The sequence below is a fragment of the Flavobacterium denitrificans DSM 15936 genome (assembly GCF_000425445.1).
Taxonomy (GTDB): domain Bacteria; phylum Bacteroidota; class Bacteroidia; order Flavobacteriales; family Flavobacteriaceae; genus Flavobacterium; species Flavobacterium denitrificans.
In genome coordinates, this window is the sequence record NZ_KE384378.1 from 589,876 (window position 1) to 647,546 (window position 57,671).

Consider the following 57,671-nt stretch of genomic DNA (forward strand, 5'->3'; position numbering starts at 1 on the left):
TCTTTTCATTCTTTTTGCTTTTGTAGGTTGTAATAGTGATGACGATGATACAAACCCAGTTGCAGGAAATTGGAAACTAGTCACCGCAAGTAGTTTAGATAAAGGATTTGAGGATTATTCCAACAAAAACGTTATTTACCAATTTGATACCAAATCGAACTTAACGATTAATACCGATGGAGTAATAAAAAACCATCAATACCAATATAAAGTTGGTTATTTATCCGGAAGTTTTAAGCTTGGTGAAAAAAAAATTCCACTAGTTATTATCGATGGTGCAATATGGACTTACTATATATCGTCTACTGGTAAAATGTCATTAAACCAGTCCTATACAGAAGGCCCAATGTTGACTTTTGTACGACAATAAGTCTCTGCAGTTTTATAAATAAAAAAATGCTCTTCAAAAATTTCTGAAGAGCATTTTTTATTAGTTGACTAAAAACAGTGCATTGCTGAACAAGAGAATCCCGTTTTCCCAAAAACCTCTAAAAAGCGGATTATCCATCATGTAAATCACGCTTCCGTCGCCTTTTTTATCAACTGCAAAAGTCACGGTTTCTGGAAGTTTTTTCTTGATGTCGTTTCCAACAAAACCATAACTCAAAAAGTTTTTCGGAATATAAGCAACATTGATTGCACTTTTTAAAAGTGAAAATGATCTTTCGTTGGTTTTTAAGCTGTAATACGTGTTTCCTAAACCAAAAGCCATTGGGTATGTTTTGTCTAGTTTATTCTCGATAATTGCGCCCGGAATTGTACCTGAAATTTCTCGTCGCTCTGATCCCTCAAAGTCTAAAAAACGTTTTTTAAGCTCGATTTCTTTTTCTTCTTTTTCCGATTTTTCTTTGTCTTCTTTACTTGCAAACTGACTCAAAGCATAACCCTCACGATCTTGAAATAATGAAATTGCACTGCTCATCGCGATTACTTTTCCTCCATTTTTAATCCAATCATCGATTTGTTTTTTCTGATCTTCTGAGAAATCATAAGAACCGTCCGAAAGTATCAACGTATTGTAATTGTATAATTTAACGCGATTGAAATTGCTTGTTTCAACTATGCTCACAGGATATTTTATCACTTCGTCCAAATAATGCCAATTGGCGCCAAACTCCGTCGAAACAATTCCTTTTCCAGAAAGCATCAAGATTTTTGGCGCTTTTAAAAGAACAAAATTTTCTCCACCGATATCTTTTGAATTAGTTGAAAATCCAGTCGTTATAAAACTATAATCAGACTTGATTTTGATGATTTCATTAACAGTTTTTTCAAAATCAGCTATTTTCGGATTATCTGCACGACTAATAATCAATCCGCCTGGTTCGATTGTGATTGTTCCAAAAACTGCTTTTTTCATTGCTGAACGCACTTTTACATTTGCTTGATGCAACAACGAAAGAATTTGTCCCGAAGTCCTGCTATTCCAAGGCACATAAAAAGCATAAACACTTGCCGGAATATTTTTTGGAGCAATTTCAATTTGAGTTTTTGTTTTTACAGAAAGTACATTTTTTACTGCATAACCTTCAATTCCGTAAGCCAATGGCAACGCCCAAGCAGTAATATCATATGACAAACTGTCGTTCAATTTTTGATTCGGCTCAAATAAAACCTGCGTCAAAACTGATCTTGGCTGATCTGCTTTTATGATTAAATCGTTGGGCTCAATCTTGAAACTTTCATTTTTTTTGGTTTGATAATGAAATCCAGAAGCACTCGAAGAAGCATCTGCATAAGTGAATTCGATATCATTTTTTTTCAACATCTCAGTTAGTTGTTCCAGTTTTGCATTGCTTTTTAAAACATAAGTATTGTAAACGCCCTTTGCTTTTTTGCGTGCATTTGCATGAAAATCTCTAAAACCTTTCAACAGTATCTCTTTTTGCGAAGCCGCACTTTCTACAACTGTCAATACTGCTGCGGAATGATGTGTCAAGCGATCTTTTATAGTTACGTTTGCCCCATTTTCCATTGTAACTTCACGTCCTGCTCCTATACCGCCTTGTTCAAGCGTCAAACCAACTGCTCCGTTATAAGTTGGGTACGTATCGCCATAACTTGGATAAAACAAATCAAAACGTTCTCTGGTATTGTACATCCAGTTTTGCTTGTCGAATTTCTGTGAAATATTTTTCCCTAAAACATTATGAAAATCTTTTTGATATTGCTCTATGAATTCATGCAAAGGTTCTGCTGCCGGCGGAAAAAAGTATGGCGAATTATAACTCATTTCATGCACATCAGTATGTACGTGAGGCATCCATTGGTTATACACTTTTATACGCTGTTGCGATTCGGCTTGCGTTTGCCAAGCCCAATCACGATTTAAATCAAAAAGATAATGATTGTATCTTCCACCTGGCCATTCTTCCATGTGTTCTCTGTCATACAAACCTGGATGATTCTTCTTTCCTGAAATTTCTCTAAGCCAATTTCCATAACGTGAATATCCGTCAGGATTGATGCATGGATCCAGAATTACAACTGTATTTTTAAGCCACTTTTTGGTTTCCTCATTTGTTGGATTCAAAAGTTCATAGGCAACGGTCAATGCGCTTTCTGTCCCGGCAAATTCATTTCCGTGAACGTTGAAACTCAACCAAACAATAATTTTATCTTGTGCCGTAGCCGATTTCGAGTCTGAAAGTCCAATTGAAGCTAAATTATTTAAACGGATTTGCTCCAGATTTTTCAGATTGTCAGCATCCGAAATGAAATATAAATTCAAATCACGTTGTTCGTTTGTTAATCCGTATTGCTGTTTTTTAATTGAGGCTGAATTTTCAGTCAGATATTTAAAATAATCCTCGACTTGATGGTAGTAACTTATTTGTTTTCCATAATTTGGAATAAACTCTGAAGGCGATTTTAATTGCGCCAAAGCAGAAATTGAAGCCGCTACAAAAAATAATGCCGCGTAAAAGTTTTTTGTCATAATTGGAAATGGTTTGTAGTTGGTTAAAAATAAGAATTAACTTTATATAATCGAAAAAGCGATCTAAATTTTAATTGATTTATTAACTTTCAAAATAAATTAATCCAGATGAATATTCTAATCATTTATGCGCATCCAAGCAAAAAATCGTATACTTTTCAGGTTCTGGAAAGATTAAAATCTGCTATTTTGAAGCAAAACTGGAATCTCGAAATTTCAGATTTATATGCTTCAAATTTTGAAAGCGATATGTCTGAAGAAGAATATGAAAGAGAAGGTTTTGCAAAACTCGATCTTCCTATTGCTGAAGATGTTTTGGCTGAACATAAAAAAATCGAAAATGCCGATTGCCTAATTTTCCTTTATCCGGTTTGGTGGAGCGATTGTCCGGCAAAACTAAAAGGCTGGTTTGATCGTGTTTATTCGGTTGGATATGCTTATGGACAGACTGAATCTTTTCCGAAAATGAAAACTATTCCGCACGGAATTGCAATTTGCACTGCCGGACATCCAAACCATTTTTTGGACGAAATTGGAATTGCGCAAAGCATGGAAAAAATAATGCTCGAAGACCGACTAGGAAAACGTTTTGAAAATAAAGAAATGCTGATTCTAGGGGGAACTTTAGAATTAGAAAAAGTAATGGAGAATCACTTTTTGCAGATTGAGAAAATTGTAAGTAATCTTTCTAATTAAATTTAATTACTTTGGAACTCAAAAAAACAATTTCGATTTAATATGGCAGTACAAAAAAAAGTGTTAGAACAAAAAACAGATAAAGAATTAGAACAATACATTAAGCCTGAAACGAGATATGTACCGCAAGCCACAAAATTTGCATTCGAAATTCTCAAAACAAGAGGAAGAGTTTTTTCTCAAGAAGAAATAGATTCAATCCATAAATTGATAAACAAAACCGAAGAGAAAAAAATACGTCCAATACATGAAAACCATATAAAATCCTCAAATTTTATTTTTATTTCAATAGCTATGGGACTGGTAAATTTCGTTTTAGCGCTAAAATATTACCCAAACCAATCCATTTTTTCAGCAGTTGTGGCTTTCATTTTTGTTGGAATTCTAGGATATTTAATTCGTCAAGGACGTGATTTAAAAATTTTATTATTGATACTGTTTGCGCTTGGATTACTTGTTTCTATTCCGACTTTAATTTCTGACTTAACCTATTTTCCTTTAAACGGACTTTTAAGCCTTGGACAGCAGATATTGCAACTTTTGGCTATAATTTTTCTATTTATGATTCCGAAGAAATTTGAAAGTATAAAAACCGACGAATTTGAATTATGGCTTTCTGGGAAAACAAATAAACCGGACTAAAGTCCAGCAGCCCTACAATATAAATCGAGCCGAAGGCTCTTCTATCGTTCCGAAGGAACAAACCATATTGTAGAGCTGGACTTCAGTCCAGTTTAAATAAATTTTCAAAACTTGTCTGAAACTCCCCTTTCTTTTGTCTCTTAAACACCCTAACATTTTGATTATTAGAGCGTAAATTTGCAATACAACCCTTTAAATTATTCAAAATGAGTACTACAGATTTTACCACAACCATAAAAGTAGATCAATCACCAGCGGCAGTTTTTAATGCTGTAACAAATGTCCGAGGCTGGTGGTCTGAAGAAATAGAAGGAAATACAGCCAAGCTGAATGATGAATTTGATTATCATTATGAAGATGTTCATCGTTGCAAAGTAAAATTGATTGAAGTTATTTCGAATCAGAAAATTGGTTGGTTAGTTGAACAAAACTATTTCAAATTTACAGAAGATGAAACCGAATGGACTGGCACTAAACCCACCTTTGAAATAACTGAAAAAAATGGAAAAACAGAGCTCAAATTCACTCATTTTGGCTTAACCTCCGAATATGAATGCTTTGAAATTTGCAGAGGCGCCTGGACAAACTACATTCAAAACAGTCTTAAAAAACTAATTGAAACTGGAAAAGGCGAGCCAAATGCTACCGGAAAACCACAAACTGAAAACGAAAAAAGGCTATCTTCAAAATAATTTTATAAATTAGTGATTCTAAAAATCCTAATTATATGAACCCCATTGTAAAAAATACTCTGGCAGTCCTTGCCGGAATCGTTGTTGGAAGTATTGTCAATATGAGTATAGTTTTATTAAGTGGTTCTATTATTCCGCTTCCAGAAGGCGCCGACAATCGTACAATGGAAAGTCTTAAATCAACAATGCATTTGTTTGAAGCCAAACATTATCTTTTTCCGTTTTTAGCACACGCTATCGGAACATTTGTTGGTGCAATCACGACTGCATTACTAGCTTTTAATCATAAAAAGAAACTTGCGCTGTTGATTGGCGCATTCTTTTTATTTGGTGGTATTGTAAGTGTTTGCTCATTGCCATCGCCGGTTTGGTTTACGATTGTCGATTTGGTTTTTGCTTATATTCCAATGGCATATCTGGCGTTGAAATTACTTTGTCATAAAGGAAAAATTCAAAAAAAAGAGTGACCAATCATCAAAAAAGTCCGTCAGACAACCATTTTAATAGTACTGAAATTAGCCAGAAAGAATTCGCAAAATTAGACATCAATCTTTTAGAAATCAAACTGGAAAATTTATAAAACTTACCACTTAATTGTTAAAAAATGTCCTTTCAAATTTCGTAACTTAGTTCGTTTTTATATCTGAAAATCATGACTAAGAAAGAAATTGCTCGAAACTTTCTAAAACTTGCCGCAAACGGACACTCGCATGAAGCTTTTCGTTTGCATGTTGGCAAAAAATTCAAACATCACAACGCTTATTTTAAAGGCGATGCCGATACTTTAATGCTTGCAATGGAAGAATCTGCAAGAACAAATCCAAATAAGATTTTCAAAATTCATCATATTTTGGAAGATGAAAATCTCGTAGCTGTGCATTCTCATTTACAGCAAAATTCAAAAGATATTGGTTTTGCTGTAGTTCATATTTTAAAATTTAAAGACGACAAAATAATTGAACTTTGGGATTTAGGACAGCCAATTCCTACTGAAACTATTAACGAAAACGGAATGTTTTAACTAATTGTTAATGGTGAATTGTTAATTATAAATTATTTCCAAAGACCGAAAACTAAAAAATACAAAAGCCTAAAAATGACCTTTTTATCCAAAACACTTTCAATATTGTCTTTAATTTTTCTTTTTTTGAGCTGTAATTCCTTCGCTCAAAAAGAAAATAATTATTCTGCTAAAATTGACAGTTTAATAATAAACACCAATTCTCCCATTTTTAATGGTGCAATTTTGATTTCAAAAAACGGAAAAACATTGTATTCTAAAGTAAAAGGTTTTTCGAATTTTGAAACCAAAAAAACTTTGAAATTAAACAGTGAATTCGAAATCATGTCAAACAGCAAACAAATTACGGCTGTTTTGATTTTATTGGAAGTTGAAAAAGGAAAAATAGATCTCAATGCTCCAATCAAAAATTATTTACCTGAATTAAAACAAACTTGGGCAGATTCTGTAACGGTTCATCAGCTTTTAAATCATACTCACGGAATTGTCGGTTTAGACAAACCATTGGCATTTAAACCCGGAACTCAGTTTAAATACGGAAATTTAAATTTCAGTCTTCTAGGGAAAATCGTAGAATTTAGTACCAAAAAAAGTTACACTGAAGTGGCTACCGCGCTTTTTTCGAAACTAAAAATGAAAAACACCTATGTCTATTCTAAAGGTAAAAATCAAAATTTAGTTTCTGGTTATATCAATAAGAATAACACTTTCGAAATCACTCATGATGATTATATTACGCCAGAAAGCCTTGGAGCAGACGGCATTATTTCAACCGTAACTGATTTAACTATTTGGAACAATAATCTTCATAAAGGAAAAATTTTAAAACCTGCATCTTATCAGAAAATGTTGAAATACACAACACTTTCGCAACATAATTTATTCGGAAAAGAAAAAGAAGGTTACGGTTACGGAATTAGAATTATTGAAAAAGAACCTGTTAAATATCTTGGACACACAGGTTTGGGTGATGGGTTTTCTTCAGTAAATTTATACTTCCCTGAAAGTGATATTAGTCTGATTGTTTTAGAAAATCAGATGAATGACGATTCTAATTTGTTTTACATATCTGAATTTAAAATCAAAAATATTCTTTTAAAAAGTGATTTATTAAATAAAAAATAAACTCAAATGGCTGTCAATAAAACCACCGAAACCACAAACAGTGTTGCTGATTTTATAAATACTGTCGAAAATGAAACAAAAAGAAAAGACGCTTTTCAACTTCTTTCAATAATACAGGAATTAACTGGTTTTGAACCTAAAATGTGGGGACCGAGTATTATTGGTTTCGGAAGTTATCATTATAAATATGACAGCGGACATGAAGGAGATGCGCCATTAGCAGGTTTTTCACCAAGAAAAACCGCAATGACTGTGTATTTTTATCTGCCTGAAGAAAATAGAGAAGAACTTTTATCAAAACTTGGAAAACATACATCTTCGAAAGCTTGTATTTACATTAAAAAATTAACCGATATCGACATAGAAATCTTAAAAAAGATAATTTTACTTTCTATTGAATACACTCAAAAATTATATCCCTCAAATTAAAAATGATTACATTCTTAATCCTTATACTTTTACTTTTTTTTGCTGTTTATAGATTTCTAAAACATCCAAAATTTGGGAAAGCGCCATCTGGCGAGCGATTGGCTTTAATTCAGAAATCGCCACAATACAAAAACGGAAAATTCGAAAATCAAAGTTTTACTCCAGATCTTGCTGAGGGAGCGAGTATGACGGGAGTACTACTGGAATTTTTCTTCAAAAAAGTAGATCGAAAATCTCCGACCGATTTGATTCCGTCTGTAAAGACTAATTTAAAAGAGCTTCCACTGAGCGAAGATGTTTTGGTTTGGTTTGGACATTCCTCCTATTTTATTCAACTTGAAGGAAAACGTTTTTTGATTGATCCTGTTTTCAGCGGAAACGCCTCGCCAATTCCGGGAACTACAAAATCATTTAAAGGAACAGATATTTACTCTGTTGATGATCTTCCGGAAATTGATTATTTATTGATGACACACGATCACTATGATCATTTGGATTATAAAACGATTCTGGAATTAAAGCCGAAAATCAAAAAAGTAATTACAGCACTCGGTGTTGGTTCTCATTTTGAATTTTGGGGCTTTAATCCTGAAATTATCATCGAAAAAGATTGGAACGAAAAAATAGAGTTAGATCAAAATTTGACACTTTACACAGCACCATCAAGGCATTTTTCGGGCAGATCTTTCAAACGTTGCAATACGCTTTGGACTTCTTTTATTTTGGAAACCACAGATTTCAGAATGTATCTTGGGGGAGACAGCGGTTACGATATTCACTTTGCAGAAATCGGCAAAAAATTCGGAATTTTTGATATCGTCTTGCTTGACAATGGTCAATACAACAAAAATTGGAAATACATTCACAATATGCCCGAAGATGTTATTCAAGCGATGAACGACCTAAACGCAAAAAGAGCTTTTCCGGTTCATTCTTCAAAATTTGCATTATCACTGCATTCTTGGGACGAACCTTTGAAAAAAGTTACCGAATTAAATAGTTTTTCTAAAAACCCTATTCCATTGATTACGCCAATGATTGGAGAAATAGTCGAATTAAAAAACGAAAAACAGCAATTTTCAGCGTGGTGGGAAAACATAAATTAATTGTGAGATGGGAAATGTCTGAACTTGAAAAGTAAACGCCCAAATATCTACTGAGCGAAGTCGAAAGGCACAAAGTTGAATTTTGTCCTCACTAAACCGGACTTCGACCTCACTCAGTCTGAGAATATAGCTAGAATAAAATTTAAACCCAAAATCTTAAAGTCTTGAAACTAAAAATAAATATAACGGCACTTTTGTTTTTCATTACAATTTCTGTTTTCGCTCAAAACACCTATGTTTTTCTGGGCTCTTACAATCGCGATAAATCGGCAGAAGCCATTCAAGTTTATCAATTAGATACCGTAAACGGAAAATTGAAAAAATTTACTTCGGCAAAAAATGTTATAAATCCTTCGTATCTGACTGTTTCGCCAAATGGAAAATACATTTACGCTTGCACGGATACCAAAACGCCAAACGCAGGAAGCATCAGCAGTTTTGAATTTAATACCGAAAACAAAACGCTGACATTTTTAAACAGCCAAAGAAGCGGTGGCGAAAATCCGGTTTATGTAACGGTCCACAAAAGCGGCAAATGGATTGCCAATGCCAATTATACTGAAGGAAGTGTTTCTGTTTTCCCAATTTTGGAAAACGGCAAAATTGATTCGATAGCGCAAAATTTCCAATATACGGATGGAAGTACACACAAAGAAAGACAAACACGTTCGCACGTTCATTCGGCTGTATTTTCGCCTCAATGCGATTATTTGTTTTTGCCAGATTTAGGTGCAGACAAAATTCGTTGCTATAGATTTGATGCGACTCAGAAAAAACCTTTAATCGCAACTGAAAATCCATTTACAAAGACAGATTTAGAAGCTGGACCAAGACATTTTACTTTTCATCCCAATCAAAAATTTGGTTATTGCATTGAGGAAATGGCAGGTCAAATAAGTGTTTACAAATATGACAATGGCGTTTTAAATAAAATACAGCGAATTGCAACACATTCTGATAAAATAAAAGAGGGTTTTGAAAGTTCTGACATTCATATTTCACCTGACGGAAAATTTCTGTATGCCACAAACCGTGGAAAAGAAAACAACATTGCCATTTTTACAATTGATGAAAACGGAATGTTGAAAAACATTGGCTACAAATCGACTTTAGGAAAACACCCAAGAGTTTTTGCCATTGATGAAAGCGGAAAATTTTTAGTCGCTTCGAATGTAAATACGGGAAATGTCGTAGTTTTTAAAAGAAATCTAAAAACAGGCTTACTAAAAAAAGTAGGAAAAGAAGTTAAAATGGAAAATGTTTCGTGTGTTCAGATTAAAAAAATTTAAACTTTAAAAAAAATGCAACAATCGAATTTCAATTTGCAACCTGATTTTCTAGAAAACGAAATCATAAAATTAATTCCGTTAGAAGAAAAACATTTTGAAGAACTTTATAAAGTAGCTTCAGATCCTTTAGTTTGGGAACAACATCCTAATAAAAATCGCTATGAACGAGACGTCTTCCGAAACTTTTTTGAAGGTGCGATGGAAAGCAAGGGCGCTTTTTTAATTTTAGATAAAACCACAAACGAAATTGCCGGAAGCACACGATTTTATGACTATGAACCTGAAAACAATAGCATTTTTATAGGTTATACTTTTTACGGAAGAAATTTCTGGGGAACCGGTTTTAATCCACAAGTAAAAAAATTAATGCTCGATTATGCTTTTCAATTTGTTGATAAAGTGCGATTTCATATCGGAGCAGAAAATTATCGTTCGCAAAAAGCAATAGAAAAATTAGGTGCCGAAAAAATTGATGAAATCAATGTTGCATATTACAACGAACCTTCGAGGCATAACTTTGTATACGAAATAAGAAAAAACTAAAATAGAAACTGTTTCGTTTTTTCTTATTAGCCGAATTAAAATTTAAAACCGCTATTAAAACCATAAAAAAATGCAAGCAATGAACTTTAATTTACAGCCTGATTTCCTAGAAAACGAAATCACAAAATTAATTCCCTTAGAAGAAAAACATTTTGAAGCATTATTTGAAGCTGCTTCAGACCCTTTAATTTGGGAACAGAATCCTGTAAAAGACCGATACAAAAGAGAAGTTTTCAGCGCTTTTTTTGAAATGATATTTACAAAAAGTCCATTTTTAATTCTTGATAAGCAAACCAATGAAATAATGGGTACATCAAGTTTTTATGATTACAATCCCGAAAAATCGAGTGTTGCAATTGGCTACACATTTATTGCCAGAAAATTTTGGGGCGGACCATATAATAAGTCTAACAAAAAATTAATGATTGATTATGCTTTTCAGCATGTCGACTCAATCCTTTTTCACATTGGATCAGAGAATTTTCGCTCACAAAAAGCCGTTTTAAAACTCGGAGCAGAAAAAATAAATGACATGACATTCGAAATTAATGGAATCAATGTGCCTTACTTTGAATACGAACTAAAGAAGAAATAAAAATGTGAAAGTTAGGATGTAAGATGCTAGATTGAAGCAAACATTTCACATTTTCACAAAAAAACAAAACAATGAAAAATATAACCGTTTTCTGCGGATCAAGTTTTGGTACCGACGAAATATTTAGAGAACAAGCACAATTACTGGGAAAAACCTTGGCTAAACAAAATATAGGTTTAGTTTACGGAGGCGCAAATGTTGGTTTAATGGGTGTTGTTGCAGATGGCGCGCTTAGTGAAAACGGGACAGTTATTGGCGTTCTTCCAAATTTCCTTCGATCTAAAGAAATCGCACATTTAGGCTTGACCGAATTAATTGTAGTCGAAAGTATGCACGAACGCAAAACCAAAATGAACGATTTATGCGACGGCGTAATTGCACTTCCTGGTGGCTTTGGAACACTTGAAGAGCTTTTCGAAATGCTGACTTGGGCGCAATTAGGTCTTCATAAAAAACCAATCGCAATTTTAAACATAAACGGATTTTATGATTCCCTGATTGAATTGACAGAAACAATGGTTGAAAAAGGCCTTCTTAAAGATGTTAATCAGAAAATGCTTTTGGTAAGCGACAATATTTCGGATTTATTGGAAAAAATGAAAAACTACAATCCGCCAACGGTTGGAAAATGGATAAATAAAGAAGAAGTTTAATGTGTTTCAGATTATAAGTTTTTAAACTGCTTTTTATATGCACTCGGGTTTAGTCCTGTATATTTCTTAAATAATCGATTCAGATGGCTTGCATCACTAAAACCAAATTCGTACACGATTTCATTAATACGCATATTGGTAAATTTTAATCGGGTTTCAATCAGCTTAATTTTATATGCGATACTATATTCTTGTATATTCTGTCCTGTTTTGGTTTTAAAATACTCGCTTATATACGTTGGTGAAACATTAAAAGCTGTTGCCATTTTCGAAGATTTCAATTGATCTGGCCGATAGATATTCTGATGAACATAATGCAGTAAATCTAAATTTGGCATCGTACTGGTCTGCTCAAAATTTATACTCGCTACAAGCGAAATATTTCTTGCGGCAATGGTTATTATAGTATTTAGAATTTGTTTTATTACTTCTTGTTGCTGCTGATCATGACTTTTTTCTTCTCTAATAAGGGCTTCGATCATTGCTCTTATTAATGGCTTGTCTGTCACTGTCTTTAATATACATCCCGGCAAATGATTATGATTGTGAAAAATAAATTCAAGTTTTTGAATCCATTCGCTGCTTTGAGTTTTAAGATAACTGTTATGAAATCTAATAAAGAAAAATTTCGTTTTCTCAGTAACTTCAAAACTGTGAGTATCTTCAGGAAAAATCAAAAATAACTTATCACTGCTGTAAGGTAATCGATGATCATTTATGATCTGAATTCCTTTTCCTTCCAATACAAAAACCATTTCAAAAAAAGTGTTTTTGCGCTCTTTCGCTTCATATTCTAAAACTTCTAAAAACTGAAGTTCAAATGGATGGTATAAATTTCTAATTTCCATCTTTCAAAAGTACAAAATATTCCAATGATTGTACAAATTTAAAAAAGCAGATCTTCTCAACTTTGTTGTATAAAATTACAACAATATGGAAACAATTTCTTTTTTATTATTGCGCATTGCAATAGCAATCAGCATGTTTGGACATGGATTAGTACGACTACCAAAACTGGAAGCTTTTAGTAACTGGATGACCAATAGTTTTGAAAATTCTATGCTGCCAAAAATTCTTGTAACTCCTTTTAGTTACATCTTACCCGTAGCAGAATTTTCAATTGGCGTTTTATTATTACTGGGTTTATTTACAAAACCATCTTTAATTGCCGGAGCTGTAATTATGCTAATTTTATTATTTGGCACCTCAATGATTGAAAACTGGGAAGCCATTCCGTCACAACTAATGCACATTGCTTTTTTTGCTTTACTGTTACATTTTATAAATGATAACAGTTGGGCTATTGATACATTAATTAAAAAATAAGCATTATGAGTTCAAGAAGAAATTTTATTAAACAAACCGGAATAATAGGAATGGTTGGCCTGATGAATCCTATTGAAACATTTTCTGAAGTTTCAAACAATGCTCCTGTTTTTTCTTCTAAAAAAACTAAATGGGCAGACGGCTCAAGATTAGTGGTTTCAATCTCTATGCAGTTTGAAGCCGGAGGACAACCGCTAAATGCCGAAAGTCCTTTTCCTCAAAATATGCAAAAAGGATTTATTGATCTCCCTGCTTCTACCTGGTATGAATACGGATATAGAGAAGGAATTCCACGTATGTTGGACAATTGGGATAAACTTGGCGTAAAAGTAACTTCGCACATGGTTGGAACCGCTGTTTTAAAAAATCCGGAACTGGCAAAAGAGATTATACAAAGAGGCCACGAAGCCGCCGCACACGGAATGAGCTGGAGCACACAATATACAATGCCGTATGAAGAAGAAAAAAAGTTCATAAAAGATGGTATTGATGCTATAAAAAAAGTCACTGGTTTTACTCCTGTTGGTTATAATGCCAACTGGCTGCGCCGAGGACAAAACACACTCAATATTTTACAAGAACTTGGTTTCAAATATCATATCGATGATCTTAGCCATGATGAACCTTTTATCATTCAGGTAAAAAATAAAGATTTTGCAGTAGTTCCATACACAATCAGATGCAACGACATAGTTCTGATTGAAGGGAAAAACTTTTCATCAGATCAATTTTTCCAACAAGCTAAAATGGAATTTGACCAATTATACGCCGAAAGTGAAACACAACGACGCCAAATGTCAATTAGTTTTCACGACCGCATTGGAGGAACTCCACAAATGGTAAAAGCCACAAATGATTTAATAAAATACATGCAACAACATCAGGGTGTGAGTTTCAAACGCAAAGATGAAATCGCCGAAATTGCACTTCACGACAAGACTACAATAAGAGAATAATCAATTTAGAATTTGAAATCCATACAAGTTAAAACTTGTGTGGATTTTTTATTTCTGGTAATTGGAATTTCTTTCTTAAATTAGGGCTTCAAAAAAAAATGTTTTGATTTTTCGTTTTTTTTTGAAGTATTTGCCTCTATTTTACAACGCACATTTTAGACATAAACCATGAAAACAGAAAACAACAAATTTGCAAAAGCCGAAATGCTGATTAGAAAACCTGTTTCAGAAGTTTTTCAGGCTTTTATAGATCCAGAAATCACCCGTAAATTTTGGTTTACAAAAGGATCAGGAAAATTAGAAGAAAACCAAAAAACAGAATGGACTTGGGAGATGTATGGTTTTTCGCTTTCAGTGACGACTTTAGTTTTACAGGAAAATAAAAAAATTGTAATTGAATGGGGAAATCCAGATGAAATTACTTTGGTTGAATGGATTTTTAGTCCGTTGAATGAAAATGAGACTTTTGTGAGTATTACAAATTCTGGATTTCACGGAGATTCAGACAAAATAATCGATCAGGTCCGCAATTCTACTGAAGGCTTTACTTTAGTTTTAGCCGGTGCAAAAGCGTATTTGGAACATAAATTACAGCTAAATTTAGTTTTAGACCGATTTCCGAAAGGGCTAGCTTAATTTTTTTTGTTTCAGGTTTCAAGTTTCAGGTTCTCTTGATAACTTGAAACTTGAAACTTGAAACTTGAAACTTGAAACTTGAAACTTTTAAACCAAACAAAATGGATACTAAAAAACCCGAAAACATCGACGAATATATTGGCGGGTTTCCGAATAATGTTCAGGAAATTTTGGAGAAATTAAGAATGACAATTCAGAAAGCCGCGCCAGATGCAAAAGAAAAAATCAGTTATTCGATGCCGGCTTTTGAGCAAAACGGAATTGTAGTTTATTTTGCAGCCTTTAAAAATCATATCGGGCTTTATGCTTTGCCAAGCGGGCATGAAGAATTTAAAGACGAGCTTTCAAAATATAAATCAGGAAAGGGTTCTGTCCAGTTTCCATTAAAAGATAAAATGCCTTATAATTTGATCACTAAAATTGTGAAATTTCGAGTGAAAGAAAATCTTGAAAAGGCAAAAAAGAAATAATATTTAAATGAATTTATCAGAGCACTACAATCAACTTTACAAAACATCTTCTGAAGCGATTTCAGCAGGAAAATATGCGATTGATTCAGAGTTAAAAAACGAATCAGATTCCCGATTTGGAATAACGCTATTAATTCGTCCAAGCGATGAAGTAAAGGCGAATATGCAGCTTTTTTTAAACGAGTTAAAAGCAATTGAACCTAAGCAATATTACTATCCAGACTCTGATATTCATATCACGGTTATGTCGATTATTTCTTGTTCGGAGGAATTTCAACTGACCCAGATTTCGCCAAACGATTATATTCAGCTTATCTGCAAAAGCATGGTTGATGCTGATAAAATCAAGATTCATTTTAAAGGCGTTACGGCCTCGCCTTCTGCTCTTATGATTCAAGGTTTTCCAACAGATCAGACTTTGGATAATTTAAGAAATAAACTTCGTGAGAACTTTAAAAACTCCGAATTGCAACAAACTATCGACAGTCGCTATACAATTTCTACCGCGCATTCAACTGTTATGCGTTTTCAGGAACCGCTTCAAAATCCAAAAAAATTAATTGAAATTACGGATAAATTTCGCGATTTTGATTTTGGAGAATTTGATGTAAAAAATCTGGAACTCGTTTATAATGATTGGTATCAGCGTAAAAGTACCACGCGTGTTTTGGGGAATTTTGGTTTGAGATAGTTATTTAAACATCCCAAAATGCCACAAAACTCCAGACGGATCGTGAAGAAAACATTCGCTTCCCCAATCTAAATGGCGAGTTGGAGTCAATTTTACGCCATATTTTTCCGTTAAATTAAGTGCTGAAAGTTCGTTGTAATATCGATCTGCATCGTCAACTTCTAGGAAAATCATAGTATTTTCAATCCATTCCTTTGTGTAATAATCTTGAAGATAAAAAGCAAATTCTTTGTTCTTAAAAACCGATAAATTATGTTCTATTACAAATTCTTCAAATCCTAAATCACGGTAAAAATTTCTGGAAATTTCGAAATTTTTGGATCCGATGAAAGGACGAATTGATTTTATATTGTGGTTCATACTTCTTCATTTTTAGTTATGAAAACCATTCTATTTTCTCATCAAGTCTGACAAGAAAATCAGTAAATGAATTTCCTATTTCAACATGATATTCTGCATTTAAATCAACAAATGGAGAAAGAATAATTTTTAGAGAATTATTGTCGTCAAATTCAATTCCTATAAATTCACCACTTCCATTTGTTCCTATTGCGAGTGTTTGTGGTAATTTTTCAAAAATATGATACTCCAAATTAGAATCAATGATTTCTTCTAAACTCCAAAGTTTTATAAACTCAACCCCAATAAACTGATCTATTCCTAAATAGTTCTCTAAATAAAAAACATAATCTTTAGGAAGATCAAATTTTAAATGTACTTGAATATCTTCGACCTCAATTAAAGAATTCTCGCGACGCGCCGGAAAATCATACTTTCTAAAAATTCCTTTTAATTCTTCAGTCATAAAAATGATAAATAAATTCTTTATCCCTTCTTCAAAATGTTCCCCAAACCACGACCAATCTGCTCAATAGCTTCAAGTCCTTTTGTCAATGGAGTTGCAGTAAAATCCTCGTAAGCATCCATTGAACTCTCTTGTCGATCGTCTTGTGGATAAACCAAAATAATATTATTTTCTCCAAAGAACTTTTCAAATTTCTGTGGAAGTCTTTCAAAAATAGATTGATACGAAACAGAACCTTTTCGTGATAAATTGAAAACAATCAAATCAGTTGGTTTTATTTCATCGGAAATTGATTCGAAATTATCCCATTCCATAACGCTTTTAAAGCCCAATTTAGCATTCAATCTCAAATTATTAGCAATACTCTGAATCGTTTGGTGCGTTTTATAATCGGCATAAAGGACAATCGGAATGCTTAATTCCTGCGACAATCTACAAATTTTCTGCAATAAAAGATGAAAACCAATTCCTCTTTCAGAAAATGGCGGACAAATAAAAACAAGTCTTTTTTCTTCAATAAAATTAGTCGGAAATCGGCAAATGAATAAACTTTTGTCAACATTGTTGATGATCGAATCTACATTTTCTCCAAAAATTTTATCCAAAAATCCAGTCTTTTTTGGCCAGCCAATAATCACAATATCCGACATGATTTCTTTAGAAGTTCTGGCAATTCCGCTTGCAGGATTATGATCAATCCTTGCAATCGTATTAATTTTCACTTCAGAAGCTGAGCCTTGAATAACGAATTTGTCAACCGCTTTTCTATACTTCAAGATATTCTTTTCAGCCTGATCATTGTTTGGAACTATTGTTAATAAAGTAACCGGATTTGATGATTTTTTGTCTTTAATCAAAAGCGCAAAATCCAACAAACTTGCGGTTGCAGAGGTCTTTGCCAACGGAATCAAAATATGTTCATCTAAAATCTGGTCTTTATCGGCATCTTCATGTGAAATCTCTTCTTCGCAAATTGCAATTTTTTTCGCAGCTTTTTCAGTTGCAAAAGACGCTACAATACAGGTTATCAAAATCAGAATAATGGTTCCGTTTAAAATATTTTCATCTAAAATTTTGGCTTTATACCCCACCAAAATCACTGCCAATGTTGCTGCTGCATGGGCGCTGCTCAAACCAAAAATAAGTTGTCTTTCGGTTTTAGTATATCTAAAAACAATCTGTGTAAAAAAAGCTGCAGCCCATTTTCCAAAAATTGCCACAACGCTCAAAGTTGCTGCAACAATTAAAGCCGTTGGTCCGCTTAAAATTACGCTAACATCGACCAGCATTCCAACAGAAATCAAAAAAAACGGAATAAACAATGAATTCCCGATAAACTCAATTCGATTCATCAAAGCAGAAGAATGTGGAATCAAAGGATTCAATGCCAATCCTGCAACGAAAGCTCCTATAATAGGCTCTACTCCTGCTACTTCAGCTAAAAACGCGGCAAAGAAAACAACAGAAAGCACAAAAATATAATGTGCATGTTTTTCACTTTCCAATTTCTTAAAAAACCATTTTGCAATTCTTGGAATTAATAAAAACATAATCGCCGAGAAAATCGCTAATGAAACTGTCAATTTTATCCAAAAAGCCTGATTTAAGCTTCCTTGACTGCTTCCCATAATTACGGCCAGAATGATCAAAACAGCAGTATCTGTCAAAATTGTTCCTCCAACTGTAATTGCAACGGCTTGATTTTTAGCAATTCCTAATTTGCTCACTATTGGATACGCCACCAATGTATGCGTTGCAAACATGCTCGCCGTTAAAAAACTCGCATTAAATTCATAATGAAGTAAATAATAACATACTGGAAAACCAATTGAAAGCGGAATTATAAACGTAAAAAATCCAAATAATAAACTTTTGTTTCGATTGGCCTTAAATTCATTCATATCCAACTCGAGTCCCGCGATAAACATGATATACAAAAGCCCAATAGTTGAAAATAAATTAACTGCCGAGTTTTTTTCTAAAAGATGCAAACCATGTGGACCAATTATAACGCCCGAAATAATAAGCCCGATAATTCCAGGAATATTGATTTTTTTTAATAAAATTGGGGAAAGCAGGATTATAAAAAGTATTAAAGAAAAAATCAATACTGGATTTGTGAGCGGTAATTCGAATTCCTGTAAAAAATGCCTGAAAAATTCTATCATATTGTAATTTTATGCTTTGTGGTATTAAAACTTGTAAAAAGACATTTCCGGATAATAAATATCCTTTGAAGCAATTTCGTAATTCTACCAAAGAGATTAAGCCGTATGAATTAAGGCTTTTTACAAAAATACCGAAAAAACGCTAACTTTTAACGTGATCTGCATATTAAGCAATTAAATTTATTTTGTTGCCAAATTATTAATATTTAATATCATTTTTAACAAAAATGCAAGATTAACAATCAAAAGCGAATCTTCGTTGCATTATTCAATTATCTTTGTAGTAACAAAAATGAAACAATGGAAGAATGTATCTCTGTTTTTGATATGCTTAAAATTGGTGTTGGACCTTCATCCTCACACACTTTGGGGCCTTGGAGAGCCGCAGAACGCTTTTTAGACGAGTTAAAAAGCGAATCTATTTTAGATCAAATCAAGCGCGTAAAAGTCGATTTGTACGGCTCGCTTTCTTTAACCGGAAAAGGCCACGCAACAGATTTGGCCGTAATGCTCGGTTTGAGCGGGCAAGATCCCGAATATATTCCGGTTGAAAATATTGCTGGAATTATTAAAACTATTGAAAATAAAAACGAAATTATTTTGGCAAATCAATATACGATTCCGTTTTATTTTCTTCAGGATATTGTTTTCAACAAAGACTTCCTTCCTTTTCATGCCAATGGCTTGAAATTTACCGCTTATAAAAATGATGATTCTGAATACGAATCTACTTTTTATTCAATTGGAGGTGGTTTTGTTGTAAAAGAGGAACGCGAAAATGCCAAAATAAAAGAAGTCATAAAATGTGCTTTCCCTTTTCCAGTTCAAAATGCGGTTGAGCTTTTGAATTATACAATCTCAGAAAACAAATCAATTTCAGAAATTGTATATGAAAATGAAAAATCAATGCGTTCAGAAGGAGAAATTCATTCTGAATTAATGCGCATTTGGAATACCATGTTGGAATGCATGTACATTGGTTGCCATTCTGAAGGTATTCTTCCGGGCGGACTTCACGTTCGAAGACGCGCTTTTGATATGCATCAAAATTTGATTGGTTTGTCTAATTATACTGATCCACAATCTTGGCTGGAAGAAATTAGAAAAACCGAAGTTAAATTTCGCCAGATTTTAAAATGGGTAAGTTGTTTTGCATTGGCAGTGAATGAAGTAAATGCTTCTTTGGGTCGTGTCGTTACCGCTCCAACAAACGGAAGTGCGGGCGTTATTCCGGCAGTTTTAATGTATTATATGGTAATCGAAAACCATAATGCAGGTGAAAAAGAAATCAAACAATTTTTGATGGTTGCGGGAGAAATTGGAAGTATTTTCAAAAAAGGCTCTACTATTTCAGCTGCAATGGGAGGCTGTCAAGCCGAAATTGGTGTTTCGTCATCAATGGCCGCGGCGGCGCTTTGCGAATTAATGGGCGGAACTCCTGCACAAGTTTTAATGGCTGCCGAAATTGCTATGGAACATCATTTGGGCCTAACTTGTGATCCAATTGGTGGATTGGTTCAGATTCCTTGCATTGAACGAAATACAATGGGCGCTATAAAGGCCATAAACGCAGCAGAATTAGCTCTTGAAACTGATTCTAAAAATGCTAAAGTTCCTTTAGACAAAGTAATCAATACAATGTGGGAAACAGCAAAAGATATGAATTCAAAATATAAAGAAACCTCTGAAGGTGGATTGGCAATTGCCGTTAATATGGCTGATTGTTAGAATATATTACTTAATTTTGCAAACAAAAAAATCACCTTTAGGAGCATTAACTGCTTTTAAAATCATTAATAAAATTAAAACTTACTCATAATGTCAGTTGCTAAAAAAGATTATAAAAGAATCACTACCAAATCGTTAATTGAAATGAAAAGCAATGGAGAGAAAATCTCTATGCTAACTGCATATGATTTCACAATGGCAAAAATTGTTGATACTGCGGGCGTCGATGTGATTTTAGTAGGAGATTCTGCTTCAAATGTGATGGCAGGTCACGAAACGACTTTGCCAATTACTTTAGACCAGATGATTTATCATGCTTCATCTGTTGTTCGCGCTGTCGAGAGAGCTTTAGTTGTGGTAGATCTACCTTTTGGAAGCTACCAATCTGATCCTAAAGAAGCTTTGCGTTCTTCTATCAGAATTATGAAAGAAAGTGGCGGACATGCTGTAAAATTAGAAGGCGGAAAAGAAATCAAAGAATCAATCAAAAAAATATTAAACGCCGGAATTCCTGTTATGGGACATTTAGGTTTGACTCCTCAATCTATTTATAAATTCGGAACTTATAGCGTAAGAGCTAAAGAAGATGAAGAAGCTGAAAAATTGATTGAAGATGCTAAAATGCTTGAAAAAATAGGATGTTTTGCCGTAGTTCTTGAAAAAATCCCAGCTGAACTTGCCAAAAAAGTGGCGGATAGCATTTCGATTCCAGTTATTGGAATTGGTGCCGGCGGTGGTGTCGACGGTCAAGTTTTAGTTATCCATGACATGTTAGGTATGAACAATGAATTCAGTCCACGTTTCTTGCGTCGTTACTTGAATCTTTATGAATCAATGACAAAAGCAATCGGACAATATGCTGCTGATGTAAAGTCAAAGGATTTCCCTAACGCTAGTGAACAATATTAGTTCTAAGGTTCTAAGATACTAAGGTTTTAGGCACAAAGATTCAAAGCTACAAAGGTTCAAAGAACTTAAAAATTAAAACTCAATTGCCTCCAGCTTTAGCTGGAGGTTCATTTTTAAAGCTACTGGAAGGCTTTAGCCAAACTTTCTCAATCTAAATTTCAACTTAAAATGAAAATTATTTCAGATAAAAACAATCTCCAAATTTTGCACGAAGACAATCACATTATTGTCGTCAATAAGCGTGTGGGTGATATTGTGCAGGGAGATAAAACGGGAGACAAACCTTTATCTGATGTTGTAAAAGAATATATAAAAGAGAAATACAATAAACCTGGTGATGTTTTCTTGGGTGTAATTCATCGTTTGGATCGGCCTACAACAGGAATTGTAGTTTTTGCGAGAACAAGCAAAGCTTTATCGAGAATGAATGAGCTTTTCAGCAATCGTGAAACTAAAAAAACATATTGGGCGGTTGTAAAAAACAAACCTAGTGAAGCTTCTGCAAAACTGGTACATTACTTAAAAAGAAACGAAAAAAACAATACTTCAAAAGCACATTTAAAAGAAGTTCCTGATAGCAAATTAGCAAGTATGGACTACAAAATCATTAAAGAGCTTCAAAATTATACCGCTCTTGAAATCAATCTTCATACTGGGCGTCATCACCAAATTAGAGCGCAACTTTCTGCAATTGGTTCTCCAATAAAAGGCGATCTTAAATATGGCGCTGATCGCAGTAATCTTGACGGTGGAATTCATCTTCACGCCAGAAAACTAGTTTTTGTTCATCCGGTTTCTAAGGAAAATATTACGATTATTGCATCAACTCCGGACGAAACAATTTGGAATGCCGTTTGATTTTTTATGATATAATTGTTAATTTTTTAAATATTATCGATTAACTTGCATAGCCATAGAAAACAAGCTGATCATAAAATGGACTACAAAAACGACATCGGATACAGAAAAGAAACGCTTAAAAAGTTGTTGTATAACATTCAAAAAAGCGAAGATTTGATTGTTCAAGCTTTATACGATGATTTCAAAAAGCCAGAATTCGAAGCTGTTTTAACCGAAACTAATTATGTCATTTCAGAACTAAAAGACACGATCAAAAACATCTATTCGTGGTCTAAACCCAAAAATATTTTCCCGTCACTTCTCAATTTTCCGTCAACAGATTATATCTATAAAGAACCTTACGGAAAAGTTTTAGTAATTGCCCCATGGAATTATCCTTTTCAATTGGCGCTATGCCCATTGATTGCTGCCGTTGCTGCCGGAAACAGAGTTGTTTTAAAGCCATCTGAACTTACGCCACATACAGCCGCAATTATTACCAAAATTATTTCTAAAACATTCCATGTCAAACACGTAGAAGTTGTTGAAGGCGGAATCGAAGAAGCCAATAAATTACTTGCAAAACGTTGGGATTATATCTTTTTTACAGGAAGTGTTTCGGTTGGAAAAATTGTCGCCAAAGCCGCGGCCGAAAATCTGACTCCAGTTACTTTAGAACTAGGGGGCAAAAATCCGTGTATCATTGATGAAACGGCAAATTTGAAATTAGCCGCAAAACGAATTGTCTGGGGAAAATTCATCAATGCTGGTCAAACCTGTATTGCTCCCGATTATATTCTGATTCAGAAAAACATGAAAATTAATTTCGTTACTTTTTTAATTGACGAAATCCTAAAAGCTTATGGCAAAAAAATAGACAAATCACCCGATTTTGCACGAATCATCAACACTAAAAACTGGCTTCGCCTGGATAGTATGATTGAGCGTGACAAAGTAATATTTGGCGGAGAAACCGATGCTGATAAATTATATATTTCACCTACTATAATCGAAGAACCTGCATTAGATAGTCCTGTAATGAGAGAAGAAATCTTCGGTCCTATCTTGCCTATCCTGACTTACGAAAACGAAGCCGACATTGAACACGTAATCAGCCGTTACGAAAAGCCTTTGGCATTTTATGTTTTTAGCGAAGATAAATCTTTTGCTAAAAAGCTAATTACAACCTATTCATTTGGAGGCGGATGCATCAACGATACCGTAGTTCATTTCTCCAATAAAAGATTACCTTTCGGGGGTGTAGGACATAGCGGAATTGGTGCGTACCATGGACAACTCAGCTTTGATATTTTCTCGCATCATAAGGCTGTAGTAAAAAAAGCAAATTGGCTTGACCTACCTATGCGATATGCTCCTTATAAAGACAAATTAACCTCACTTAAACGATTATTAGACTGGCTTTAAAGCACAAAAAAATGTCTTCGTTAATTTTGTAGAATATCCTATGCAATTGATTAAAAATACTATATTTACGTTTCAATAATGACCGTAAATTCTAAAAGTACAAACAATTCCATACCAAAATGAAATCTACACTTGACCTACTCGAAAACATAAAAAAAAATGGCTATAAACTAGATTTTTCAAGCGTTTTTGAACATGCTTTCGAAAATTTTAAAAAAATATCGCTTTACTCTGCCTTAATCATTTTAGTTTTTTCAGTCATTATCGGAATTGTCGCTGTAGCCGTTTTAGGATCGGTTTATGGTTTAGACAATGCTCCTAAAATGATTGAAGAAAGTTTAAAACCTTCAAAACCAACCCTAGAAGATGCTTTAATCTCAACAATTGGAGTTTCGCTTTTATCAGCTCTTGTCGCTCCTTTTGGCGCAGGATTCTTCAAAATGGCTGACTCTGCTGACAAAGACAACGAATTTAAAGTTTTTCATATTTTTAATTATTTCAAGGCACCTTATTTTGCGCAATTGTTTGCAGCAACTTTACTTATAACTGCTATAAACAATGCAATTGCCAATACGCTTGAAAGTGCTGGTTTTATTTTTATAGGCGTTGCTATTTCAATTTTTATCAATTTTTTCATGTATTTTACTGTTCCGCTGATTCTTTTCGGAAACCTAAAAGCGATAGATGCAATTAAAGGAAGTATTGTACTTGTGACTAAAAATCCATTATTGATTTTCGGATTATTCATTATTGGACTTATAGGCTCCGCAATAGGAGTATTCGCTTGTGGCGTAGGATTACTATTTACAATAGTTTTTAATACTTCAATGATTTATGCGGCTTACTGCGCAATTTTTCCGATGGAACATGAAGAAGATCCAATTGACAGTATTGGCCAATCGGATCTCTAAATTCAAATGAGGCTGACCAACTTTAGAAATTCAAAAAGTGCTATTACCTAAACCGTACATTCCTAAATTTTATGGTAGAGAACTACAGTTTTTATAATACAATGATTTCAGGAATTGCCTTTGCTGGCAATACCCTGAAATCAATTTTAACAAACTGGTTTGTTTTTAACCCAGAAGTCATTTTTTACAACAATCCAAAACTCATTATTTTAGGACTTTCCTTATTTGCATTTTTAGGAATTTTGATTTATCAATTCTTACGAATCAAAACCAGGATTGGCTATTTCATTCAGAAGAAAAAAGATACCGAAACGATAACCAAAGAATACCAGCTTTATATATTATTTTTCGGTATTGCCGTGATCGTAATTGAGATCATCAATGAAATTTTCAAAATTAGGCCAAAAAGCCTACTGATTATAAATACGATTATTGGCCTAAGCGTACTTATGATATATATCCTTACGGATAAAATCAAATATTTGCGTGATCATGTTCAAAAAATATTTATTGTCTCCTTCTTTTTTTACATTGCCTACGTAGCTCGCAACATCATTTGCCTTCCAGATGATGTTCTGCCAATTATTACTTTTTTAATATCTTTTTTCTTTTCATACAGCATTTTAAAACCTATAAAAGTTTATTGGCTTTTTGTTGCTTTGACTTTTCTTTACCTGGTTACGACTGTCGTTTTTCAATTAATCCCGATAAAATCTTCGGTACTTTTAATCGATTTCACCATTGTCATTTTTATCATAAACCAAGTAAAATACGCAGTTTTGCAAAACAACAGAGACAATTACAGGTTTACAAATGAAATCGTACATAAAGGAAACTCGCTTACAATTGCAACAAACGAAAATGGCGAATTGCTGTTTTGCAGCGAAACAATTACTTCTATTTTAGGCTATCAACCAGACCAAGTTATGGGGTTTGAGTTTTGGAAACTAACGGAAGACTCCGAATTCAATAGTGCCAATTATTATAAAAACTACATAGACAACAAACTATACATAAGAAAACTAAAAAACAAAAACGGCGAATACAAATACATTCAATGGAAAGATAAAAAGTTTTCAGAAAATCTCATTATTAGTATTGGTCAGGACGTTACTGAACAAATTATAGTTCAAGATCAATATAAAAATCTGATTCAAACCGCAACGGATATTATTTTTGAAATAAGCATTGAAGGACATTTTACATTTATAAACGAGTTTGGTTATTCAATTTTAGGATATACCGAAAATGAAGTTCTTTTACAGCATTATTCTAATTTTATTCATGACGATTATATCAAAAATGCGGTTGATTTTTATGAAAATTTGGAGCAAAACGAGCTCAATTATCCAACAATCGAAATTCCAATTTTAAAGAAAAATGGTGACGAATTATGGATTTCCCAAAAAGTAATTGTCCGCAAAAATGATTTAGGAATTACTACTGGTTTTGCTGGGATTGCCCGAGACATAACTGAACTTAAAAATGTCGAAAATGAGAAAAAAAGACGTTTAGAAAAAATTGAATCTTACAATAATTCAACTAAAAAACTTTCAACCACTAATTTCACCGAATATGAGAGTATTGACACCGTAATCGATTATATCATAAAAGAAGGGGGAATTGTATCAAAAGCGAACAGGGTCAGTTTTTGGAAATTTTCTAATGATGTCATTACTTGCAAAAATTTGTTTAGCCGTGACAATCAAACTTTAAGTGACAAAAACATTCTTGACAAAGAATCCTATCCAATTTATTTTGAAACCTTAAAAAACAAAGCCATTATAAATGCACCTGATGTTTTTGACAAAATAGAAATATCTGAGTTTCAAAAGGTTTATTTCACCAAAAACAAAATCAAGTCGATGCTTGATGTTCCAATTTTCTTAAACGGACAACTAGCCGGTGTTGTTTGTTTTGAAAGCACGGGTGAAAAAAGAGAATGGGACAACGAAGACATCAACTACGCTAGAACCATTTCAGATGTTATTTCGTTGGCAATTTCATCACAAATGAGACTCAAAGCAGAGAAAAAACTGGAACTGAAAAGTGATCTTCTTTCGGCGATGGCACTTTGCACTGAAAAATTTCTTTCAAGCAAAGGACCTCAAAAAATGTTTCAAGAAACCTACAATATAATTGGAAAAGCATCAAAAGCAGATCATATTTTTTATTATGAAAAAGATTTTGAAACCAATACAATCAGCCAGAAATATAAATGGTCAAGAGAAGGTGTTGTTCATCAAATAACAGAGCTTCAAAAATTTACAGAAGAAAATTTAAACGAAATTATTCTTCACTCGCAAAGCAAAAAGGTATTGAACATGCTGACTCAAAATCTTGAAGAAACATTTTTCAAGAAATTGCTTGTTACAAACGATATTAAATCAATTTTGATTCTTCCGTTATTTTCAAATGATGTCTTTTCTGGTTTTATTGGCTTCGATGATTGTACCAAAGAGCGAAAGTGGACCGATGATGAAATTTACATCTACCAAATATTAGCCAATAATATTTCATCAGCTTTAGACCGACATAGAAATCAAGCTAAAATCAAGGAAAGTGAAGATGCCATTAAAGCAAAGGAGCTTGCTGAAGCGGCAAACAAGTCTAAATCTGATTTCTTAGCCAACATGTCGCACGAAATTCGAACTCCTTTAAACGGAATCATCGGATTTACGCATTTATTGATGAAAACAAATCTTGAAGAAATTCAGGAAAAATACATGACAACCATTAATCAATCAGCCCATTCGTTGCTTGAAATTATTAATGATATTCTTGATTTCTCAAAAATCGAAGCAGGAAAGCTGGAACTTTATATCGATTTATATGATCTTCAAAAAATACTTGGACAAATTTTTGATTTGATTATTTACGAATCCAATCAAAAAAGCCTATTGCTTGAATTGAATGTTGATCCAAATGTGCCAAAATACATTTGGACCGACATTGTACGTTTAAAACAAATTCTGATCAATCTTTTATCCAATGCCATCAAATTTACAAATGAAGGCTCGATTAAATTAAATGTTTCTGTTCTTGATAAAAAACACGACAACCATCATCTTTTACGCTTTTCGGTTATTGACACCGGAATTGGAATATTAGAAAAAAACCAGAAGAAAATTTTCAAAGCATTTTCGCAAGAAGATAGTTCAACAACAAGAAAATTTGGAGGAACCGGATTAGGACTTACCATTTCCAATCAATTATTAGCCTTAATGGAAAGCCGTTTACAGCTAAACAGCAAAATTGATGAAGGAAGCACTTTTTATTTTGATTTAAATCTAAAAACAAGTGAAAATACAGTTAATGAGAAATTAAAAGCACTTTCAAATGGAGCTGAACCTGAATATTCTTTAAGCTATAATTCAAACATTGAAAAAATAAATATTTTGATTGTTGAAGATAACAAAGTGAATATGTTGCTTTTGAAAACTATTGTCAAAAACATCAACATGAATTCGATTATTTTTGAATGTGAAAACGGTTATGAAGCTGTAAAACAAATTGAAAACATAAATCCAGATTTAGTTTTCATGGATATTCAAATGCCTATCATGAATGGTTATGAGGCCACGAAAGCAATTAGAGGAACTAAAATTGGCAAAAACATTCCAATTATAGCCGTAACAGCCGGCGCTGAAAAAGAAGAAAAGAACAAATGTATTGCAGCCGGAATGAACGATTATATATCAAAACCTATTATTAGAGGCACTGTGGAAGAAGCATTGCGAAAGTGGTTAAAATAGTTCAAAACTAAATCGGTCGTTTTGCCTCAAAATTCCCGAAAAATATATAAATTCGTATTAATAAAAACATAATAAGTTTAAATCTAGCACACTATGAAATGGCAAGGTAGAAGACAAAGCGATAATGTGGAAGACCGTAGAGGTTTATCTGGTGGCAAAGTAGCTATTGGAGGAGGCGTTATCGGAATAATTATTTTGTTATTAAACGTTTTTGGTGGCGAAACTGGACAAACTGTAGGAGCGGCACTTGAACAAATGCAAGGTGGACAACAGACTCAAACCGAAGCCGCTGCGCCATTAAGTAAAGAAGATGAAGAAATGGGGAATTTCGTCAGAGTTATTCTGGCGGATACTGAAGATATCTGGAGCAAAATTTTTGAAGAACATGGAATGACTTATAAAAAACCAAAACTAGTTCTTTTTAAAGGCTCTGTACAAACAGCTTGTGGTGGCGCATCATCTGCATCTGGGCCTTTTTATTGCCCTGGAGACCAAAAAGTTTATATGGATTTAGGATTCTTTGAAGAACTTAAAAATAAATTTGGCGCTAGAGGTGGGGATTTTGCCATTGCATATGTTATAGCACATGAAATTGGCCATCATATACAAACTTTGCTGGGCACTTCAGCAAAAATGCGTCAGGCTCAAGAAGGGAAAAGTGAAGCTGAAGCCAACAAACTTTCAGTAGCTTTAGAACTCCAAGCTGATTTTTACGCGGGTGTTTGGACACATTATAATCAACAAAATTTAGATGTAGATGACATTGATGAAGCTTTAAGTGCCGCGAATGCTGTTGGCGACGACGCAATTCAAAGCAAAATGCAAGGGCATGTAGTTCCAGACTCCTTCACACACGGATCATCTGAGCAAAGAATGTACTGGTTTAAAAAAGGCTTTAAAACTGGTGATATTCGACAAGGCACAACCTTTGAAGAAATTGAATAATACAAAAACCAATAGAATAACCAACCTAAAAAGCACAACATAACTGTTGTGCTTTTTTTATTTTTTATAATCCCTATAAGTTCATTTTAGACTTTGGTTGTATTTCATAAAAAATCAATTAGAGGTCATATTAAAAAACAATGCCAAAGGTTTCAACCGTTGGAGCGCAAGGCATATCACAATTTATTTCTACATGTATTTTAGCGTACCCAGGGTTGAAACCACGGGCTATATTTGAATATTAGTTTCTTTAATTTAAATCTTCTTTTTTTAAACCTTATTACTTATTCAACCTCAATCTAAAATGAACTTATATTACTTATATGGTTCAAAAAAATTAAACGCACAAAAAAAGCCTTGAATTTCTTCAAGGCTTTTTATCTGGGTGGCTGACCGGGTTCGAACCGGCGACCCGCGGCACCACAAACCGCTACTCTAACCAGCTGAGCTACAACCACCATTTTTGCTTAGCGAGTGCAAATATAGAACAAAGGTTGAGTTCTACAAAGAAAAAAATGAAAAATTTTCATAAAAATTAAATCAAATTTTCTAAGCTATTGACTGCCAAACACCTTTCAACTGTAAAACCTTCGGCAAAATCTTTTCCAACTAGTCTTCCTAAGTCTTGCGCACGATAATTTAAGCTTTCAAAAAAGTTTTTACTCGTAATTGGCGTTGCAGGCTCATTTGAATTTGGATCGTAAAATTGGGTTTTATAAGCCATAATCGCTTCAATTTTCTTTTCTTCGAAACCAGTAATGTCTACAACAAAATCTGGAGTGATATTTTTCCACTGTATATAATGATAGACTATTTTAGGCCTCCAAGCTTCTTGTGGTTCGCCATCAATTGAAGTTTCAATTTTCATTAAGCCTGAAAGAAAACAAGCATCAGAAACTAATTTGCTTCCTTTTCCATGATCAATATGCCGATCATCAATGGCATTACACAACACAATCTCGGGCTTGTACTTACGAATCATTTTTATCACTTCTAATTGATGCTTTTCATCGTTTACGAAAAAGCCGTCACGCATGGCCAAATTCTCGCGAACCAGAACTCCTAAAATCTTCGCTGCGTCTTTTGCTTCCTGATCTCTAATTTCTGCGGTACCGCGCGTTCCCAATTCGCCACGGGTTAAATCGACAATACCAACTTTTTTCCCAAGCGAAACTTCTTTTAAAATGGTTCCAGCACAACCTAATTCTACATCATCTGGATGTGCACCGAATGCTAATATGTCTAATTTCATAATTTTTGTTTCAGGTTTCAGGTTTCAAGTTTCAGATTGCGCACAGAACGTGAAACCTGAAACTTTGAACATGAAACTATTTTTTTAATACTCTTTTCATCGTCATAGATTTATTGACGCTTTCCTCCCATTCTTTTTCAGGAATACTTTCTTTTGTGATTCCGCAACCCATGTACAAAATTGCTTTTTCGTCCTGAATTTGCATGCATCGTAAATTTACAAATAAATCAGAACTAGCATTGTTTCCTGCAAAAGTACTGTTTAATTCACCCAGAAAACCCGTATAGAAAGTTCTGTCGTAATTTTCATTTTCTAAAATAAATGCTTTCGATTTCTTTTTTGGAAGTCCGCAAACGGCTGGCGTTGGATGTAGTGTATCAACAACTTCTTCTAAAGTTGAATTGTCTTTTAAAACACCCGAAATATCTGTTTTAATATGCCAAATCGATCCGGCCTTTAAACTATAAGGCTCAGAAACCACAACCGAAGCAGTAAATTCTCTAAGTCTTTTTACGATAAAATCGGTTACAAACTGCTGTTCATCTTTTTCTTTTTGCTGCCAAATGATTTCTGCTTGATTATTATCTTTTTGCGTTCCCGCTAAAGCCATAGTCTCAAAAACATTTCCGTTTGCTTTTAGAAGTTTTTCTGGTGTTGCCCCCATCCACATTCCAATTTTTGGGTGAAAAAAGCAATAACAGAATGTTGCAGGATACAATTGAACTAAATGCTGAAAAGTTTCGATAAAATCAAATTCATACAACGGTACTTCTTCACTTCTCGATAAAACTACTTTTTTGAATTCTTCATTTTTTATCGCTTCAATTCCTTGAGCAACTAAATATTCAAATTGAAATTTAGCTTCGGGATCAAAACTCAAATCATCAATTTCGATGGAGGCAAATAAAGTCGGCTCTATTTCAGAAGTAATAATTTCCGATCCATGTTCTGGAATTAAAATCAGCTGTTTTTCATCAAAAGAAGCAAAAACAAAGCCTTTTTCGCTGTAATCTGAAACAGTATGCAAATTATTGTTCTGTTGTAAAATTCCAATAAGATTTGTGGTGTTGGGCTTTGAATAAAGTACAAAAGGCAAGTTTTGTTCTTTATGATTTTTTATTTTTAAGAAAAATGGATTCATAATTTATTCACTTTTCTTTCTGTCCAAAACCATATTCGTCAATTTGCAAAGCGAAACCAAATTCCCTTCTTCATCGGTAATTTTAATTTCCCATAAATGAAGACTTCTTCCTTTGTGAATGATTCGGGCTGTTCCAAAAACATAACCTTCACGAATACTTTTCAGGTGATTTGCCGAGATTTCGATGCCTCTAACCTCCTGCTCTTTCGGATTGATGAAAAAGAAAGAAGCTGCACTTCCTACACTTTCTGCTAAAGCTACAGAAGCACCACCGTGCAACAATCCCATTGGCTGATGAACGCTAGGATTTACAGGCATTTTTGCAGTTAAAAAATCTTCTCCGGCGTCGATATATTCAATTTTAAGCGTTTCCATTAAGGTGTTTTTTGAAAACTCATTACAGCGCGCCAAAATCTGCTCTTTTGTGTGATTCATTAAAATAAACTTTTAAATCGTAAAATTAAAGAAAGATAACACATAAATCTAAAAAAACGGTCCCGAAATTTCGGGACTAAAATTAAAAATCAATTATGAACTTGTCAGTTTTTTGCTATTTTTACAAAAACAATCAAAAATTAATCTTTGGCTTTTTTTTGCCACAGATTACACAGATTTAAAGGATTTTAAAAATACAGCCACGAATTACACCAATTTTCGCGAATTATTTCAATTTAATTCGTGAAAATTGGTGTAATTCGTGGCTAAAAAAACTTTTTAAATGCGTCGATATTTTGCACTTTTAATTTTCGGAATCATTTTGGCTTTTAGTTCATGCAGAACTGACTTTGATACCGTTGCCAGCACTGGAGATTTGAAGTTTTCAAAAGACACCGTTTATTTGGATACTGTTTTCAAAAATATTGGCTCGAGCACTTATCAATTGAAAGTTTACAACCAAAGCAAAAACGACATTTCGATTCCGATTATTCAATTAAAAAAAGGTTTAAGCTCTAAATACCGAATGACCGTTGATGGAATGGCCGGCAACAACGGAAAGATTTTTAAAGATGTTACACTCTTGGCAAAAGACAGTTTGTACATTTTTATCGAAACTACTGCCGATATTACAGATGCGAATCCGACTGATTTTTTATATACTGACGAAATTCAATTTGATAGTGGTGCCAATCTTCAAGAAGTTGCTTTGGTCACTTTAATTCAAGATGCGGTATTTTTATATCCTAATCAAAATCCAGACGGAACAAAAGAAAAAATAAAAATCGACGGCAAAGATGTTGACGGATTTTATTTAAGCGAAAATGATCTTGTAAACGGCAATGAGCTTCTTTTCACAAAACAAAAACCTTATGTAATTTATGGTTACGCAGGTGTCCCCGAAAATAAAATGGTAAGTTTTGAAGCCGGTGCTAGAGTTCATTTTCATGTCAATTCTGGATTGTATGTTGCTAAAAACGCTTCTTTACAAATTAATGGCGCAGTTTCAGCAACAGATAAATTAGAAAACGAAGTTATTTTTGAAGGTGATCGCCTAGAATCACTTTATTCTGATATTCCCGGACAGTGGAAATCGGTTATTATAGAAAATCAAAGTGGAACGCATTCTATAAATCATTTGACTTTGAAAAATGCTGTTACAGGTCTTGACATTAGGAATACCGCAAATACGATACAAATCAAAAACAGTCAGTTTTATAATTTTGCCGAACACGGAATTTTATCAAAAAATGGCAAAATCAACGGAGAAAATTTAGTCATAAATTACGCTGGAATATCAAGTTTATCTTGTGTTTATGGCGGAAATTATAGTTTTGCGCATTGTACTTTTAATAACAATTGGCAAAATAGTTCTCATTTTGCAGTAAATGTCAGCAATAGCTTAGCGGGGGCGAGTCCAGAAACAAATCCATTGACGCAAGCGACTTTCAACAATTGCATTATTTATGGTTCAAATTTCAATGAATTCAATTTGAGCAAAAATGCTAATGCAGCTTTTGTTTATCAATTGAACAACTGTTTATTGAAATTCAATAGTTCAAGTACAGATCCAAATTATCAATTCAAAACAGATCCTGCACATTATACTAATATCATTCTGAATGAAAATCCTAAATTTCATAATGTTTCCCAGAATAAATTCAACATTGATAAAACTTCTGCCGCTTTCGCGAAAGGGAATCAGGCATACATCATTCCAACAGATATTTTAGGAATAACGAGAACTTCTCCTCCAGATTTGGGTGCTTATCAGAGTAAAGATTTTCCGAAATAATTTTATTTGCCGCGAAGGCACTAAGATGCAAAAGTTATAATCTCGCAAAGACGCTAAATCGCAAAGGTTTACAATTTCACAAAGCATATTGTAGAGACGCACTGCAGTGCCTCTACGCAACAAATATCGGCAATACGTTAGATGCTCTCTACACAATATTGTAACGTAAATCTAATCTTTGTCGATTCTCGAATGTGATTTGCTTCGCCAATTCGTTATCGCTCGGATTTCGTTCCTCCAAATGATAAACTGTATCTGAAAACAGAGAAAAAACCACATTTTTTATTCTAAAAACCACATTTTTTCTTTAAATATTCCTTTTTGATAATTTGCATGCTTCATAAATTTTGCAAATCTACTTTTTTGAAAAACTAAAATTAATGTCGTTTTAATTTTGATTATTTCTCGTCTAAAACTTTAATATATCAGCGCTTATCAAAAAAGAAAATTTAAATAATCTTTAATTTTCATCAAAGACCCAAACCACTTGATTTTGCGTCTTTTTGGTAGAAAAAATGCAAGAAAAAAGCAATTTCATTTTTTTTGAAAAGAGATGGTTTCCAAATTTGCGCTTACTATTTATTTACATTAAATTTGCAGCTCAATACAACAAACTACACAAATGATCCATTTCTTTGAAAACCAAAGCAAAACTGTTTTTGCCGTACAAACGCAAAACGAAATTTCAGCTCAAGACATTTCAAAATTAAACTGGCTTTTTGCCGACGCGAGTAAAATCGAAAAATCAGCATTGTCTGGTTACTTCGTTGGTCCGCGCGCTACCATGATTACACCTTGGAGTACAAATGCTGTAGAAATTACTCAAAATATGGGTATTTCAGGTATTATCAGAATCGAAGAATTTCATCCAGCAACGGCTGATTTCAATGATTTTGATCCAATGCTTTTCCAAAAATTCAACGAATTAGATCAAGAAATCTTCACTATCAACATTCAGCCAGAACCAATTTTGGAAATTGATGATATTGCAACTTACAACAAAGTTGAAGGTTTAGCTTTAAGCGAAGAGGAAGTTGAATACTTAAATAATCTTTCAACTAAATTAGGAAGAAAATTGACGGATTCTGAGATTTTTGCTTTCTCTCAAGCGAATTCAGAGCACTGCCGTCACAAAATTTTCAACGGAACTTTTGTTATTGATGGCGAAGAAAAAGAAACTTCTCTTTTTAAATTAATCAAAAAAACATCTCAGGAAAATCCTAACGATATTGTTTCTGCTTACAAAGACAACGTTGCTTTTGTAAAAGGACCAAAAGTGCAGCAATTTGCACCGAAATCGGCAGATAAACCTGATTTTTACGAAATAAAAGAGTTTGATTCGGTTATCTCTTTAAAAGCCGAAACACATAATTTCCCAACAACTGTTGAGCCTTTCAACGGTGCTGCAACTGGATCAGGAGGAGAAATCCGTGACCGTTTAGCAGGAGGACAAGGTTCACTTCCTTTAGCTGGAACTGCTGTTTACATGACTTCATATTCTCGTTTGAAAGAAGACAGAAAATGGGAAAATGCTGTTGAAGAAAGAAAATGGTTGTACCAAACGCCAATGGACATTTTGATCAAAGCGTCAAACGGAGCTTCTGATTTCGGAAATAAATTTGGACAGCCGCTTATTACAGGTTCTGTTTTAACTTTCGAACACGAAGAAGAAAACAGAAAAATTGGTTACGATAAAGTAATCATGCAAGCAGGTGGAATTGGTTATGGAAAATTAGATCAATCAATTAAACACAAACCACAAGAAGGCGATAAAATCGTAATTCTTGGAGGAGAAAATTATAGAATCGGAATGGGTGGTGCTGCGGTTTCTTCTGCAGATACAGGAGCTTTTGGTTCAGGAATTGAGTTGAATGCAATTCAGCGTTCAAATCCTGAAATGCAAAAACGTGCTGCAAACGCGATTCGTGGTTTAGTAGAAAGCGACAATAACCCAATTGTTTCTATTCACGATCACGGTGCGGGCGGACACTTAAACTGTCTTTCAGAATTGGTGGAAGAAACTGGAGGTTTAATCGATTTAGATAAATTGCCAGTTGGAGATCCAACACTTTCTGCAAAAGAAATTATTGGCAACGAATCTCAGGAAAGAATGGGATTGGTTATTGGTCAAAAAGATATCGATACCTTACAAAGAATCGCTGACAGAGAGCGTTCTCCAATGTACGAAGTTGGAGATGTAACAGGAGATCACCGTTTTACATTCGAATCAAAAACTAATGGTTCAAAACCAATGGATTATGCTTTAGAAGATTTCTTCGGAAGTTCTCCAAAAACAATCATGACTGATAAAACTGTAGACAGAAAATATAGTGCTGTTTCTTATTCGGCAAATGATTTTGAAAGCTACTTAAAAGACGTTTTACGTTTAGAAGCTGTCGCTTCAAAAGACTGGTTGACAAACAAAGTTGACCGTTGCGTTGGAGGAAGAGTTGCTAAACAGCAAAATGCTGGTCCGTTACAATTGCCTTTGAACAATGTTGGTGTAATGGCTTTGGATTATTTAGGAAAAGAAGGAATCGCAACTTCTATCGGGCACGCTCCTATCGCTGCTTTGATTGATCCAGTTGCGGGATCTAGAAATGCCATTGCAGAATCGTTATCAAACTTGATTTGGGCGCCAATTAAAGATCAATTAAAAGGAGTTTCATTATCTGCAAACTGGATGTGGGCTTGTAAAAACGAAGGTGAAGACGCTCGTTTATATGCAGCTGTTGAAGGTTGTTCAGAATTTGCAATTGAATTGGGCATCAATATTCCAACTGGAAAAGATTCACTTTCAATGAAACAAAAATATCCAAACGACGAAGTAATCGCACCTGGAACGGTTATTATTTCAGCTGCTGGAAACTGTACCGATATTAGAAAAGTAGTTGAACCTGTTTTACAGAAAAACGGAGATTCAATCTATTATATCAATTTGTCTCAAGACGATTTCAAATTAGGAGGTTCGTCTTTTGCACAAATCAGAAATACAATCGGAAATGAAACTTCTACAATTAAAGATGCTTCTTTCTTCAAAAATGCATTTAATACAATCCAAGATTTAATTGGTGAAAACCAAATTTTAGCAGGTCACGATATCGGAAGTGGTGGTTTAATTACTACTTTATTAGAATTGTGTTTTGCTGATGTAAATCTTGGAGCAAAAATTGATTTCTCTGCTTTTGCAGAAAAAGATTTATTGAAAATCCTTTTTGCAGAAAACATCGGAATCGTATTCCAAGCAAAATCTGATGCAGCTGTTGAAGCTAAATTAAAAGCTAATAATGTTGAATTCTTCAAAATTGGTTCTGTAACTTCTACAGCATCTTTAGAAGTTGGAAACTGGAAATTAGATATTCCAACTTACAGAGACGTTTGGTTTGAAACTTCTTATTTATTAGATCAAAAACAATCTAAAAATGGAACTGCGAAAGCACGTTTTGAAAACTATAAAAATCAAGTTTTAAATTACACTTTCCCTGCACATTTCACAGGAAAGAAACCAGAAATAGACAACTCAAAACCAAGACCAAAAGCGGCGATTATTCGTGAAAAAGGAAGTAATTCTGAGCGCGAAATGGCAAACGCAATGTACTTGGCGGGATTTGATGTAAAAGACGTTCACATGACGGATTTAATTTCTGGACGCGAAACGCTTGAAGATATTCAGTTTATCGGAGCAGTTGGTGGATTCTCTAATTCTGACGTTTTAGGTTCTGCTAAAGGTTGGGCTGGAGCTTTCTTATACAATGAAAAAGCAAAAACTGCTTTAGATAATTTCTTTAAAAGAGAAGATACTTTATCTGTTGGAATCTGTAACGGATGCCAGTTGTTTATGGAATTAGAAGTAATTAATCCAGAACATGAAGTTCACGGAAAAATGCACCATAATGAAAGTCAAAAACACGAAAGTATCTTTACTTCTGTAACAGTTCAAGAGAATAACTCTGTTATGTTATCTACTTTAGCAGGAAGCACTTTAGGAGTTTGGGTTTCTCACGGAGAAGGTAAATTTAAATTGCCTTATTCAGAAGATCAATACAACATTGTTTCTAAATATGCTTACGAAGGATACCCAGCAAACCCTAACGGTTCTGATTACAACACCGCAATGATGTGCGACAAAACGGGAAGACACTTAGTTATGATGCCTCACATTGAGCGTTCGACTTTCCAATGGAACTGGGCGCATTATCCAAAAGACAGAAATGACGAGGTTACACCTTGGCACGAAGCTTTTGTCAATGCGAGAAAATGGATTGAGAAAAACTAAAAATAAAATTCAAACAACAGGAAGGCTGCCTCATTTAGAGGCAGCCTTTTTTATTCCAGTCAAAACACTTTCCTTCTCTAAAAAATACGCCAAAAGGTGTATTTTATTTCAAATGCAAAGCTTTTAGATTTGTCGATATTAAATTTTAAAACAAATCTTTCTTAACTATGAAGAACAACAAACTTTTAAGATCTTTAATCCTATTTCCTATTTTACTTTTGAGTGGATGCGTTAGCGAAGAGGATCTCAACCCAGACCTGAGAGATATTATTGCCGTTTGCGAAATATTAAATACAGCAAATGAATCGAAAGTTAGCGCCTTAAGTCTTGTGCTCAATGATGGGATAGGAATTCCTTTTTACAAATCGGAAGAATATGCTTTACAAAATGGAAGCGTTTCTCAGTTTAAATTAAGTGGTGATGCGGTAACATATTCGTTTTATGTAAGGGAATGGGGATTTGGAACACCATATGAAAGCACTAGAAAAGAATATACCGGTACATTGAATGCAGATGCATTTATTAAAGGCAAAACCAATAAAATTGATTTAATTCGTAATGGTTCTGACTGGAAACTTCTTGTAAATGGCAAAAATGAAGATAGAATTCCCGATAATAGCGGTGGAACTGGAGGAGGAACCGGAGGGGGCACTGGCGGTGGCACTGGTACAGGCAACACAAACATTGTAGTAAATCAATGTGTAGAAGGAAATTCAGGAGAAGGGAAAATTATTCAGGTAAAAGTCCCTTCAAACATAAAGAAAATGGTTATTGAAACTTCTGAAGATGGAGGTTGTTATTTAAACAGCGCCGATTTGTTTGTTAGAAAAGGAAGCAAGCCTTCTATCATTTCTAATTACCCTTACAAATGGACCGCAGATCAAGCAAGCATATTATCAAACAGAGCAAATGAAAATATCACCATTTTAAATCCATCATCTGGCGATTATTACATTATGCTGTATGGCTTTAATAATTACTTTTCGTCCAATCTTAAAGTGACGCTTTACAAGTAAAAGCACGACTAACTTCCATTATTTGGTTTAAAATCACAAAATAGTTTTAGGGCTATTTTGTGATTTTACTATTTTCGTTTAAACCAATCCTTAAAATAGAATAAGACTAATTTAATGATATCTTAAGGCCTTTTAAAAAGCTTCATTTACTGAGATAAATATCTTTGTCTCATGAAAAAAATGATGCACAAAATATACCTCCCATCTCTATTATTCCTTATAAGCCAATTTTCATTTGCGCAAAAAACGACAGCCATAAAAGGAAATATCACTGACGGAAAACTTCCTGTCGAATTTGTTGATGTGGTTTTAAAAAAAGCCAGCGATTCAACCAAAATAGCCAATTATGCCGTAACCGATGTTCTGGGCAATTTTGCTTTGGAGAATGTTCCTTCTGGAGATTATCAGCTTCAATTTAAATTAATAGGTTTTAAAACGATTTCTCAAAAGATAAAAGTTGCTGAAAGTCCAGTTTCCATCGGAACAATCAAATTACAAAACGATGCTAATTTGCTGAATGACGTAGTTGTAAAATCACAGAAAAAACAAATTCAGAAAACCAATGAAGGTTTTATTTTTAACGCTGTTTCGAATATTTCGCAATCCGGCGGAACGGCGACTGATATGCTAAAAAGTATTCCGACAGTTGCTGTAGATGCTGAAGGAGGCATCACCTTACGCGGAAAATCGCCTATGATTTTGATCAACGGAAAAAATTCTACTATTACTAATATGGATCAGATTGCGGCGAGCAGTATTGAAAGCATTGAAGTAATCAGCAATCCGACGGCGAAATATGATGCAAATGCCGAAAGTGGCATCATCAACATCAAACTAAAAAAGAACAATCAAAGCGGTTTAAATGGAGCTGTCGTTCTGGGCACAGGTTTTGGTGCGAAAGGAAGAATAAACAGTTCGGTACTTTTAAATAATAAAACAGCCAAATGGAACATTGGTTTGGGTTACGACAATCGTTTTGCTGGCAGAACCAAAGAAGTAGACACTGAAAGAACGAATTATTTTGTTGATGATGAGCATTACATCAAGCAGCACAGAAATGACGAACGTAAAGAAGGTTTGCAAAATCTAAAATTTAATGTTGATTATACGCCAAACGAAAGAAACGGTTTTTCATTTGAAGCGATTGGAAATACGGAAAGTCAAGATAACGACGAAACATTGTATACTCAAATCAACACCAGTACCAATGATTTTTTCTCTAAAAGCAAAAGACATTCTTTAGAATTAGAGCGCTCAAAAGTAGCCGAGTTTGCTTTTAATTATGACCGAAAATTCGATGATAGCCGAAAATCGTTAAATGCCAGCATTACTTCTTCATTTAATCATGATCGCGAAAATACGGATATTGATACTTATAATTACGATCAATACAATCATCAAATTGCTGCTGTTTTATACGAGCGCACCCACAATTATGAACATGAAAATATCACAAACGCTATTTTAAATTATGCTGTACCGCTATCAACAAAAACAATGCTTGAAACGGGCTACAAAGGAACTTACCGATTTTTTAATTCGGAATTTCAAACGGCAACTTTAATCAATGGCGATTATGTGGTAAATCCGATTGCAAGCAATACTTTTGATTATAACGAACAAATAAACGCTTTTTACGGCATGCTGAATTCTTCTATTGGCAATATCGAAAATCCAAAATGGAAATACAATTTGGGATTGCGTGCAGAACAAGTTTCAAATAACGGCGAAACAGAAAAAAAGACGGATCATTTTTCGAACAATTATACCAAATTCTTTCCTTCGGCTTCGTTACAATTGAATTTAGCTTCAGATGAATCGGTAAAAATTGGCTACAGCAAACGTATCAACCGACCGGATTTAGACGAATTGAATCCGTTTGTGGATATTACAGATGCTTTGAATCCTCACAGTGGAAATCCATATTTACAGCCTGAAATTATTCACATTGCCGAACTGGGTTATAATCACGATTGGGACAACTATTCGTTTTCTACAAATGCTTTTTATAGAAATGCGACAAACACCATCAGACAATATGCCGAACTTCAAGATAATGGCGTCGTTTTATTAATGCCGAAAAATATCGGAAGCATGATTACATATGGCTTAGAAACTATTTTCACGCTGAAACCAGTAAGTTTTTATGACGCAAATATCAGTTTGACTGCTTTTCAACAAAATATAAACGCGTCAAATTTGGGCGAAGATATTGTTAGCAATGCTTTCAGCTGGTACGGAAAAATGATCAATAATTTTATTCCGTGGAAAGGCGGAAAATTGCAAATTATTGGTAATTATAATTCGGCTGTGGCAACGCCTCAAGGAAAACGAATTCCGGTTTACAATGTCGATATGGGATTTCAGCAAAAAATCGGAAAAGGAAATGCTCGTTTAGGGTTAACTGTAACCGATATGTTCAACACACTTGAAAGTGGCTACAAAAACAACACAGCGCTTTTTTCTAATCACAGAACCAACAAATCAGACACTCGTGCACTGATGGTTACTTTTGCCTACACTTTTAAATCTGATTTCAAAGAAAAACTATTAGAAAATCAGTTTTCAACTGAATAATCATACAGAAAATAAAAATCTGAAAAAAACTCATTCTTGTAATTGGGATTGCTTTTTTCTATGGAAATTTAAAGTATATTCGCCTTGAGAATCTGTAATTAATTTTCTCCAGACGCCAAAAACACTTAAACCTACATAGAATGAAATCTGTACACGTATTGCTTATTGCTCTATTTTTTGTTGCGAAATCTTATTCGCAAGTTGAAGTAAACACAATCACTCACAATTCTAAAGAACGTTATATTACAACTACAATCGGTTTTCCTGTTTCTGGAACCTATGCGCCAATTGGCCAAAAAGAACCAATTTCGCAATTAAATCCAGATGGAACAGGATTTATTCAAGGAATTGATTTAAGCAAAAAGAAAATCAACTGGGGAATTGAATGTACAGAAGAGGGAATTCCAGTTTTCAAAGAAGGTTTCAATAGCAAATCGTACACTTTTTGGTACAGACCCAATGATAGCAACGAATGGATTTATTCTCAATTTTCGATTCATTTTACCAAGAAAAAAATGTTTCTGATGGGAGAAAGAGTCAAAGTATATGAAGATTATAATGTACAATAATCTGAAAAAAACGGCATTTTAAATTAGACAATTTTTAGTTTTTTCGAAAATTTACTACAAAAAAGAAAACGTTTTCGTTGATTTTTAAGAGTCCCTATAAATTTTCCCATAAAATTCCACAAAATTAAAAATTATACCTATTTTTTATTTAATTTGCGATAAAATTCAACATAATAAACATGGTTTCAATCACGCGCCTTTTTGATTTTCCCTATTATCAACAAGAAACTTACAACCTTCCGGTTGCCTTAGCAACGAAAAAAAACGGAGTCTGGGAAAAAACATCTAGCCAGGAATATATTGCAAAAGCAAATGCAGTTTCAAGAGCATTATTGCGCATGGGCATCCAGAAAGATGACAAAATTGCCTTGATTACCTCAAACAACCGCACAGAGTGGAATATTATGGATATTGGTATTCTGCAGACTGGTGCGCAGACTGTGCCCATTTACCCAACCATTTCTGAAGAAGATTACGAATATATATTGAATCACAGCGGCAGTATGTACTGCTTTGTTTCTGATGAAGAAGTACTTCATAAAGTAAACCTTATCAAAGCTAATGTACCGACTTTAAAAGAGGTTTATTCTTTTAATGAAATTGCAGGCTGCAAACACTGGACTGATTTGCTTTTAGCAGGCGAAGACGAAAGCAATCAAAGCGAAGTTGAAGCTAGAAAAGACAGCATTCAAACTGATGATTTAGCGACTATTATTTATACTTCTGGGACAACTGGAAAACCAAAAGGCGTTATGCTTTCGCACAAAAACATTGTGTCAAATGTATTAGACAGCGCGCCTAGAATTCCGTTTGATCCGGGAAAAAGCACGGCGTTGAGCTTCTTGCCTATCTGCCATATTTTTGAAAGAATGATTTTGTACATCTATCAATATTATGGTGTTTCGGTTTATTTTGGAGAATCGATTGACAAAATCAGTGACAACTTAAAAGAAGTACGTCCGACTGTAATTACAGCTGTGCCAAGGCTTTTAGAGAAAGTTTACGATAAAATTTACGCAAAAGGAACTGAATTAACAGGCATCAAGAAAAAACTGTTTTTCTGGGCTATTGATTTAGGTTTAAGATACGAACCATACGGCGCAAATGGTGCTTGGTATGAATTTCAATTGAAAATTGCCCGCAAACTTATTTTCAGCAAATGGAAAGAAGGCTTGGGAGGAAATTTAGATTTGATGGTTTCTGGAAGTGCCGCTTTACAACCACGTTTGACTAGAGTTTTTGCCGCTGCAGAAATTCCGGTTATGGAAGGTTACGGTTTATCTGAAACTTCTCCTGTAATTGCGGTGAACGACCAAAGAAACAGAGGTTTCAAAATTGGAACTGTTGGAAAAGTAATTCGCAACGTTGAAGTTAAAATTGCCGAAGACGGCGAAATTCTTTGCAAAGGTCCAAACGTAATGTTAGGCTATTACAAAGATCCAGAAAAAACGGCCGAAGCTTTACAAGACGGATATTTCCACACAGGTGATATTGGAGAAATTGACAGCGAAGGTTTCTTGAAAATCACTGACCGTAAAAAAGAAATGTTCAAAACTTCTGGTGGTAAATATATTGCACCACAAATCATTGAAAACGCCATGAAACAATCTCGTTTTATTGAGCAGATTATGGTAATTGGTGATGGCGAAAAAATGCCGGGTGCTTTTATTCAGCCGAATTTTGAATTCGTAAAAGAATGGGCAAAAATCCACAAAATAACTTTAGGTAGTTCTAATGCGGAAATTGCTTCAAATCCAGAAGTAATTAAACGTATTGACGAAGAAGTCGAAAGCATCAATGAGAAATTTGGAAACTGGGAAAAAGTAAAACGTTTTGAATTGACTCCAGATGTTTGGTCGATTGACGGCGGACAACTTACTCCTACTCTAAAATTAAAACGTAAAATCATTAAAGAAATCTACAAAGATCTTTACGCTAAAATCTATGGTCATAATTAAAATTCCAAAATAATTAACCAAAGGAAAAGGCTGTCTAAAATTTTAGACAGCCTTTTTTAATTGTGCAAACACCTATAAAAAATCTTTGCGATGTTTTAGTTTCACACAGATTTAGCAGATTTGAGCAGATTTTATAAACAATCTTTGTTATTCCTTATATCCCGATAGCTATCGGGAGTGGCTAAAAAACTTTGTGCCTTAGCACTTTTGTGGCAAAAGGCCTAGAAAAACAAGCTTTTAAAAGCTAGAAAGAAACTTCTTTTCTTAGACTTTTTTTCAAACTTTTCCTTTTCAAAAACTGCTTTCATTTTCTCCAATCGCTTGATTGGTTTTGCTTCCTGAGTTTTAGAATTTTCGTAAAACTTTTTGAATGGACGCAATTCAAAATCAACCAAAATTGCAGCCATATTGATAGCGTCAATGTTTGACGGATCTGTTTCACCTTTAAAGAACGTTTCGATAGGTCTGAACTTATCTTTCTTCTCCTTAAACTTATTCTTTTTCGTATGATCGAAATCTAAGCCCAAAAGATTGCTGAAGACATTCAAATCCTCTTTTGTTGGATTATTTTCGAAAATCAACCAGCACAAATCACGAAGTTTTCCACGAGAAGGTTGGTGCAAATAATCAAAGTATTTCCCTTCTTTTTCGATTTCGTATTTTTTTCTAATTGCGTTTTTATATTGTTGTAATGTATTGTTTTGCATGGTATTTTGATTTTGTAATTCTTGGGAATCTCAGGAAATCGAAAGTTTTTCTAAGAAATCCACTATCACAAAAGTTCAAAGCACCATTGCTTTACCAGAGAAATATCTCTAAATGATATATATAATTTTCTTAAAATTCACCTTTCCATTCCATAGGTTAATAAGCTCTAAATCCATTTTTCCGCTCGAGGCAAATGGAGGCTCATTAAATTCCACTTTATCTGTTTGACTGCTATTGTCTGACCTAAGTCCTATTTTTTGATTCATCCTTATTTTTTTTAGTTTCTGAGGGACTAAGATGCTGAGATACTAAGCTTTTTCTTTTAGCACTCTGAACCTTTGTCACTTTGTTTCTTTGTTTCTTTGTTCCTTTGTTCCTTTGTTCCTTTGTCGTTTGCCACTAAGGCACTAAGACACTAAGTTTTCTTTTTATCTTTTCTTAAAAATCTTCGCGACTTTGTGTCTTTGCGGCTAAACGACCGGCACAAAAAAAGCACCCGATTAAAGGTGCTTCATAACAAATACGATATTTCTATCCTATTGCCTATATTGATGCACCGACATGTAAAAGCATTCACGACCCGAAGTCGAGGCTACTAATGCTGCGTTGTGTATGTATAATTTAAAACTCATTTTGTTTATTTTTTATAATTGTTGTTGTTTTATGAAACGCTATGTTTCAATTTTGTTGGGCAAAGATATGATGAAAAAAATCATATTTCCAAATCTTTTTTAAGAATAATTTTCTGACTATCAATTAGTTATATCTAAAATTTAGACAAAGAAATTCCTGTCCGCAAACTGGTGCAGATCTCATTTTTGTATCAAATGACTGTTACTCATCAGATTACTTTCCAAGACTATATCTTCCTATTTTTATTAATCATTAAACATTTGGTTAATTATTTTTTTAAGTTTTTTTAGTTCTGGTTTGGTTTTCTATCATTTTAAACGTCTTTCTTGTCATGTTGAGCGAAGTCGAAACACTCGCAAAAACTATTTTAAACAAAAAAAGCGTCCTAAAATGAGGACGCTTTTCTGTTTTATGATGAGTTTGACTCTAAATTTTACATTTCAATTTCACAAAAACACACACGCATCCTGAGCTTACAGCTGGAGAATCTCCGGCTAAAGTTTCAAAATTTTGGTTTGCTGAAAGTATCATTGTGTTTTTTTATGTTTTTAATTACAGATACAAATGTAGTATATTTTGTAGAAATTTAACAAATATTGGTAAAAATAATATTTTTGCAACAAATTCTACAAATTGATATTTGCAGGGTTTATTGATGTAATTATTCTCTGATTCTCATATTAAAGCTTGAATTAGTTTTCATCATGTGCGCGAGCGGGACGCTCTCGCCAGCAGGAGGATTATTGAATTTCATAAAAGAACACTTCGTAGAACTGGTTTTGAGTTAAATTATGTTTTTCATTTTACCAAATTCTTCAATTGTTCTAAAATTTAAAGCTGAGTGTATTCTTTTCTTGTTATACCAATTTTCTATGAATTCGAAAATTTCGATTTCCATTTGTTCTTTTTCAAGAAGTTTATTTCTGTATATCATTTCCGTCTTTAATCGACTGAAAAAACTTTCAGCGATAGAATTATCCCAGTAATTTCCTTTAGCACTCATGCTTCTTGTAACTAATTTATGAGAATCTAATATTTTTGTAAAATTTCTATTTGCGTACTGAATCCCTCTATCAGAATGAAATATTAATTCATTTATGATTTCCCTATTTTTAACCGCCATTTTCCAAGCCGGCAAAGTTGTTTGTTCAGTGGTCAGACTATTACTTAGATTCCATCCAATTATTTTTCGGTCGAACAAATCCAAAATAATTGTTAGGTATAAAAAACCATCTTTTATTCTTATGTAAGTAATGTCGGAAACCCAAACTCTACAAGGTTCGCTCACTGTAAATTTTCTATTTAAAATATTAGGAGCAACAAAATTGTTATGATTTGAATTCGTTGTTATTTTAAACTTCCTCTTCTGCTTACTATGCAACCCCATTTGCTTCATATATCTTGAAACTGTCGGTCGTGCTATTTTGGAACCTCGAATTTGAAGTTCTTTAGTAATTTTATAGCCCCCATATTGTTGTTTAAAATCAAAAAATATAGAAGCAATTTCTTCTTTTGCTAAAGTTATTCGAAGTTGTGTTTTTGAAATTACATGTTTTTTCCATCTGCGATATGTCATTTCACCCACACCTAAAATTTTACACATTCTTTTAATTGGAAATATTTTTTCATTATTTTTTATGAAATTAAAAATCATCAATCTTCCGTTTAAAAAGTGGTTGCCACCTTTTTTTAAGATTTCAAAGTTTTGCTCAGATTGTTTAATTTTTCTTTTTAATTCCCTAATTTTTTGTTCTTCTGGATTTAATCTTATCTTTCCGTTACCACTCCCGCAGAAAGCTACTGATCCAAATTTTTCATATTCTTGTCGCCATCTAAACAATATTGAACGTGATAATTTAAGTTCTTTTCCAACTTGCAAAATATTGCCTCTTTCATAACTCAATTTGACTGCATTCTCTTTGAAAATGCTATCATAAGTTTTTTTTCTTTTTCTCATTTATCATTTCAAATTAAAAATGCTTTCTTTTTTATTATGCAAAGTCTCTATGTATTCAAATATTTCGACTCGCATTTCATTTTTAGTCAAGCGTTTATGTCTGCATGCAAATTCCTTTTTTAATTGATTGAAAAAATCACGAGCAATAGCATTGTCCAAATAGTCACCTTTATTGCTCATACTTCTGGTTACAGACTTATGAAAATTTAATGTTTTTGTAAAACTTCTACTAGCATATTGAGCCCCTCTTGTTGAATGAAATATTAATTTGTTTGTAATTTCCCTATTATTAACAGCCATTTCCCAAGCAACTAAAACAGTTTCTTTAGTAGTCAACCCGTCGCCTAGGCTCCAACCAATTATTTTATGATCAAACAAATCCAAAATAATTGTGAGATATAAATATCCTTTTGTGGTTTTTATATAAGTAATGGCAGAAATCCAAACTTTAGATGGTTGCGTTGCTATGTATTTTTCATCTAATATATTAGGGGCGTAAAGATTAAATTCCGAATTAATTCGTACTTTATTTTTTTTTATCACCATGCTACGCAAACCTAATTGTCGCATGTATTTCGCTACTCTTGTACACTCTATTTTATAGCCTCTTTTTTGGAGTTCTTTCGTAATTCGTGGACTTCCATATCGTTCTTTGAATTCAAAAAATATAGATGTTATTTCTTGCTTGATTAAAATTATACGGATTTGAGTTTTTGGAATAATTTGTTTTTTCCATCGATAATATGTAATTGCGCTCACTCCTAAAGCTTTGCACATATTATTGATTGAGTATATTTTTTTATTGCTGTCTATAAATTGATAAAGTGATAATCGGTCTTGAAAAAGATATTTATTTCCTTTTTTTAAGATTTCGAATTTCAATTCTAATTCTTTAAGTTTTTTTTCAAGTTTGTGAATTTGTTCTTGTTCAGGATTTAATTTTAATTTACCTGTTCCAGGAAAACTTGCATTTCCAAATTTTTGATGCTCTTTTCTCCAACTAAACAATAATGAGCGTGTTATTTTTAGTTCTTTTTCAACTCGTGAAACATTCCCCCTTTCATAACTTAATTGAATTGCCTTCTCTTTGAAAATAGGGTCGTAGATTTTTAGTTTTTCTTTCACCTATTAAAGTTAAGGTTTTATTTGTCTTATTGTATTATAAATGAAACCTTAATGTGCTTTTTTAGTTTTTGCCATTCTATATTTTTGATAAAAAAAATGGAAAGTGTAAGAAGTTATATTGATTTTAAAAATGTAGCGAAACTAGTTCAAATAGAAAACCAAAGAAAAAAGATGCTTTGGGAACGAAAAAGCAAAAAGCTATTAATAGCTATAATAGTTCTTTTTCTAATGATTATACTTTTTATAGAATAAACCTCCTGCCTGAGCGAACGTCTAAATAGCGCTCATAATTTTTGAAGTTGGTTACTTTCAAAAGCTTGACGTTCGTATCAGCGGGGGAATTGCCCACAATAATTGTTTTATTATCTGTGTAAAATAAAAAACAAAAGCTACATGATATTGTAGCTTTTGTTTTTTTTGATTTGTATTGCGTCTTACTGTTGCGGGCACGGATTGCAAATCGGTGCTAACGAACAGTAGAGGCATAACTGTGCGATCGGGTTATTTTTTTTGCAGAGCTTGAGATTTTACTCATTCTTTTTGAGTAATAAAATTGTAAATCTCAATGGTTAAGTTTTCAATCTCTTTATTTTTAGATAAAATTTCCCATGAAAAATTAGCATTAAATACTAGTTCACTTAAATCTCTTTTATTATTTATTGTACCAAATGAACCATCTGACTTTACTTCGTAAGCCGATTGATTAAGTATAAAAATAGAAGAAATCTTTCCCATTTTATTTCTTATTTGTTCTAGAAATTCTCCTACATATTTTTTTGCAAAATCGGAATAATTAACTTCAGATAATACTTTCTTAATTTTTAATAAAATTTCCGTTTCGTTTGATTTAACTAACGTTTTATTGCAAAGTTCAATTAAAACTTCTTGCCACATTTCATTCGTCAAAAGATTCTCGACTTCTCTAATGTTCCAAACAACTTTAGGAATAAAATTATCTGTTTTTGCTTCTTCTAACTCTTTCAATCTAATTCCTTTTTTACTGTTTTTTTTAGATGCATCTGAATCTGCTAAAAGAAATATTCTATTACTGATTGATAAGGCCTTTATATCCTTCAAAATTATTTCAACATCTTCTTTCTCTACTTCATCTTCAAAAATATAATGTTCAATATTTGATCCTGCATATTCAAAAAATGCAAAATCAATATCTTCTTTTGGGTAAGATTTTTTAATAAAATCACAATACGATTTTAAAAAAGCTTTAATGTAATTCCTGTCTGATATTCCTTCTACCCAGATACTACAATTTGCCATAAAAACGGAAGAATTATTTACTCCTAAATTTCTCAGCAATTCATTATCTCCCCTATTTACATTTTTTATTATAAATTGTTTTTCACCATTTGTTATTTTTTTGGGCGAAAAAGAATAAATCGAAACATTTTCTTTCTCAATAGTTAAATCTAAAAAATGATTAGAATGGGTTGTAATTATATATGTTAGATTTTTCTTCTTTAAATCATCATTATTTGTTATTTGTTCTAAAAATAAACGTTGCATTCCAGGGTGAAGATTAAGTTCTGGTTCGTCAATAAATATAAATGAATCACCTTCCGCCATAAAAATTTTATACATCAAAATTATTATAGCTTGCACTCCATCACCAAGTCTAAACAAATCTCTAGTTTCTTTTTCTCCTTCAATATGAACACTAATATTCTCTAAATTATTGTTTCCAGCTAAACTCTCATCCTTATTAAATTCAGCAACAATATCAACCTTTTTACCATCAAAAAAATATTTGCCGATAAAATCCTCAAACTTCTCGAAAGATTCTCTAATTTCTCTTTTTGAATTTCTCGTGTTTAGAATTTCTTTATATAGATGAATGCCTGTAAAAATATTTACTTTTTTATTATTTAATTTATAGTAATAATTGAGCGTTTCTAAAAAAATATCGTTTTCTATTTTTTGATAACCAGGGTTAGTATATCTAAATAGAGAATGAGCGGATCTTAAGGTTGGAATATAATATCGTTTACATTTCGAAAAGTCTTTAATCAGATTACTTATAGACTCTATATAAGTATTCTGTATTTCTTGCGAGAAATTATATTTGGATCTTTCAAAAATTTCCAAGTTTTCCTTAATTGTATCATTAATATCTGCACTATTTTTTATTTCTTTAAATCTGCTTCTTAATGCACGAAAAGAATTATTTAAAAATTCTTGGTGTTTTTTCAAATTATCAATATCTACACCAATGATATTATCCGAATTCATAAAATATCTAATAAACATACTTTTACCGCTGTTATTAGCACCTACTATAATATTAATATCGTTAAATTTTGGTAAATAAATTAATGTCTCTGAACTATCATTAAAATAATAATTGTTAGAATCGTCTCCACCTTTTTTATCCTTAAATATAATATTGTGATTCATAAATGTTATTTTTTTTGCAATTTTATAAAAAACAAAGCAAACTCGCTTTCATATTAGTTTTTCAATTTACCTCAATTAAGTTTTCCAAGAAAACTTAGTTATCAAAGATTAATAATATTTTATTAGATTTCTTACGGTTTTCCGTAATTACTATGGCTTCATAGAGTATGAATTACGCTCAAATATATACAAACAAAAAGCCTTCAAACCAAGTACAAACACCTGATTTAAAAGCCAACAAATAAATACCTAACAGGTTTCTAAAACCTGTTAGGAAAACAAACTTAAATCCCAAAAAAGCTTTTAGAATTCCTAGTCGTTTCCTCCGCTACTTTATCCAAAGTAATTCCTTTAAACTGTGCAATTGTTCCAGCAACATACGGCAGAAAAGCAGGTTCGCAACGACGTTCGTGGTATTTCTTCAAGAGACTGTTCGGGACATTTTTAGGAAGCATAAACGGCGCATCGGTTTCAATCATCATTCGGTCGAGCGGTACGTACTGAATGACTTCTTTTAAAGGACTGAAACGCTTGGCATCTGAAATCGCTCCTGTAAAACCCAGATAAAATCCGTTATCGAGATAGGTTTTGGCTTCTTGCAACGTTCCCGTAAAACAATGCACAACGGCTTTTGGCAGTTTCGGCAAATAGTCTTTGGTACTATTCATAAAAGAATTAAAAGCGCTTCTTTCGTGCAAAAACAAAGGTTTCTGAACTTCAATCGCCAATTCTAATTGGGCTTTGTAACATTCTTCCTGTTTGTTTCGGGGCGAAAAGTCACGATCAAAATCGAGTCCGCATTCGCCAATGGAAACTACATGTTTCAGTTCTAATAATTTCTTCAGTTTCGAAATACTCTGCGCATCGAAACGCTGTGCATCATGCGGATGTATTCCGGCTGTAGCGTACAACACGCGCGGATACTGCCTCGCAATCTTCGCAGATTGTTCACTATTTCGTACGCTGGTGCCTGTGAGTATCATTTGTGATACATCGGCATCGAGCGCGTCTTGTACGACATCGTCTATGTCGTTTTGGAATTGTTTGTTGGTTAGGTTGATTCCTATGTCTATATAATTCATTTTTTTTAAGTTGCTAAGGTTCTGAGAGGCTAAGATGCTAAGGTTTTTCTCTCTGTTGCCTTAAATTATTTATTTTTTTGCCACTAAGGCACTAGGACACAAAGTTTTTTGTTTTTTAATCTCGCAATCCCGATAGTTATCGGGAGCAGAGTCGCTAAGTTTTTTTTTAGCCACAGATTATTAAGATTAAAAGGATTATTTTAAAATCTGTTGAATCTGCAAAATCTGCGTGAAAAAATTCTTTGCGAACCTTTCGTAAATCTTAGCGAACTTTGCGGTTAAAATTATCACAAAGCGTTAGACGCACTGCCGTGCGCCTCTACACTGAAAACTGCGACCGCGACTGAACACTAAAAATCAATCCTCACGGCTTCCATCATCTGCCATTCTAACCAATTTCGGGGTAAACTTCGCAACAACATCTACTAAATCCTGTTGCGCTTCCATAACCTGATTGATATCTTTATACGCCATTGGAGCTTCGTCTAGACCAGCTCCGATAAGCGTAACGCCATGATCTTTCAGGATGGATTTCATTTCGGATTGTGTGATGTTTTTTATGGCTTGGGTTCTGCTCATTTGTCTTCCTGCTCCATGTGAAGCTGAATTTATAGCGTTCTCCTCGCCTTTTCCTCTCACCAAAAATCCCGGTGCGGTCATACTTCCCGGAATGATTCCCATAACGCCTTTTCCGGCTGGGGTTGCTCCTTTTCTATGTACGATCACTTCTTCGCCATTCCAGATTTCTTTCCAGGCGAAATTATGATGGTTTTCGACTTTGGCTAAAATCGTCGCACCCAAAGCACGTTCCATTTTGTTATGGATAATCTCGTGACAAGCCGAAGCATAATCTCCCGACAAATTCATCGCCAACCAGTATTCCTGACCTAATTGCGAATTCATATCTAAATACGCTAAGTTTTTGGCGACTTCTGGAAGCTTACATTCGTCTTTGGCGATTTTAGTATAATGTCCGGCAATTGTGGCTCCCATTCCGCGTGAACCGGAATGCGTTAACAAAGCGACGTATTTTCCCTTTGGGATATTTAAAACCGCATCGTCTTGCGCAAATTCCATGATTCCGAATTCTACAAAGTGATTTCCACCACCCGAAGATCCTAATTGTGACCAGGCTTTATCTTTCAGATTCTTCACAAACGGATTCATATTAAATGCATCATTTTCCAAAACCGCATGATCTGATTTGTACTGACCGTGAAATCCGTGACCTGCTCCAAAAATAGAATTCGCAATTAATTCTTTTTTGAATTTGGCTTCGTTTTCAAAGTAAAAATCTTCCGGAATATCATAAACCGACAACGCCATTCTACACCCAATATCCACACCAACTCCATACGGAATAATGGCGTTTTTTGTTGCTAAGACTCCGCCAATCGGCAATCCATAACCTTGATGTGCGTCTGGCATTAAAGCTCCAGCAATCGTAACGGGCAATTTCATGGCCACTTCCATTTGTTTTCTGGCTCCGTCTTCGATATGATCTAATCCGTAAGCCGAATACGCATTCGGATTCTGATTTAAAGCAATGAAATCTTCTGGTTTTTCATTCGATTTTTCGATCAAAGCCACAGCCAGTTTGCTGAAGATTTTATCGTCTATATTGTTTTCCGGAGTTTCCAAGACGTTTTTGAAATTTGTGATCATTTCATCACGTTTGAATCCGTGTCTTTTGCTGTTTATTTTTAATGCGATTCCGATTATTTTTCCTTCTGGGAATCCTAATTCTAGTATATCTGTACCGTTTATTTGTGTACTCATGATTTCTATTTTTTTGATAGTACAAAGATTTTTTTTTACTGCGCAATTATTTTGCGCAGTAAAAAAAGAATTTTAAATTTGATTGAAAAATTATCCAAGAAAAGCATAAGTCCCATTGGGACGATATATTTATAGCTAATTCTCAAATGCATTTCAAGAACCCCAGCGGGGTGAAATTTTCTATGGCAAAATATAAAAAAAGAGTGTCACTCCGCTGGAGCTTTTTATCATAACCAATAAATTAACTATAAATATTGCACTCCTCCGGAGCTTCTCGTTACCTTGAATGATTGACTATAAATATTGACTCCTTTGGAGTTATTCAACAGATTTAAATATAAACAAGATGAATTTACAGAAAATTTATTCTGATTTACTCTCCAATATTGGCTTTTCAGCAAATGAAATTCAGCAAAACTGGAACAATTTAGAAAAGGCATATTCCAAAAAATCAAGGCATTACCATAATCTCACACATTTAAAAGAAATGATTGAAAGTTTTGAAACGTATCGTGATCAACTTCAAAATCCTGATGAAATTTTGTTCTCTATTTTTTATCATGATTTTGTTTATTCGAGTTCAAAAAAAGATAACGAACTCAAAAGTGCCAAATATGCTTTGGCTGTTTTACCTAAAAATTTGGATCTAAATAAGCAACTCATTTTTGATGCAATCTGCGCCACACAGCAACATCAGCAAAATGCAATTGAAGACATAAATTGGCTAATCGATTTTGATTTGAAAATCCTCGCTAAAGATTGGGAAGATTATAAAATCTATTTCGAACAAATTCGAAAAGAATACCGCATTTATCCTGATTTTCTCTACAAACCCGGGCGCGCAAAAGCGTTGAAACATTTTCTGGAAAACGAGTTTATTTTTCAGACGGATGAGTTTCGGAATTTGTATGAAGAGAAAGCGAGAGCGAATATTGAAAAAGAGATTGCATTATTAACGTAAATGCGTGAGGGATTGAGGCGGTATCTCCCGATTTAGAAAAACAAGGCTTTTTAGCCGTAGTTTTTGTTAATTGGGAATATAGCCGAAAGCCCGACCCGGAGGGGCACGCCCAAAATATACAACGCAAAATTAATCTCGCAAAGTCGCAAAGTCGCAAAGTTTTTTTTAGCCACAGATTAAAGGATTAAAAAAATCTGCTTAAATCTGCCTAATCTGCGTGAAAAAAACTTTGCGCCCTTGCGACTTTGCGAGCAAAAACACACACAACCTATGTCACAAAACAAAAATGCTTTAATTCGGTACAAAACAATCGACAAATGTCTGCAAAATAAATACCGGCAATGGACACTCGAAGATTTAATCGAATGTTGTTCTGAAGCTTTATTTGAATATGAAGGAAGAGAAAACCCCATCAGCAAGCGCACCATTCAAATGGATATTCAGCTCATGCGAAGTGAAAAACTCGGTTATAATGCACCAATCGTGGTTTACGATAAAAAGTATTATAAATATGAAGACGAAGATTTTTCGATAACCGATATTCCGCTGACGGAAACCGATATGAATGTTTTGACTGAAACGGTTTCGATGTTGAAACAATTCAAAGATTTCTCTTTATTTAATGATGTCTCGGATATATTGCAACGTTTGGAAGATAAAATTTACGCCGAAAAATCGCATACTAAACCTGTTATTTATTTAGATAAAAATGAGAATTTAAAAGGCTTACATTATTTAGATGAAATTTATCAGGCGATTATCAAAAAGATGGTTTTGATAATTACTTATAAATCATTCAAATCGCGAGAAGAAACGAAATTTCATTTTCATCCTTTTATATTGAAGGAATTCAATAATCGATGGTTTTTAGTCGGAAAGAAAAAAGCATCTCAGCCTATTACTAATTTGGCGTTGGACAGAATTATTTCGATTGACTACGATTTCAATCTTCCTTATATAGAAGAAGTTTTTGATGCGGATACTTACTATAAAAATGTAATTGGCGTTACGGTCAATTCGGGATTACAACCCAGACGAATAGAACTTTGGATTGATGCTGTAAATGCACCATATGTTCTTACAAAACCTTTGCATCCGTCACAGCGATTGATTAAAGAAAATGAAGATCATAGTATTATAGTACATATATTTCTTTCTCCTAATTATGAAATGGAACGTATATTATTAGGTTTTGGTGACGGAATTGAAGTTCTCCGTCCCGATTACCTTCGAAACAGAATGAGAAAAATTCTCGAAAAAGCAATATCCAGATATAATCCTGAAAATAATACTGAATTAAACCTATAATTTTTTGAATAATACCGAATTAAACCTCGTTTTAAAATCAAAAAAGATTTTTTACTGCATGAATTTTGTTAAAATTTCAAAAAAGAATAGTATATTTCAGTTAAAATTTAACCACAAAACACTGAAAACCAAAGACATTTTTTAATTAACCAAAAATTTATTTAAAAATAATATGCACGCATAGTATTTTTTAATTATATTTGAAATCGATATAGTTACCTATGAAAGACAAAACGATAGATTATATTTTGAGAGCGACATGGCAAGCTGTTTCAAGAATGTATAACGAAGAAGCTGCAAAGTACGATGCAACTATGGCAACCGGATTTGCACTTTTAAGCATGGACAAGGAAGAAGGAACGCCATCGACCGCTTTAGGCCCAAGAATGGGTATGGAAGCCACAAGCTTAACCAGAACGCTCAAATCTATGGAGGAAAAAGGTTTAATTGTTCGCAAGAAAAACCCAAGCGACGGCCGAGGCGTATTAATCTACTTGACCGAATTTGGAAAAGAAAAAAGAGATTTATCTAAAAATACAGTTTTAAAGTTTAATGAAACAGTTAGAAAACATGTTTCGGAAGAAAAGCTGAAACATTTTATCGAAGTTTCTGAAATCATCAACGAACTGATTCACGATAAAAACATATTTAATCAAACAGAAAACACAGAAGAAAAATAATCAATTTTGATTGTCCTGATTCTGTAAAAAAACAAATAATAACAAGTATGAAACGCACAATTAAAAAAGTTGCTGTAATTGGATCCGGAATTATGGGTTCAGGAATAGCTTGCCATTTTGCCAATATTGGTGTTGAAGTTTTACTTCTTGACATCGTACCGCGCGAATTGACCGAGGCTGAAGCTAAAAAAGGATTAACTCTTGAAAGTAAAGCTGTTCGCAACCGAGTGGTAAACGAGCACTTGGCGAATTCATTAAAATCGAAACCATCTCCTATTTACAGTCAGAAATTCGCAAACAGAATTACGACTGGAAATACGACAGACGATATGGCAAAAATTGCCAATGTTGATTGGATTATCGAGGTTGTTGTAGAGCGTTTAGACATTAAGAAATTAGTTTTTGAACAAATCGAGAAATTCCGCAAGCCGGGAACTTTGGTTACTTCAAATACTTCTGGTATTCCAATTCATTTTATGAGTGAAGGAAGAAGCGAAGATTTTCAACAACACTTCTGCGGCACACACTTTTTTAACCCTGCGCGTTACTTAAAATTATTTGAAATTATTCCTGGTCCAAAAACTTCAACTGAAGTATTGGACTTCTTAAACGAATACGGATCTAAATTCTTAGGAAAAACTTCGGTTGTTGCTAAAGATACTCCGGCGTTTATTGGAAACAGAATTGGTATTTACGGAATCCAAAGTTTATTCCAC

Annotated in this window: 49 protein-coding genes and 1 tRNA gene (2 of these 50 only partly in view); 35 read left to right on the forward strand and 15 right to left on the reverse strand. The window is 33.6% G+C overall.

The window, feature by feature from the left end:
- A protein-coding gene (locus H600_RS0119155) for a hypothetical protein (protein ID WP_026730305.1) crosses the window boundary here: on the forward strand, nt 1-370 show its 3' portion. 20 nt of this gene lie to the left of the window's left edge; the window shows 370 of its 390 coding nt (coding positions 21-390); the start codon falls outside the window, past its left edge; it ends in the stop codon at nt 368-370.
- Nucleotides 371-430: 60 nt separating this feature from the next.
- On the opposite strand, the gene H600_RS0119160 is transcribed toward H600_RS0119155, so the two are convergent.
- Complete coding sequence (locus H600_RS0119160; RefSeq protein WP_026730306.1) at nt 431-2,938, reverse strand: M14 family zinc carboxypeptidase; 2,508 nt, start codon at nt 2,936-2,938, stop codon at nt 431-433.
- Nucleotides 2,939-3,046: 108 nt separating this feature from the next.
- On the opposite strand from H600_RS0119160, the gene H600_RS0119165 reads away from it, so the two are divergent.
- From H600_RS0119165 to H600_RS0119220, 12 genes are all read left to right on the forward strand, one after another.
- Nucleotides 3,047-3,634 (forward strand): NAD(P)H-dependent oxidoreductase, encoded by a 588-nt coding sequence (locus H600_RS0119165; RefSeq protein ID WP_026730307.1) that lies wholly within the window; start codon nt 3,047-3,049, stop codon nt 3,632-3,634.
- Between the two features lie 42 nt (nt 3,635-3,676).
- Nucleotides 3,677-4,276: a hypothetical protein gene (locus tag H600_RS0119170; protein ID WP_026730308.1), complete on the forward strand. Its 600-nt coding sequence runs from the start codon at nt 3,677-3,679 to the stop codon at nt 4,274-4,276.
- A 206-nt stretch (nt 4,277-4,482) separates the two neighbouring features.
- A complete protein-coding gene (locus tag H600_RS0119175) occupies nt 4,483-4,968 on the forward strand; it encodes an SRPBCC family protein (protein ID WP_026730309.1) in 486 nt (161 codons plus the stop codon).
- Between the two features lie 35 nt (nt 4,969-5,003).
- Nucleotides 5,004-5,435: a hypothetical protein gene (locus H600_RS0119180; RefSeq protein WP_026730310.1), complete on the forward strand. Its 432-nt coding sequence runs from the start codon at nt 5,004-5,006 to the stop codon at nt 5,433-5,435.
- Between the two features lie 185 nt (nt 5,436-5,620).
- Nucleotides 5,621-5,989: a nuclear transport factor 2 family protein gene (locus tag H600_RS0119185; protein WP_026730311.1), complete on the forward strand. Its 369-nt coding sequence runs from the start codon at nt 5,621-5,623 to the stop codon at nt 5,987-5,989.
- Between the two features lie 126 nt (nt 5,990-6,115).
- Nucleotides 6,116-7,114, forward strand: a complete 999-nt coding sequence (locus tag H600_RS0119190) for a serine hydrolase domain-containing protein (protein WP_245176603.1) — start codon at nt 6,116-6,118, stop codon at nt 7,112-7,114.
- Between the two features lie 6 nt (nt 7,115-7,120).
- Nucleotides 7,121-7,543, forward strand: a complete 423-nt coding sequence (locus tag H600_RS0119195; protein ID WP_026730313.1) for a DUF1801 domain-containing protein — start codon at nt 7,121-7,123, stop codon at nt 7,541-7,543.
- A 2-nt stretch (nt 7,544-7,545) separates the two neighbouring features.
- Nucleotides 7,546-8,649: an MBL fold metallo-hydrolase gene (locus tag H600_RS0119200; RefSeq protein WP_026730314.1), complete on the forward strand. Its 1,104-nt coding sequence runs from the start codon at nt 7,546-7,548 to the stop codon at nt 8,647-8,649.
- Between the two features lie 164 nt (nt 8,650-8,813).
- Nucleotides 8,814-9,938, forward strand: coding sequence for a lactonase family protein (locus tag H600_RS0119205; protein WP_026730315.1), 1,125 nt, complete (start codon nt 8,814-8,816; stop codon nt 9,936-9,938).
- Between the two features lie 12 nt (nt 9,939-9,950).
- Nucleotides 9,951-10,481, forward strand: coding sequence for a GNAT family N-acetyltransferase (locus H600_RS0119210; protein ID WP_026730316.1), 531 nt, complete (start codon nt 9,951-9,953; stop codon nt 10,479-10,481).
- A gap of 79 nt (nt 10,482-10,560) precedes the next feature.
- The gene (locus tag H600_RS0119215; RefSeq protein WP_245176604.1) at nt 10,561-11,076 is read left to right on the forward strand and encodes a GNAT family N-acetyltransferase; all 516 of its coding nucleotides are present in this window, start codon (nt 10,561-10,563) and stop codon (nt 11,074-11,076) included.
- A gap of 71 nt (nt 11,077-11,147) precedes the next feature.
- On the forward strand, nt 11,148-11,729 hold the full coding sequence (locus tag H600_RS0119220; protein WP_026730318.1) for an LOG family protein: 582 nt from the start codon (nt 11,148-11,150) through the stop codon (nt 11,727-11,729).
- Between the two features lie 11 nt (nt 11,730-11,740).
- Here H600_RS0119220 and H600_RS0119225 read toward each other — a convergent pair whose 3' ends face one another.
- Nucleotides 11,741-12,577, reverse strand: coding sequence for a helix-turn-helix domain-containing protein (locus tag H600_RS0119225; RefSeq protein WP_026730319.1), 837 nt, complete (start codon nt 12,575-12,577; stop codon nt 11,741-11,743).
- Nucleotides 12,578-12,662: 85 nt separating this feature from the next.
- On the opposite strand from H600_RS0119225, the gene H600_RS0119230 reads away from it, so the two are divergent.
- From H600_RS0119230 to H600_RS0119250, 5 genes are all read left to right on the forward strand, one after another.
- Entirely contained in the window at nt 12,663-13,055 is a 393-nt protein-coding gene (locus H600_RS0119230) for a DoxX family protein (RefSeq protein ID WP_026730320.1), read from the forward strand.
- 5 nt (nt 13,056-13,060) lie between these two features.
- Entirely contained in the window at nt 13,061-14,011 is a 951-nt protein-coding gene (locus tag H600_RS0119235; protein ID WP_026730321.1) for a polysaccharide deacetylase family protein, read from the forward strand.
- Between the two features lie 168 nt (nt 14,012-14,179).
- Nucleotides 14,180-14,647 (forward strand): SRPBCC family protein, encoded by a 468-nt coding sequence (locus H600_RS0119240; protein ID WP_026730322.1) that lies wholly within the window; start codon nt 14,180-14,182, stop codon nt 14,645-14,647.
- Nucleotides 14,648-14,748: 101 nt separating this feature from the next.
- The gene (locus tag H600_RS0119245; RefSeq protein WP_026730323.1) at nt 14,749-15,117 is read left to right on the forward strand and encodes an iron chaperone; all 369 of its coding nucleotides are present in this window, start codon (nt 14,749-14,751) and stop codon (nt 15,115-15,117) included.
- Between the two features lie 7 nt (nt 15,118-15,124).
- The gene (locus H600_RS0119250; protein WP_026730324.1) at nt 15,125-15,808 is read left to right on the forward strand and encodes a 2'-5' RNA ligase family protein; all 684 of its coding nucleotides are present in this window, start codon (nt 15,125-15,127) and stop codon (nt 15,806-15,808) included.
- Here H600_RS0119250 and H600_RS0119255 read toward each other — a convergent pair whose 3' ends face one another.
- From H600_RS0119255 to H600_RS0119265, 3 genes are read right to left on the reverse strand one after another with little or no spacing between them, the layout of a single operon-like run.
- Nucleotides 15,809-16,168, reverse strand: a complete 360-nt coding sequence (locus H600_RS0119255; protein ID WP_026730325.1) for a VOC family protein — start codon at nt 16,166-16,168, stop codon at nt 15,809-15,811.
- 16 nt (nt 16,169-16,184) lie between these two features.
- Entirely contained in the window at nt 16,185-16,613 is a 429-nt protein-coding gene (locus tag H600_RS0119260) for an SMI1/KNR4 family protein (protein ID WP_026730326.1), read from the reverse strand.
- 20 nt (nt 16,614-16,633) lie between these two features.
- A complete protein-coding gene (locus H600_RS0119265) occupies nt 16,634-18,781 on the reverse strand; it encodes a cation:proton antiporter (RefSeq protein WP_026730327.1) in 2,148 nt (715 codons plus the stop codon).
- Between the two features lie 300 nt (nt 18,782-19,081).
- Here H600_RS0119265 and H600_RS0119270 point away from each other — a divergent pair, with 300 nt between their 5' ends.
- The 7 genes from H600_RS0119270 to ypfJ all read left to right on the forward strand — a co-directional run bounded on the left by H600_RS0119270 (nt 19,082) and on the right by ypfJ (nt 29,294).
- A complete protein-coding gene (locus H600_RS0119270) occupies nt 19,082-20,509 on the forward strand; it encodes an L-serine ammonia-lyase (protein ID WP_026730328.1) in 1,428 nt (475 codons plus the stop codon).
- 90 nt (nt 20,510-20,599) lie between these two features.
- Complete coding sequence (panB, locus tag H600_RS0119275) at nt 20,600-21,418, forward strand: 3-methyl-2-oxobutanoate hydroxymethyltransferase (protein ID WP_026730329.1); 819 nt, start codon at nt 20,600-20,602, stop codon at nt 21,416-21,418.
- A 168-nt stretch (nt 21,419-21,586) separates the two neighbouring features.
- The gene (locus H600_RS0119280) at nt 21,587-22,276 is read left to right on the forward strand and encodes an RluA family pseudouridine synthase (protein WP_026730330.1); all 690 of its coding nucleotides are present in this window, start codon (nt 21,587-21,589) and stop codon (nt 22,274-22,276) included.
- Nucleotides 22,277-22,354: 78 nt separating this feature from the next.
- A complete protein-coding gene (locus tag H600_RS0119285; protein ID WP_026730331.1) occupies nt 22,355-23,683 on the forward strand; it encodes an aldehyde dehydrogenase in 1,329 nt (442 codons plus the stop codon).
- 119 nt (nt 23,684-23,802) lie between these two features.
- Nucleotides 23,803-24,594: a DUF2189 domain-containing protein gene (locus tag H600_RS0119290; protein WP_026730332.1), complete on the forward strand. Its 792-nt coding sequence runs from the start codon at nt 23,803-23,805 to the stop codon at nt 24,592-24,594.
- Nucleotides 24,595-24,665: 71 nt separating this feature from the next.
- Complete coding sequence (locus tag H600_RS0119295; RefSeq protein WP_026730333.1) at nt 24,666-28,349, forward strand: response regulator; 3,684 nt, start codon at nt 24,666-24,668, stop codon at nt 28,347-28,349.
- A gap of 93 nt (nt 28,350-28,442) precedes the next feature.
- Nucleotides 28,443-29,294 (forward strand): KPN_02809 family neutral zinc metallopeptidase, encoded by an 852-nt coding sequence (ypfJ, locus tag H600_RS0119300; protein WP_026730334.1) that lies wholly within the window; start codon nt 28,443-28,445, stop codon nt 29,292-29,294.
- Between the two features lie 384 nt (nt 29,295-29,678).
- On the opposite strand, the gene H600_RS0119305 is transcribed toward ypfJ, so the two are convergent.
- From H600_RS0119305 to H600_RS0119320, 4 genes are all read right to left on the reverse strand, one after another.
- A tRNA-His gene (locus H600_RS0119305) sits at nt 29,679-29,752 on the reverse strand.
- A gap of 77 nt (nt 29,753-29,829) precedes the next feature.
- Entirely contained in the window at nt 29,830-30,546 is a 717-nt protein-coding gene (gene bshB1 / locus H600_RS0119310; RefSeq protein WP_026730335.1) for a bacillithiol biosynthesis deacetylase BshB1, read from the reverse strand.
- 76 nt (nt 30,547-30,622) lie between these two features.
- Complete coding sequence (locus tag H600_RS0119315) at nt 30,623-31,687, reverse strand: chorismate-binding protein (RefSeq protein WP_026730336.1); 1,065 nt, start codon at nt 31,685-31,687, stop codon at nt 30,623-30,625.
- Nucleotides 31,688-31,690: 3 nt separating this feature from the next.
- Nucleotides 31,691-32,122 carry a PaaI family thioesterase gene (locus H600_RS0119320; RefSeq protein WP_026730337.1) on the reverse strand — a complete coding sequence of 144 codons (432 nt, stop codon included), beginning with the start codon at nt 32,120-32,122 and terminating at the stop codon, nt 31,691-31,693.
- A gap of 283 nt (nt 32,123-32,405) precedes the next feature.
- On the opposite strand from H600_RS0119320, the gene H600_RS0119325 reads away from it, so the two are divergent.
- The 6 genes from H600_RS0119325 to H600_RS0119355 all read left to right on the forward strand — a co-directional run bounded on the left by H600_RS0119325 (nt 32,406) and on the right by H600_RS0119355 (nt 44,313).
- Nucleotides 32,406-33,917, forward strand: coding sequence for a hypothetical protein (locus H600_RS0119325; RefSeq protein ID WP_026730338.1), 1,512 nt, complete (start codon nt 32,406-32,408; stop codon nt 33,915-33,917).
- Nucleotides 33,918-34,539: 622 nt separating this feature from the next.
- The gene (gene purL / locus H600_RS0119335; RefSeq protein ID WP_026730339.1) at nt 34,540-38,193 is read left to right on the forward strand and encodes a phosphoribosylformylglycinamidine synthase; all 3,654 of its coding nucleotides are present in this window, start codon (nt 34,540-34,542) and stop codon (nt 38,191-38,193) included.
- Nucleotides 38,194-38,360: 167 nt separating this feature from the next.
- Nucleotides 38,361-39,209 carry a hypothetical protein gene (locus H600_RS0119340; RefSeq protein ID WP_026730340.1) on the forward strand — a complete coding sequence of 283 codons (849 nt, stop codon included), beginning with the start codon at nt 38,361-38,363 and terminating at the stop codon, nt 39,207-39,209.
- Nucleotides 39,210-39,389: 180 nt separating this feature from the next.
- Complete coding sequence (locus H600_RS0119345) at nt 39,390-41,786, forward strand: TonB-dependent receptor domain-containing protein (protein ID WP_245176605.1); 2,397 nt, start codon at nt 39,390-39,392, stop codon at nt 41,784-41,786.
- Between the two features lie 140 nt (nt 41,787-41,926).
- Nucleotides 41,927-42,355, forward strand: coding sequence for a hypothetical protein (locus tag H600_RS0119350; protein ID WP_026730342.1), 429 nt, complete (start codon nt 41,927-41,929; stop codon nt 42,353-42,355).
- A 179-nt stretch (nt 42,356-42,534) separates the two neighbouring features.
- Entirely contained in the window at nt 42,535-44,313 is a 1,779-nt protein-coding gene (locus H600_RS0119355; protein ID WP_026730343.1) for an AMP-dependent synthetase/ligase, read from the forward strand.
- A 221-nt stretch (nt 44,314-44,534) separates the two neighbouring features.
- Here the strand turns inward: H600_RS0119355 and H600_RS0119360 are convergent, their stop codons facing one another.
- The 6 genes from H600_RS0119360 to H600_RS0119400 all read right to left on the reverse strand — a co-directional run bounded on the left by H600_RS0119360 (nt 44,535) and on the right by H600_RS0119400 (nt 54,006).
- The gene (locus H600_RS0119360; RefSeq protein ID WP_026730344.1) at nt 44,535-45,020 is read right to left on the reverse strand and encodes a hypothetical protein; all 486 of its coding nucleotides are present in this window, start codon (nt 45,018-45,020) and stop codon (nt 44,535-44,537) included.
- A gap of 1,418 nt (nt 45,021-46,438) precedes the next feature.
- Nucleotides 46,439-47,611 (reverse strand): IS3 family transposase, encoded by a 1,173-nt coding sequence (locus H600_RS22355; RefSeq protein ID WP_026730345.1) that lies wholly within the window; start codon nt 47,609-47,611, stop codon nt 46,439-46,441.
- 3 nt (nt 47,612-47,614) lie between these two features.
- Nucleotides 47,615-48,736: an IS3 family transposase gene (locus tag H600_RS0119380; RefSeq protein WP_026730346.1), complete on the reverse strand. Its 1,122-nt coding sequence runs from the start codon at nt 48,734-48,736 to the stop codon at nt 47,615-47,617.
- 531 nt (nt 48,737-49,267) lie between these two features.
- Nucleotides 49,268-51,145, reverse strand: a complete 1,878-nt coding sequence (locus H600_RS0119390; RefSeq protein ID WP_026730347.1) for an AAA family ATPase — start codon at nt 51,143-51,145, stop codon at nt 49,268-49,270.
- Between the two features lie 284 nt (nt 51,146-51,429).
- On the reverse strand, nt 51,430-52,227 hold the full coding sequence (locus H600_RS0119395; RefSeq protein WP_026730348.1) for a TatD family hydrolase: 798 nt from the start codon (nt 52,225-52,227) through the stop codon (nt 51,430-51,432).
- 357 nt (nt 52,228-52,584) lie between these two features.
- The gene (locus H600_RS0119400) at nt 52,585-54,006 is read right to left on the reverse strand and encodes an RtcB family protein (RefSeq protein ID WP_026730349.1); all 1,422 of its coding nucleotides are present in this window, start codon (nt 54,004-54,006) and stop codon (nt 52,585-52,587) included.
- A 346-nt stretch (nt 54,007-54,352) separates the two neighbouring features.
- On the opposite strand from H600_RS0119400, the gene H600_RS0119405 reads away from it, so the two are divergent.
- From H600_RS0119405 to H600_RS0119420, 4 genes are all read left to right on the forward strand, one after another.
- Nucleotides 54,353-54,967, forward strand: coding sequence for an HD domain-containing protein (locus H600_RS0119405; protein ID WP_026730350.1), 615 nt, complete (start codon nt 54,353-54,355; stop codon nt 54,965-54,967).
- A 270-nt stretch (nt 54,968-55,237) separates the two neighbouring features.
- Nucleotides 55,238-56,275 (forward strand): helix-turn-helix transcriptional regulator, encoded by a 1,038-nt coding sequence (locus tag H600_RS0119410; protein ID WP_026730351.1) that lies wholly within the window; start codon nt 55,238-55,240, stop codon nt 56,273-56,275.
- Between the two features lie 221 nt (nt 56,276-56,496).
- On the forward strand, nt 56,497-56,955 hold the full coding sequence (locus H600_RS0119415; protein WP_026730352.1) for a MarR family winged helix-turn-helix transcriptional regulator: 459 nt from the start codon (nt 56,497-56,499) through the stop codon (nt 56,953-56,955).
- A gap of 47 nt (nt 56,956-57,002) precedes the next feature.
- Nucleotides 57,003-57,671: the beginning of a 3-hydroxyacyl-CoA dehydrogenase/enoyl-CoA hydratase family protein gene (locus tag H600_RS0119420; RefSeq protein ID WP_026730353.1), read on the forward strand. 1,722 nt of this gene lie beyond the right edge of the window; only the first 669 of its 2,391 coding nucleotides appear in the window; its start codon is at nt 57,003-57,005; its stop codon lies off the right edge, out of view.

Excerpts from the sequence above, each read along its gene's own strand:
- H600_RS0119160 (WP_026730306.1), bottom strand. The coding sequence starts at position 2,938 with ATGACAAAAAACTTTTACGCGGCATTATTTTTTGTAGCGGCTTCAATT.
- H600_RS0119165 (WP_026730307.1), top strand. The coding sequence starts at position 3,047 with ATGAATATTCTAATCATTTATGCGCATCCAAGCAAAAAATCGTATACT.
- H600_RS0119170 (WP_026730308.1), top strand. The coding sequence starts at position 3,677 with ATGGCAGTACAAAAAAAAGTGTTAGAACAAAAAACAGATAAAGAATTA.
- H600_RS0119175 (WP_026730309.1), top strand. The coding sequence starts at position 4,483 with ATGAGTACTACAGATTTTACCACAACCATAAAAGTAGATCAATCACCA.
- H600_RS0119180 (WP_026730310.1), top strand. The coding sequence starts at position 5,004 with ATGAACCCCATTGTAAAAAATACTCTGGCAGTCCTTGCCGGAATCGTT.
- H600_RS0119185 (WP_026730311.1), top strand. The coding sequence starts at position 5,621 with ATGACTAAGAAAGAAATTGCTCGAAACTTTCTAAAACTTGCCGCAAAC.
- H600_RS0119195 (WP_026730313.1), top strand. The coding sequence starts at position 7,121 with ATGGCTGTCAATAAAACCACCGAAACCACAAACAGTGTTGCTGATTTT.
- H600_RS0119200 (WP_026730314.1), top strand. The coding sequence starts at position 7,546 with ATGATTACATTCTTAATCCTTATACTTTTACTTTTTTTTGCTGTTTAT.
- H600_RS0119210 (WP_026730316.1), top strand. The coding sequence starts at position 9,951 with ATGCAACAATCGAATTTCAATTTGCAACCTGATTTTCTAGAAAACGAA.
- H600_RS0119215 (WP_245176604.1), top strand. The coding sequence starts at position 10,561 with ATGAACTTTAATTTACAGCCTGATTTCCTAGAAAACGAAATCACAAAA.
- H600_RS0119220 (WP_026730318.1), top strand. The coding sequence starts at position 11,148 with ATGAAAAATATAACCGTTTTCTGCGGATCAAGTTTTGGTACCGACGAA.
- H600_RS0119225 (WP_026730319.1), bottom strand. The coding sequence starts at position 12,577 with ATGGAAATTAGAAATTTATACCATCCATTTGAACTTCAGTTTTTAGAA.
- H600_RS0119230 (WP_026730320.1), top strand. The coding sequence starts at position 12,663 with ATGGAAACAATTTCTTTTTTATTATTGCGCATTGCAATAGCAATCAGC.
- H600_RS0119235 (WP_026730321.1), top strand. The coding sequence starts at position 13,061 with ATGAGTTCAAGAAGAAATTTTATTAAACAAACCGGAATAATAGGAATG.
- H600_RS0119240 (WP_026730322.1), top strand. The coding sequence starts at position 14,180 with ATGAAAACAGAAAACAACAAATTTGCAAAAGCCGAAATGCTGATTAGA.
- H600_RS0119245 (WP_026730323.1), top strand. The coding sequence starts at position 14,749 with ATGGATACTAAAAAACCCGAAAACATCGACGAATATATTGGCGGGTTT.
- H600_RS0119250 (WP_026730324.1), top strand. The coding sequence starts at position 15,125 with ATGAATTTATCAGAGCACTACAATCAACTTTACAAAACATCTTCTGAA.
- H600_RS0119255 (WP_026730325.1), bottom strand. The coding sequence starts at position 16,168 with ATGAACCACAATATAAAATCAATTCGTCCTTTCATCGGATCCAAAAAT.
- H600_RS0119260 (WP_026730326.1), bottom strand. The coding sequence starts at position 16,613 with ATGACTGAAGAATTAAAAGGAATTTTTAGAAAGTATGATTTTCCGGCG.
- H600_RS0119265 (WP_026730327.1), bottom strand. The coding sequence starts at position 18,781 with ATGATAGAATTTTTCAGGCATTTTTTACAGGAATTCGAATTACCGCTC.
- H600_RS0119270 (WP_026730328.1), top strand. The coding sequence starts at position 19,082 with ATGGAAGAATGTATCTCTGTTTTTGATATGCTTAAAATTGGTGTTGGA.
- panB (WP_026730329.1), top strand. The coding sequence starts at position 20,600 with ATGTCAGTTGCTAAAAAAGATTATAAAAGAATCACTACCAAATCGTTA.
- H600_RS0119280 (WP_026730330.1), top strand. The coding sequence starts at position 21,587 with ATGAAAATTATTTCAGATAAAAACAATCTCCAAATTTTGCACGAAGAC.
- H600_RS0119285 (WP_026730331.1), top strand. The coding sequence starts at position 22,355 with ATGGACTACAAAAACGACATCGGATACAGAAAAGAAACGCTTAAAAAG.
- H600_RS0119290 (WP_026730332.1), top strand. The coding sequence starts at position 23,803 with ATGAAATCTACACTTGACCTACTCGAAAACATAAAAAAAAATGGCTAT.
- H600_RS0119295 (WP_026730333.1), top strand. The coding sequence starts at position 24,666 with ATGGTAGAGAACTACAGTTTTTATAATACAATGATTTCAGGAATTGCC.
- ypfJ (WP_026730334.1), top strand. The coding sequence starts at position 28,443 with ATGAAATGGCAAGGTAGAAGACAAAGCGATAATGTGGAAGACCGTAGA.
- bshB1 (WP_026730335.1), bottom strand. The coding sequence starts at position 30,546 with ATGAAATTAGACATATTAGCATTCGGTGCACATCCAGATGATGTAGAA.
- H600_RS0119315 (WP_026730336.1), bottom strand. The coding sequence starts at position 31,687 with ATGAATCCATTTTTCTTAAAAATAAAAAATCATAAAGAACAAAACTTG.
- H600_RS0119320 (WP_026730337.1), bottom strand. The coding sequence starts at position 32,122 with ATGAATCACACAAAAGAGCAGATTTTGGCGCGCTGTAATGAGTTTTCA.
- H600_RS0119325 (WP_026730338.1), top strand. The coding sequence starts at position 32,406 with ATGCGTCGATATTTTGCACTTTTAATTTTCGGAATCATTTTGGCTTTT.
- purL (WP_026730339.1), top strand. The coding sequence starts at position 34,540 with ATGATCCATTTCTTTGAAAACCAAAGCAAAACTGTTTTTGCCGTACAA.
- H600_RS0119340 (WP_026730340.1), top strand. The coding sequence starts at position 38,361 with ATGAAGAACAACAAACTTTTAAGATCTTTAATCCTATTTCCTATTTTA.
- H600_RS0119345 (WP_245176605.1), top strand. The coding sequence starts at position 39,390 with ATGATGCACAAAATATACCTCCCATCTCTATTATTCCTTATAAGCCAA.
- H600_RS0119350 (WP_026730342.1), top strand. The coding sequence starts at position 41,927 with ATGAAATCTGTACACGTATTGCTTATTGCTCTATTTTTTGTTGCGAAA.
- H600_RS0119355 (WP_026730343.1), top strand. The coding sequence starts at position 42,535 with ATGGTTTCAATCACGCGCCTTTTTGATTTTCCCTATTATCAACAAGAA.
- H600_RS0119360 (WP_026730344.1), bottom strand. The coding sequence starts at position 45,020 with ATGCAAAACAATACATTACAACAATATAAAAACGCAATTAGAAAAAAA.
- H600_RS22355 (WP_026730345.1), bottom strand. The coding sequence starts at position 47,611 with ATGAGAAAAAGAAAAAAAACTTATGATAGCATTTTCAAAGAGAATGCA.
- H600_RS0119390 (WP_026730347.1), bottom strand. The coding sequence starts at position 51,145 with ATGAATCACAATATTATATTTAAGGATAAAAAAGGTGGAGACGATTCT.
- H600_RS0119395 (WP_026730348.1), bottom strand. The coding sequence starts at position 52,227 with ATGAATTATATAGACATAGGAATCAACCTAACCAACAAACAATTCCAA.
- H600_RS0119400 (WP_026730349.1), bottom strand. The coding sequence starts at position 54,006 with ATGAGTACACAAATAAACGGTACAGATATACTAGAATTAGGATTCCCA.
- H600_RS0119405 (WP_026730350.1), top strand. The coding sequence starts at position 54,353 with ATGAATTTACAGAAAATTTATTCTGATTTACTCTCCAATATTGGCTTT.
- H600_RS0119410 (WP_026730351.1), top strand. The coding sequence starts at position 55,238 with ATGTCACAAAACAAAAATGCTTTAATTCGGTACAAAACAATCGACAAA.
- H600_RS0119415 (WP_026730352.1), top strand. The coding sequence starts at position 56,497 with ATGAAAGACAAAACGATAGATTATATTTTGAGAGCGACATGGCAAGCT.